A 57,671-nucleotide genomic window follows, 5' to 3' on the forward strand; every position below is an offset into this window, starting at 1 on the left:
TATTTTAAACCCATATATCCAAAACAAAAAAACCTTAAAACAAATAAAATCCGCAACTGGCTGAAAAACTGAACGATATTTTTTGGAAATAAAAGCAAAAGACCCTGCATACATGGAAAAATCTCTCTTCAAAAGTCCTTCAACAACTGTTCGCCAGTTATTCGAGATTGCTTCGATAGTCATAAGCCAACTCCGAACCTGCCCCGAGAGTTATCTACAACAACCCCACACCTCCCACTCTGTAACGCAGTCCTACCTCATGTGTATTGGTCGAAATACGTTGGTTTAACGTGTGGCTCCTGCCGGCAAACTGGTAGCTGTAGCCGATACCAAAGTTGCCAAAGTTAAGCTGCATCAGCGCCGACAGATCTCCCTGGTTCTGCACCCCCATGCCTAGCCCCAGTCTGCGTGCCATGAACAGCAGCACACTCACGTCGTAGCGCGGTGTCAGATCATCCATATGGCTCACCAATAGTGAGGGACGAAGATGAAATGCATCGTCCAGACCGATCAAAGCACCGGCAGTGATGTAGTACACGTTACGGAACTCGTAGTCAACGTTGTCCTGCCTACTCAGCGAAAACCTCGGCATCGATATGCCAAAGTAATAGCGGTCCGGACGGTAGTAACTCGTGCCGATACTCAAAAAACCACTTGTCTCCCGGACATCCTCCCGAAATGAGGGGTCGTTTTGATCGTCGATACCCATATAGTTGCCCTGGAAGTGGATCAATCCCCCACCCATCGACAGGCTTAGGTATTCCTCCTCGGTGATACGGACCGCCTTGGCCACATAACCCGAGAACTCTGTTTCTTTTGAAACCCCCATAGCCGCATGCTTCGCATCCAGACCCACCGTCAGCAAGGCATTACGGAACCCCACATTGCCACTGGCCCATACCGACTGGGGAGCACCCTCTACACCGATCCATTGGCTACGGCCCAAAACGGAAAAACTACCACCGAGATCCATCGTGCTCAGCGAACTGTTGAATGTGTTACGTAGCTGGCCGAATTGGTTGTAGCTCACGCCATGCTGGGCATTTACTGTGGTTGTTAGTATCAAAAAAACGATTGTCGATAGAAAGAAATGTATGATTATGTTTTTCATAGTTTGTTTTTTTATATAGAGACGCAATGCATTGCGTCTCTACATGGATATATTTTCAAATTCCGGCAATCTCGAATTAATTCACTGTCCGCTTCACCACGAAGAACCCTTTCTCCCGTTTCCATTGGCCACCGTCTTTCACGTCGAGATAATAATAATATGTGCCATCGCGGAGATATTGCCCGGTGAACACGCGATCACGGTTGTCATAACTTTCGATCTCGGCCAGTACCTTGCCGGACTTGTCGAAGATGGTGATCCTATTTTCGGGATAGTCCCTGATACCTTCGATCATCAGGTAGTCGTTGATGCCGTCGCCGTTGGGTGACACAGCCTTGTGCACACGGATCGGTAGGGCCGCACCGGCATCGTTCGCGATGCCCACCGTCACCGAAACAGGCTCCGCTGGCAGGTAGTTGTTGTTGCCCGCCTGACTGGCCGTGATGGTCACCGTACCCAGCCGCTCGACCTTCATCGTCAGGTCAGTGCTGTTTACCGTGGCGATCATCCCGTCGTCTATCGCAAGGTCCACAGGTAGTCCGCTGCTGGACGACACCTCCAGGGGTACCGTGCCCGCATCGCGGGAAAGCGTGCCCGGAGAAATGAACGTGATGACCTGAGGGGCACGGCTGATACTAGCCGCCGCACTGGCCGTCGTATTGAACGTGTAGTTTCCTGCATCCGTACCGCTGATGCTGATACCCGTCACGCTCACGGGCTTGTTGTTTCCTGCGTTCGCGTCGTTGAACGTCGCAGGGGCGTGCGTGATCGTCAGCTGGTCGCCAGATACACGGTTGTCGCCAAGCGTGACAGTGGCTGCTGTCGTGCCGTCGTACACCTTGTCGCTTGCCGTGGCCGTGACCGTAAGGGCCCTGGCCGTGATGTTGGCCGTGGCGGATGCCGTCGTATTGAACGTGTAGTTGCCCGCATCCGTGCCGCTGATGCCAATGCCCGTGACGCTAACCGGCTTGCCCGTACCAACGTTCTTGTCGTTGAACGTAGCCGCTGCGTGGGTGACGGTCAGTATATCGCCCGACACACGGTTGTCGCCAAGCGTGACAGTCGCAGCAGTGTTCCCGTCGTAGACCTTGTTGCCGGCAGTCGCCGTCACCGTAAGGGGCCGGGGCGTAATGTTCGCCGTGGCAGAAGCCGTGGCATTGAACGTATAGTTGCCCGCATCCGTGCCGCTGATGCCGATGCCCGTGACGCTTACGGGCTTGCCCGTCCCAACGTGCTTGTTGTTGAACGTCGCAGAGGCGTGCGCGATCGTCAGCTGGTCGCCCGAAACACGGTTATCGCCCAACGTGACAGTCACTGCTGTCGTACCGTCGTAGACCTTGTTCGAGGCGACAGCAGTGACTGTGAGCAACCTCGGGCTCACAACCAATTGACGTACCTGATTCAATGCCGGGGTATATGCGTCGTTGCCGGCCTGAGCAGCCGTAATATTCGCTGTACCTGCTCCTACTATATGGATATGACCGTCAATGATAGTGGCCACGGATGGGTTGTCCGAGCTATATGTGACATCCAGCCCTGAAGAAGCTGTCGCACCCGCACCAAAATCCGCATCCCCATATGTTTTTGTCGGTAGAGCCTCAAAGGTAATGGCCTGCGGTGCTTTTGGCGTAGCACTGACTTCAGAACTTATTTCACTTTCATTACCTACCAAGTCCACTGCCGTTATATGGTAATAGTAGGTGGTCCCATTGGTTAGACCTGTATGGGTATAGATAACTGCCGGGGCGGTTACTGTTGCCAGTACAGCGGTGGGGTTGGCACTTGTTCCGCCGTACACCCTATACGAAGCAAGGTCCGCATCGGTATTGGCCGTCCAGCTCAGTACATTCTGCATATTGCCAAAGTCGGCTACAAGACCGGTTGGTGTTTCCGGAGTTTTGGTATCTATCGCATAATTATTAGATTCCGTAGTGCCTGTTCCTGCATTGCCTGCCGCATCTGTTACGTCGGTCATGTCCAATGTAACCACATTGGCAGCTTCCTCGATATTCGCTGTTGGCGTAAAGGTTGCCGTCCAGGTTATGCCACCGTTTGATGAAGAAACGATACTTAACGTTCCGTTGGCTACATTTAAATCTGCATTGGTGAAATTTGTAACCAATTCGCTGAAAGTGATAGTTACCAATGAGGTTTCGCCAGCTGATAAGGCTGCGTCTGCTACTACAATGGTTGCAGTTGGGCGTTTGGTATCTATCGCATAATTATTAGATTCCGTAGTGCCTGTTCCTGCATTGCCTGCCAAATCGGCTACGCCGGTATTGTCAAGCGTAATTACATTAGTGGCATCCTCAATATTCGCTGTTGGCGTAAAAGTTGCCGTCCAGGTTATGCCGCCGTCTGATGAAGAAATGGCACTTAACGTTCCGTTGGCTATGGTTAAATCCGCATTGGTAAATCCGGTTACGGCTTCGCTAAAGGTAATGGTTACCAAGGAGGTTTCGCCGGCTGATAAGGCAGCGTCTGTTACAACAAGTGTTGCCGTTGGCCTTACACCATCTACCACAATGTCTTTGTTTGCCCCTAAAGAACCTGCTGCGCCCGGTGCAAACAGGGTTAATGTGGCATTGTTGCCCGCCAGGTCTTGTATGCTTCCGCTATTGAGGGCTAAAGCGGTGGTAGCTGCATAATCCAAATCGACACTTTCATCGCCTGCCTGTATGGTATAGGTAAAAGTAAGGGTTGATGTTCCCGTACCGGAAACATAATCAACCGTTCTGTCTGTTGTTCCGGTTTCTAAAGTGAGCCGGGGTGTGCCGCTTACATTTACCGTTTCGTCGAAATTTACCTGTACAGAGATAACGTCTCCTATCTTATAAGTTCCGTTAGCGGTAGATGACGTAACGCTGGTAATGGTTGGCGCGGTAATATCAGGGCTGTTTAACACAAAATCATTACCTGTTCCACCTGCATAACCCACTTTAAGATTTTCACCATTAAACACATAATTCGCCCCTTCTGCATGCCCGTAGAAAAAGTAAGAGAAAGCATCTGTACCATCATTATCAATAAAAATAAAAGAGTCGCCTTCCTGTGGGATGTAGGTGCCGGACAGAGACAAAACACCTCTTAAAGTCCCTTCTCCGTTTAATTTTAACTGGCTATAATCTGTGCCTGCTGTTATACCATTTACCATAACTTCAAAAGCACTTTCAATATCCAGGGTTAGATTACCATTAATGGTCAATTGCCCCACACCATTAACGCCTGGAGCTAAAGTTGCCCCTGAGCTGGTATATACATCCCCTGTTATAACACCTGTACCTGTAAGTTTAGCATTGTTATTTGCTCCGCCCAAAATACTGCCGGTAATATTTAATGTCCCCGCAGAAATATACGTCCGGCCGGCATAAGTATTAGTGCCTGAAAGGGTTAGCTCCCCTGTACCCTCTTTATATAAATCTCCTGTACCTCCAATGGCCCCGCTTAAAGTAACATTCGCACTGTTACTAATAGCGGCGGCATCGTCTGTCAAAATGATAGCATTATCGACAGTTGTAGCCCCGGTAATAGCCAATGTTGCCCCTGAACCCATCGACAAAGTCCCTGAACCCAGATTATTATCCCCGGAAACGGAAAGTGTCCCTTCCGAAACCGTGGTAGCGCCTGTATAGGTATTAACTCCTGATAAAGTAAAAGTTCCTGTACCTGTTTTTGCTATGCTTCCGGATCCTGATATTACGCCGCTAAGGGTTACATTTTCGCTATTTACAAAAGCGGCTGTACCGCTAATAGTGATTCCATTATCGATATTGGTATTGCCTGTAACCTCTAACGTACCCGTATCAATAATTAGCCCACCCGATGTTAAATTAGCATCGGAGGTAACAGCCAGAGCGCTGCTTTGCCAAATCCTTGTTGTTCCGGTAGCGCTGTTTGTACCCGACAGGGTTACTTTGCCCCCTCCGAAAACTACTAAATCTCCGACACCCTTAAAGTTATTCGCGATAGAAATATTGCCCGAATTATTAAAATCAAGTTTAACTCCGCTGCCTAATGTAATATCTGCACCGGTAATAGCGATGATGGCATTATCGTTTACAATGGCAAGGCTTTCGCTAATGCTTAGCGCACCTGCCAGCGTAATGGTTGCATTATTAAGGGCGCTGGATAAAATCAATCGTTGTGTGCCTGTGCCATCGGCGGCAGCTATGGCCACGGCCTCGCTAAAGCTTACACCGTCGCTTACGTTAATGGTTGGCGTATCGGTAATATTGGTGATATAAATATCGTCTGAGGTTACGGTTACATTGGCAACAGCGCTAGCCGAACCATCGCTAAAAGTAAAGCGTATAGTAGCATCGCCTGCCGGGGTATCGTTACGGTAAGTAACGCGTTGCAACACATTGTTGACCAATGCTCTGGTAGCTGTGGTGCCGCTGCCGGTAAAGTTTATGGTGAGTACACCGCCTGTATGGGTAAAAGTGGCAAAAGTGAGCCCTCCGCTTTGCAGGTTGCCGCCGCTAACGGTGAACAACGCACCTCCATCATTAAAGTCAAAAACATCTGACGGAACTGTGCCCGGGCGTTGTACCGTTAAAGAAGCCCCCGCGTAATTGCCGTTTCCGCCATTAAGGGCGTCCATTTCGGCATCGCTTACTGTGGCATTTCCACCAATATCCAAAACAACCGTATTGCCCACACCTGACCAGGGCATGGAATCTCCGTTGAGGTTGGCTACCGTAGGGGCGGTGTTTGCCGGAGCAGAACCCGGCCCAATTTCAACTTCAAAAATGAGGTCTTTATCAATATGAGCCGTACTGCCAACATACATACTACCGCCTGCGTAAATGCTCTGAAATATAACATCAGGAGTCACAGCAATCCTCCTACCAAAATACAATTGAGCCTGATTATTTACTCCCTCGAAACTAAACGTATAAGACTGGCCACTGGTAACATATATATTCAAGTCTGAAACATCTGCAATGGTAAAATCTGTTGCGTGTGTAGCTACCACCATAGAACTTTTAGGTACGGTAACTGTGCCTAATATATTGCCAGACAAACCACTTCCCTGCCGGATAATTAATGTTAAATCCTGAGGGTAGTCGTTTCCTAAAGCTCCATTTAAAAACTTTATTTTGGATAGTTTACCATCCTGACAAGCTGTAAAACTTTGGCCAAAATGAACATAATCCTGTGCGCTTTGATCACCCATATCCACATCTGCCATTATTGCAGAAACTGTGCAATCATCGCTTGTCACGACAATACTCACCGTCTTGGTTGCCGGGGCACTGTCATCTGTGCCATCGCTTACCACAAAAGAAATGGTGCGATCAGCCGTATTAGGGTTATCTGAGCTATTGTTGTAGGTTATAGACCTTAGCGCTGCCTGATAGTTTGCGAGCGAAGCTGTACCCGTTAATGAAAGCACACCTGTCGAATGATTATAATTTCCTGTTATCCCATTTTGATTTGTAAATGCCAACATGTCCTGCCCGCTTTGGAAATTGCCGCTAATGCTTACCGCTGCCGAGGTCAGGGTGGCATTATCGCTATCGGTTACGGTAAGGGAATTGTCTATAGCTACCGGAGCGCCTTCTGTAAAAGCGGTGGTGCCAGCACTCGTTGTAATGGTTGGAGGAGTATTGGTGACCACTGTTCCTACATCTACGCTCCCCGGTCCTATTATTTCAAAAGTAATCGCACCTGTTGCGCCGGGACTATAACTTGTCATTACAATGGTATAGGTTACTCCGGCATTTAAGGCTATACTATTTATTTTTGATTTATAATCACTGGCTGAAATATCATCATTAGCTATGATAAGTCCGTCTAAAGGTGAAGATGGGTCAAATGATGAATATAAAAACACAAAAGTGTCTTCACCACTCGACGAGAGACTCGCTGTTTTTACACCAATGGAATAATTCCCCGTGCCGGATGGGGTGATTGTCCTTATGAAATAATTATAATTGGTTGCAGAAACTCCAGAAAAATCCGTTGGAAGCAACTGTTTTGTCCAATCATAATCTATTTCCTCTCCGGGACGCCATGGTCTTTTAAATGTATTGACCTCTTCCAAGTCTCCAGAGAAAGTAGTTGTCATGATAATCGGACCGCTCCTTGCACTTTCTACTGCTGTACCGAAATCTGTACCGTCTCTTGGCGTGACTTCAAAGCTGATATACCTACCGGCATCGTCTGCTGTTAATGTATAAGTAGTGGAAGTCGCAGATGCGATTGCTACCTTGCCCGCTCCTGCCGCATCATCGTAACGGTACCATTTAAAAGTACTGCCACTTTGCGGATTACCCTCGGCATCCGCATAGACGTAGCTTCCGATAAGGGTTTGCCCTACTGTCAAAGTACCTGTTACAGATACAGATGAGGCAGTTGGGGGGGTATTAGCCGAAGCCCCGCCCGAAAACAAACGAAAATTGTCTATGGCAAATTCTTGAGTCTGATAGGCATCAGCACTTGCCCGAAAACGTAGTTCCATTGTAGTACCTGTACCAGTTATGTTCCAGCCAAATTCCTGAAATGTTCTGGATAACAACGCACCATCTCCGAACAAATCACCATCGGTATCAACCCTTAGGCGTCCACTTATTCCACCAGCACCCGATTTGTCCGGATAGATTCCGCCTGCCTTCATCCACGATCCGGCATCTATTTTATACTCCACTTCCATGAAATCATAGACATCACCAAAATCTTTATTTTGCCATTCATGTCCATTATTAGCAGCAAACAATCCCTTGAACGACAGGTCTGACTTGCCGCTTATATCTATACCACTCCAGGTGATGGTTTGTATTTTGTCGTCTGCATCGTTTGTTCCGGTTCTAACCCTGTCAGTATCCTCGCCTGCCCAAAACTTATTGCCCTGTACATTCTGGTACGATGTCGCCGTTTCTGGCGAAATAGGGGCTTGCAAATTGATATTGCTTCCATCTGTCCTTAAAAAATAGGTCACATATGGAGTAGAAGTATTGGGAGTGGTATTCCCGCCTCCCCACCCGCCCTCCAAAGACGGAGTACGTGTTCCCGAGCTGGGCGCACCTGTATCTTCAAAGGTATCTGACCAAAACTGTGTTTGTGCTATCCCGCTTTTCAGACTCATGAGCAAAAAAAGCATCAACCAGAGTGGTCCCTGTTTTGAAAACAGAGTTGTCCATACATTCCTATATTTTTTCTTCATATTGGTAAGGTTTTTCATCATCAGGACTGATTTGGAATCCAAAAACAGACCCAACAGTTTTTCATATTTTATATACAGGTAGAATTCGAGGAACGAAAGTAAAAGTTTCCTTGTAGAAGTGAAACAGCTTCCTTAGATTTATTGACATATGTCAATAAGTTTTATTACTTTATGGGGGTATGCAGGGACTTGGTTCGAATGCGGCACAGGGTTTCCAACTTCATGCCTAAATAGGATGCGATGTATTTCATGGGAATACGACCGATCAATTCGGGTCGTGTCAAGACCAATCGTCTGTACCTCTTCTCTGCCGAAGGCAGGCGCGATAAAAAGGCTCGTTCTTCCGCATCCCGATAATAGCGTTCCAATATTTTTCGTCCAATGATGTTGGCTTCGTGGAAACGTTCGTATATTTCGTCGATCGACCGCCTTGTGATCTCTATCAGTATACTGTCCTCTATGACCTGCAGATATTCCTCGGCTTCCTTATCCAGTCCCAGATTGCGTATGCTACCCACAATATTGTTTTCGCCATTGATCCAGGTCGTGATCTCTCTCCCCTCGTCTTTGATAAAACACCGCACGCATCCCTTCACGATAAAATAGAGTTTTTCTTCCTTATCCAAGGCACTCCGGATAAACCTTCCTTTTTTGACCGTGAGATAGGTTGATTTTTGACGTATAAAGGCGGCGGCCTCAGCAGACACGGGATGGATAGCATGAAAACAAGCGATAAGCTCGAACCCAGTAATCCCCTGTAATTGATTCGGTAGATATTCCATAGGTACTGTTCGGTGCCCTAAAGATAATTGTTTTTTTTATCCCATGCCAAATTTATGTAAACTTGTCTAAATAACCGTTGACGATGAATATAATATACTACAGCGACTTGTTGGGCACCATGGTATTTGCCATTTCAGGTGCCATGGCCGCAAACAGAAGGGGGATAGATATCTTTGGCGCGACTTTTATGGGTTTTGTCACGGCTATCGGCGGCGGATCACTACGGGATACTTTTCTCAATATCCGGCCTGTATGGGTTGAAGACGGGAATTATCTGATTGCGATCTTTGTTGGCGTACTTATATCCATTGTAGGCAATCGCCAGCTTTATAACTGGGCCAAGACACTGACTTTATTTGATGCTATCGGCATAGGTTTTTTTACTGTGGTAGGCACACAGAAATCGCTAGACTATGGCAGCAGCAGTATCGCGGCTATCATGCTGGGTATGTTTTCTGCGGCTATGGGTGGAGTTATACGGGATACCCTAATGAATGAAACACCCCTAATCCTGAGAAAAGAAATATATGCCTCGGCCTGTCTATCGGGTGCTCTGCTCTTCGTGGTCCTTTATCACCTAGAAGCCCCTAACGGAATAAGTGCTTTTTGTTCGGCATTGCTGGTGTTCCTAATTCGAATTATATCCGTCAAATACCGATTATCATTGCCCTCTGTACCTCCCGTGAACCGGGATTAAAGAGTAGTCAGCAGTTTTTCAAAAGCCATTCCCCGTGATGCTTTGAGCAGAACAAAACTATCTGAAATAGATGCAACAGCTTCTCTTGCCGATTCGGTACTCTCATAGAATTCAGCATGTTCATCCTTATGCTTATAAAATTCCTCACCCACAAAAATCAACCGATCCAAGGCTAAACTTTTGGCCTTCAAGACAACCTTGCAGTGTTCTTCGTAAGATTCATCTCCCAACTCAAACATATCTCCAAGAATAACTACTTTATGTGGAACGCTCAGCGCACTCATATTGTCCAAAGCAGCCGACATACTACTCGCATTGGCGTTATAAAAATCAGCAATAACAGTATTTCGTTTGGTTTTGGTAATCTGAGAACGATTGTTTTTGGGCACATAGCTCTCTATGCCTTGTTTTATCTCTATAGGATCAATCCCAAAATGCAATCCGACCGTTATAGCCGCCAAAAAATTTTCTAAATTGTAAGAGCCTGTCAAATTAGTCCGTGCCTCAAAGCCCCTCTGATCATCTTGTGTTTGCCAAGCAATGGAAAGATAAGGATCTGCATCGATCAATCGCCCAAAGACATCATTCGATTCGCTCAATCCATACGTTATGGTCTGTTCGATTTTTCTTGCATCGGCCATTTCCGACAGATGCTGATTGTTTCTTTGCAAAAATAAAATGCCCTTATGACTTTGCAGATAATCGTAAAGTTCGCCTTTGGCTTTCTTCACCCCTTCAAAGGAACCAAAGCCTTCCAGATGTGCTTTTCCTACATTCGTAATCAGACCATGTGTCGGCTGTGCGATACCACAGAGGAAAGCGATCTCGCCAATATGATTTGCGCCCATTTCTACAATAGCCATTTCATAACTGTCGTCTATCGCCAGTAAGGTCAAAGGGACGCCGATATGATTGTTCAGATTGCCTTGGGTCGCGTATGTCTTATATTTTTGAGACAAGACAGCATAAAGCAGTTCTTTTGTCGTAGTCTTGCCATTTGTACCTGTCACCCCTATAAAAGGGATATGTAGCTGTAGGCGATGAAACTTGGCCAACTCTTGCAAAGTAGTCAACACATCGTCAACAAGGATATAGTTTTCGCCTTTTTTGTATGCCGGTTCATCGATAATCACATACTTGGCTCCAACCGCTATTGCTTGATCAGCAAAGGCATTACCATTAAAATTTACCCCCTTTAGCGCAAAAAAAATGCTGTCTTGTCCAATCTGTCTCGTATCCGTCGAAACGTGAGGAAAAGTCCGATATATACGGTATAATTCTTCGATCTGCATACTTTGTCCAACTTTAGGCCAAATGTACTAATCCTACCTCATACAGCTCAATATCTATAGAAAAAAATGGACAATAAAATTTAAATGTAGAGACGTAATGCATTGTGTCTCTATTGCAATGTATAAGCGATCACACTATTGTTATTGAACGTTGGGATATAGATCACCTTATTGTCTGCATCATACCCTAAGTCGGCCGTATTCATCTTGCCCTGTACATCTTGAAGCTTTTCTATCTGCCCATCTGCTTTGACATAATATATAATGCCTGCCCAACAGGTCACGAGAAAATCTCCATTGCCCACAGGTTCCAATCCATCCCCATTCTGTTCAAAACCTTTTGCCAGGACAGTTATCTTTTTCTGTGCATCAATTTTCCACAGCTCTTTCCCAGCCAATGCATACAAATCGGAACCTATGCTCTTCAAGCCATTGACACTTTCGACATTTTCCAAAAAAAGAGATACTTTTCCATCCCTTAGACAATAGATTTTGTTTTCCCGGGTATCCGAAACGTACACTGCCCCCTGTTGATCAACCGTGACATCGTTGAGAAAGACAGCCCTTGGCACTTCAATCTCATCGATTATATTGCCCGTGACCACATCAATCAGCACGATGGCCGTAATATCGGCCACATAGAGAATATCTTTGTATAATGCCATTCCTTTGGGTGCATTAAGGCCGGTAATCCAACTCACATTTTTGAGGCTCCCATCTTTGTTCAATTGGGCAATACCTCCCTTACCGTCTTTCGCATTGCCTGCCCCGTCAATAAGGGATACAAACAAAACCTGTCTATATGCATCATACAGTACGGACTCCGGAACCGGCAATTGTTCCTTAGCTTCCCACATCTTTTTGAGTTTGACTGTCTGCGCTGAAAGCAGACTACAGCAACTCAACATCATGAAACTGAGAAATAGTTTTTGCATAGCTCGATAAATTTAGATATATAAAGATAAATAATCTGTTGGGAATGACAAGCATTTTGTACATTGTTCGCCAGACAAGGATACATTAAGATTTTCTGTTTTTTCAGTCCAATGGCAACTCAGCATATCGATTTTACTGTTTATTTTCTCGTTCATTTCAAGAATCATCGTTAGCAAAAAAAATAAAAAGTACCTATCTTCGTTATGATTATGAACAAGCAGGATCATTTGATGTATAACTTTCGTGCGGGAAGCCAGATTGCTTTTCGGCACTTTATGAAGCAACATCTCCATGCACTGACTTTTCATGCTTATCGGCTCTGCCGCAACAAAGAAGTGTCAGAGGAAATCGTGGCCGATACATTTTCAAAGCTGTGGCAACGCAAAGATAATTTCGACAATGAAACCAGCATTAAATCATTTCTATACATCACCACCCGCAATGCTTGTCTGGATTATATCCGATCGGCCCAGCAGCGTACAAGCAGCCAATCGGTGGAACTGGAAGAAGACCTGATCTTGCAGGACATAGATCCACTTACCCACCTGATCCATGCCGAACTCATCCAATCTCTGGTCAATGAAATCAATCGATTACCTCAGCGACAAGGAGATGTTTTTCGTATGACCTACTTAGATGGATTCACTACCGATGAAATCTGTACCCGTTTGGGTATCACACCAAATGCCGTCTTCGTGGCAAAGAAAAAAGCCACGGCCAAACTCCGAAAAGTTTTTTCCGAACGAGAATTGTTTACCTGCTTGATTATCATACAACTACTCTACAATGAGCGCGTTCTTCATTGATTTTTTTATTTTTTTCTGCTTTTCGAGGACAGATTCAAAACCGCGATTCCGTTTATATTAAAAAACGGAACACGTGCATCATCCAGAAAACATAGTAGATCTCCTCAGGAAGTACCTAAACGGGACATTGAGTAATCAGGAAACCATAACGTTGCAGGAATGGGCAAAGGCTAAACCTGAAAATCAACGTTTGATGGATTACATTGTCCAGGACAACTTCTTGATCTCGGACCTCCAGCTGTATTGGGAGTTGTGGAATGAAACTGAAGCAGCAGACCGTAAACAACGTATCCTGGACAGCGTACATCAAAAAACAGCAATACCACGACAGACTAGATTCCCGAGGTTACGCCAATGGTTGCCTTATGCCGCGGTGTTGCTATTGGCATTTGTTGCCGGTTTCTTCATCATCCGTCAATCCAAACAGATCGCCGAACCTGTGATCACGGCCAAAGACATTATGCCAGGTGGTAATCGGGCGACCCTAACACTCGCCGATGGCCATACCATCAATCTGAACACTGATCAGTCGGGCATTATCGTCGGAAACGATATCACCTATATGGATGGATCGACAATCGCAAATGGCACCTCATCCGAGGCTCATCAAACGACCGCTTCCCAGACCTTAATCCTAAAAACACCCATTGGCGGAAACTACCGGATCGTTCTGCCTGATGGTACTCAAGTCTGGCTGAACGCCAACAGTACATTGACTTATCCCTCTCAATTTGCAGCCGAAGAACGTATAGTCCAATTGGAAGGTGAGGCTTATTTTCACGTGGAGCCACAGCGTACCCGTGGAAAAAACATACCTTTCAAAGTCATCAGCAACGGACAAACCATAAACGTATTGGGTACGGAGTTCAATATTTCGGCTTATGCCGGAGACCCACAGACCAAAACAACATTGGTCAACGGTGCGATTGAAGTCATCAATCTGGCTTCCAATAGCGCAAACAAAATAGTACCTGGTCAGCAGGCAGTCCTACAGGGCACAAAGATAAAGGTTGACGAAGTGGACGTGTCCAAAGCCATTGCATGGAAAAACGGACGTTTTTCATTTGATGGAAAATCATTCGAACAGATCATGCGGGAGATGGCACGTTGGTATAATCTTACGGTCGAATATGAAGGAGGTATTCCTACAGATCAATTTATAGGAGATGCCTATAAAACAGACAAACTCGCCACCGTTTTACGTTTTTTGGAAAGCAGTGACATCCAATATCGTGTAAAACCGGGAAACAATGGCACATATAGACTTATCATCCATAATAAGGGCAGAAAGGAGGTTACTACTAACTAAATGTATGATAGACGGGAGCTTACGTCTTAAAAAAAAGGGAAGTGCGACCAACACCTCCCTCAAATAGCCTGGATTGCAAGCATTTATTATCTACTATCCAAACCTTAAACAAATTTAATGAAAAAGCATTTCTTATTTAAAGTATTGAGACTAGTTATTATTTTTCTACTGGCAGGGCTCATGCACGTCAGCGCCATGAGCCATTCGCAGACCATAACGCTGCACGCCAAGCATTTGTCTCTGGCAAGTGTGTTGGAGACTATTCGCCAACAGACAGGCTATGCCGTCTATGCCAATATTGTCCATCTAAAAGATACAAAGCCTGTTTCGATCACGGCCAACAATATGCCTCTCCAGACTTTTTTGGATAAAATTTTTGCGGATCAGCCCCTCAAGGCGTCTGTGGAGGACAAAACCATCGTATTGTCCCGGAAACGTGTGACACAGGCTGGCACAAGCCAGGCAAAGGTACCCGCCATACAGGTCCATGCGAATAACCTGGATGTACAACAGGCACAGATTACCGGAAAAGTGGTATCTGCCGAAACCGGTGAACCTATATCCTACGCGAATGTAGTTGTAAAAGGAACGACAAAAGGTATTTCGACAGATGCCCAGGGAAATTATAGACTAGATGGTGTAGCGGCAGATGCCGTATTGATCATTTCATCGGTAGGCTATCAAAGTCTGGAGATCGCCGTCAACGGCCGTAAGCAAATCGATGCGAAACTTGCCTTGCAATCCGAAACGATGGACGAAGTCATGGTTGTTGCGTACGGTACGGCAAAGAAAAGTACCTATACCGGGTCGGCAGCTGTCATCGGTGAAGAAACATTCAAAAATAGGCCCCTCACCGAAGTCACGCAAGCCCTGACGGGTACCACCCCGGGTGTACAAGTCGGGACATCCAATGGACAACCCGGTTCTGCTCCTACTTTGCGTATTCGGGGTATCGGCTCTTTCAATGCCAGCAATGATCCGCTGATTATTTTGGACGGCATGCCTTATGACAATGCGATCACCAGTATAAACCTTACCGACATCGAGAGCATCACCGTATTAAAAGACGCTTCTTCAGCGGCGCTTTACGGTGCACGTGCTGCAAATGGGGTATTGATGATTAATACCAAGCGTGGACGAACAGGGAAGCCGACCGTAGTTGCCAAATACAACTTTGGTTTGACCTCTAGGCAAAGCTCAGATTACGAACGCCTCAGTGACAAAGACTATATGGAGCTCTATTGGGAGGCCTACCGCAACTCCACAGTGCTCAACGGAGGTACCCTGGCAGATGCCAATAGAGATGCAGGTGCCGCCTTGCTCGCCGGTATCGGCTACAATCCCTATCTGATGGATGCTGCCGAGCTATTTGACCTCAACGGCAAACTCAACCCGAATGCCATCAACCATTGGGCGGATGATACGGACTGGTATGGAGGCATCACGCAGACAGGCAAAAGACATGATACCAACGTCTCCATCAGTGGAGGTACCGAAAAAACAGATTATTATACCTCTTTGGGCTACATGAACGAAGAAGGTTTTATCATCGGTTCAAAATTCAACCGGATATCTGCCAAGGCAAATGCCAACTCACAAATTACCAAATGGCTGAAAATGGGTACCAACCTCAATACAGCACAGTCGAAGTCAGATGGTCAGCAGGCTGAAACGAGCGGAGCCATATCCAATCCATTCCGTGCTACCCGCTTCTTGGGCAACATCTACCCGATACATTTGCACAATCCGGCTACAGGAGAGTATATTCTGGACGAAAACGGCAACAAGATACCTGACTTCGGCAGTGGCTGGACCTCCGAAGATGGCACCATTGTCATTTCCGGCCGGGACAACTTTGCCGGTAGCAACCATCCCTTTGAGGTACACGATACGTATAACGGTTACCTACGCCAAACGATCAACCTAAAAGGATATGCGGATGTATCCTTGCTGGAGGGCCTGAAATTGACCATAAACGGAGGGGTAGGCACTAATATGTACCGGAGTTGGAATGGTGGTATGATCTACGAACAGAAAGGAAATGCAGGTTCATCGGCTCAGAACAGCTCAAATACAAACACGTGGACTTTCCAGCAACTCTTGAATTATGGCAAAGACTGGGGAAGGCATCACATGGATGTCCTTGCGGGCCACGAAAGCTACCAATACCAATACTGGTACTTGAGTACTTCGATGAAGACCCAAACCATTCCCGGTACAAATTTCGAATATGCAAACTTTACAGAAATCAACGCCTTACCCAATTCCTATACGCACAATTATCGCGTAGAAGGCTATTTATCACGGGTAAACTATGATTTTGACGAGAAGTATTTCGCTTCTGCTTCATATAGAAGGGATGCTTCTTCGCGTTGGCACAAGGATTCACGCTGGGGAAACTTCTGGTCAGTAGGTGCCGGTTGGTCTCTTGATAAGGAAAACTTCATGAAAGACGTCCGTTTTGTCAACCGACTCAAATTGCGCACAGCATACGGTACCGTGGGCAACGATGACCTACCGGGCTACTACCCCTGGAGAGCAGTATACGCCCCCAACGACAATGGCGAAGCTGGATTTGTACAGTCTAGCCTGGGGAATAAAGAGCTGACTTGGGAAGTATCGAAAAACTTTGATGCTGCTGCAGAATTTGTCTTGTTCGACAATCGCCTGGATGGATCGGTCGAATACTTCAACCGTGTATCGAGCAATATGCTTTTTAGCGTGCCTCAACCTATATCATCGGGCATAGAAACTATCGATGTCAATGCGGGCTCCATGTACAATAAGGGTGTTGAAGTCGTTCTGAACGGAAATATACTCAAAACAAACGATTGGAGCATCGGTCTCAATCTCAACACGACCTTCCTTGAAAACAAACTCACTTCGCTGCCTTTGGATCCCTATATTTCCTCTATTTACAAGATCGAAGCAGGACATTCGCGTTACGACTTTTATCTGCGCGAATGGTACGGCGTGAATCCGGACAACGGTTTTAACCTGTTCCGTGCAGACCTTGAGCAATTTGAGTTTACCCCGGATGAACTGAAAGAGATCAACGGGGTCATGTACACCGAAAATATCGAAAAAAGTCTCTATGTCTATTCGGGCACTTCATTGCCCAAGGCTACAGGTGGATTTGGAGCCGATATCGGATGGAAAAACTTCAATCTGAAATTCAGCTTTTACTACCAACTGGGTGGACAATTCTATGATGGGGGCTACAAGTCATTCATGAACACCTCCCTTGTGTACAATAGCCGACACAAAGATCTGCTGAAAAGATGGCGTCAACCGGGCGATATTACCGATGTGGCCATCTTCACGAACGGTACAAATTCGGTCAATATCGATGCGGCCAGTTCAACACGCTGGTTGGTCACTTCGAACATGCTCGAATTGACCAATGTGAATCTATCGTACCGCCTGCCTAAGGCATTTTTGCAAAGCAAAAACATTTCTGATGCCGTGGTTTATTTTTCAGCGGACAATGCGTGGCTACTCGCCCACCGAAAAGGGCTCTATCCCAGGAGGAATTTCAATGCCGGATACATCTCCAATGATGATGTGTACGCACCTTCTACCATTGCGTCATTTGGTTTGTCCTTAACTTTTTAATCTAAACAAGCATGAAGAAGATTTTTTTAATGATATTGGGAGTTATTGCAATGGCAGTAATGTCTTGTAGTAAAGATTTCTTGGAGACAGAATCTACAAGTGCAGTCGATCAGTCCATCATATTCAAGGATACCAAAGCAGCCTTGATGGCGATCAACGGTATCCACCGGGTAATGTACGAAAAGGGTAACTATGCGCCCAAAATGGGCTACCAATACTATATGCTGTATATGGATTTTCTGGGCGAGGATTTGATATACACCAAGTCCAATGCGCAGTTTCGTACAGAGGCGGACTGGACACGACACCGACAGACGACCAATCAGTATCCCCGCCACATCTATGAATACATCTACAAGATCATCGCAAACGCCAATATGGTGATCGAAAACATCGACAATGCTGAGGGTCCACAGGAAGAAAGGGATTATGTCAAAGGGCAAGCCATTTTTTACCGGGCATTCTCGCATTTCTGTGCCGTACAGCTATATGGCAAGCGATACGACCGAGCAGGCAACAATACCCAAATGGGCATTGTACTGCGCATGGAATCGTCGACCGATCCAAAGGAGCGATCTTCTGTCGAAGATTGCTATGTGGCGATCAACGAGGATCTGGATGAAGCTATCCGCCTGCTGTCCAATGTTTCTTTCGAGCGTTCGACCAAGATGCACATCAATGTGCACGTCGCCAGAGCCATCAAAGCCCGCGTGCTACTCACGCAAGGCAAATGGCTGGATGCAGCGGAGATGGCTAAGATGGTCGTAGATCATTCGGGCGCGCAAATGGACAATAGCTGCTACGATTATAAACAAGGCCGCTGCTCGGATGCGACAAACAAAGAATGGATATGGGCAAAAATAGCCCAACCCGAATTGGAAACGGCAACGCTATTTAATTTCTATAGCTATATTTCGAACACAAATATTTCTTACAACAAGAATACGCCCCGGGCGATCAACAATCTGCTGTACGAAAAAATATCGGCGACCGACGTCCGTAAGCCCCTATGGGTGGAAGATGTGACCAACCATCCGGGTCTGGTATATCCTCCGGGGGGAAACAGGTACAAGTGGATGAGCCAGAAGTTTATCGTAGACCACCCAGACAATTCGTCCTCTTCCTATAGCGGTGCCATTATTACAGCAGATTTGGCCTTTATCCGCTTACCGGAAATGTATCTCATCATGGCTGAAGGCTATGCCAGAGGTGACGAAGAAGGCAAAGCTCGTGATGCGCTGTATGTCGTCGCTCATGATCGTGATCCTATGTATAGCCTCAGCAGCAATACCGGTGATGACCTGACGGAGGAAATCATGACACAAAGACGTGTCGAGCTCTGGGGCGAAGGCTTCCGGTTCCTGGATCTCAAACGTCTCGATATGCCGCTGGACCGTGGTCCCAAACCTAGGTCGGGATACAATCAGGGCGGAGCAGTCAATGGCTGGAAAAACAATTTCAATCCGACCAATCTGGATCCTTTGGCTTCCAACTTTAACATGTACGAAGAACAGGCTGTGGGCGAAGCGAGCAGGTACGTAGCAGCGGGAGCAAAGGAATGGCAATGGGTCATCCCGGAGCTGGAGATTCAATACAACCCGCTATGTAAGCAGAATCCATTATAATTTAGTTTTAACCCCTTTAAAGAGATCGTTGTTAATATTTTCTGACAACGGTCTCTTTTGTTATACTCTTCCTTAGGAATAACTTCCGAAGTCCAATCTTACCGGCCCACTCCTCAATCGTTTGCGTTAAAAATTGTTTTAAAGCCTCTTTTTTTTGATTAAACTTGTATGATTGATATAGGCCATAAAAATTTTGTGACCACTTCGCAACAGGAAGTTAGCGTACCCAAAAGCACCCTTTAAGATAAAAAAAATGAAAAAATTCTTAGACGACAATTTTTTATTGACCAATAAGATTGCAGAAGAGTTGTATCACGACTATGCAAAAAGCCAGCCCATCCTAGACTATCATAACCATTTGATACCGGAGCAGGTGACCGGCGATATAAATTTTGAGAACATCACCCAGGCCTGGCTGTATGGAGACCATTATAAATGGCGAGCCATGCGGGCAAATGGTGTTGATGAACGTTATATCACCGGGAACGCAACAGATGCGGAGAAATTCCAAAAATGGGCTGAAACTGTGCCCTACACCCTTCGCAATCCGCTATACCATTGGACACACTTGGAGCTACAGCGTTACTTCGGTATTACAGAGCTATTGAGCGGAGACACGGCTTCGTCCATCTATGAAAGCACCTCGCAAAAACTGAATACTGCCGATTATTCCGTTCGAGGTCTACTGCAAAAGATGCACGTGGAAATCATCTGTACGACCGATGATCCCTTGGACGACCTGGCATTTCACCAACAGTACGCACAGGGACCGTCATCTTTCCGGATGCTACCGGCCTTCCGTCCCGACAAAGCTATGGATTCGGACAATGTAACCAATCTCAATACGTATATCAATCGGTTGGAGGAAGTTGCCAACCGTTCCGTGAGCACTTTTGATGATTATTTGGAGGCGCTAAAGGGCCGACATGACTATTTTGCCCAAAATGGCTGTTGCATTTCCGACCACGGCTTAGAACAATTGTCTGCCGAGGACTATACACATGCGGAGATCAGTGCAATCTTTGCCAAAATACGTAGTGGTCAAGATCTTTCTCCTTTGGAAAGCTCCAAATTTAAGTCTGCGATGTTGGTACACTTTGCACAGTGGGATCACGAAAAAGGCTGGGTGCAGCAATATCACCTGGGTGCTATACGCAACAACAACACCCGGCTGTTGACATCCCTTGGTCCGGATACAGGTTTTGACTCGATAGGCGATTTCAGCCAAGCTAGGACGTTGTCCAAATTCTTGAATAAACTGGATGCCGAAAACAAGCTCGCCAAAACCATCCTCTACAACCTCAACCCTGCATACAATGAAGTCTTTGCGGCGATGGCCGGCAATTTCAACGACGGCACAGTAGCCGGAAAGATACAATTTGGATCGGCATGGTGGTTTTTGGATCAAAAGGACGGTATGGAGCATCAGCTCAACGCACTTTCCAATATGGGTCTCCTCAGTCGCTTTGTCGGTATGCTGACCGATTCACGGAGTTTTCTGTCTTTCCCTCGACACGAATACTTCAGAAGGATTCTTTGTAATTTATTTGCCGAAGATGTGGTCAACGGACAATTACCAAATGATATCCCATGGATAGGAAAAATCATCGAGGATATCTGCTACCGCAATGCCAAAGAATATTTTGGGTTTTAGGGATAAAAGACTTCCGAAGTTCTGAGAACTTCGGAAGTCTTTTATTTTACATAGCCCTATCCTTCTCCTCGATTTTATCCTCTTTCCTATGGAACGATTGTTTCAGGTTTCCAAATTTAAACGCGTAGGTAAGCCTCACCGTTTGAGAATCCCTATATTGCTTGATGAGGGCATTGTACTCTTCAAAATCGGTGGAGACATTGTTGCGGTTACTTCTGAACACATCGGTCACGGCCAATTTTAGAGAGCTCCGTTGATCCTTAAAATTGTATGTAGCGCCTATATCTGTATTGAAACGGCTGTGGATACGATAGACATTGTAGAGGAAGGGGGAGTTGTAGTTCATCGTCAATTCTGCGGACATGGATTTCTTCAGTTTAAAGCTATTCATCGAACTTCCTTGAAAAAACAGGGATCCCAGACTAACGTAATGCCCGGCAATCGGTCCTTCAAAATACATGTGTATTCCGGTCAGGTTGTTGTACATTGACCACCATTGTCCTATACGAAACGGTATACTGGCATTCAGATAGCTCGTGTTGGTACGCCCCAAGTTCTCTCTGATGACCCAAGTTGTTTTCAACTCCGTATCCTGACCAAGACTTTCGACCATGGCATTGCGTGTCAGATCATGCCCCAATGTCAGGTTGAATAACTGAAACAGTGTGTAATTCAATGTAAAACCATGTGTGTACTGAGGTTTGAGGTCGGGGTTCCCTTTCATATAAGAGCGTTTGTCAATATAATATTCAAACGGATTCAAATATTTGTAATTTGGTCTCGACACCTTACGGGAATAATTCAAGGACAAAGAATGATTCTTCGACACTGCATACCCCAAGGAAGCGGAAGGAAAGAAATCCAAATAATCTTGTTGTATAGACTTGCTTGCCGTGACCGAACGTCCATCCGAAACGGTATATTCGCTTCGTAGCCCTGCCTTGACATCCCATTTGCCCAATGCAATAGCGTAATCAATATATCCAGCCGAAATCTGTTCCCGATACAGGAACGTGTTTGATCGATTGGTATAGTTCATCCAACTATCTTGGTCGCCATCGAGGTACTCAAACAAAATATCGTTGTCCGAGCTTACGTTACTGTATTTCAAACCTGCTTCCAAAACACCTTTGCCCAATGGATGGGTATAATCCAATTTAGCCGACAATATATCAATATCCGTATACGAGTTGCTCCGTTCGTACTCAGGGTCATATTTGGACGTGACGAAATCTGCCAAAAAAGTAAAATAACTATAGTCCGTGTGATTTTTGGTTCTGAATAGACTGTAATCCATACCCATCGTCAATTTTTTCCCTGCCGTATCTATTCGAAACTCGTTGTTGATATTCCATGAATATCGGTTGAACTTCTCGTTTGTTCCTGTCATTGAAGATAAGATGGAGTCTATAGCCACAGCATCACGCCCCATATTCGTGGTACTATGGTTGTCATTTTTGTCAGTATTATTGTTACCTGTAAACTGTGCCAAAAAGGTATTTCTTGCCGAGGTTTTCAACTCTACTCCGGCTTTGTACTGATGTGTCCTATCCTCCATGTCCAAAACCGAGGATTGATCAAAAAATGTGCTTTCCGTTTCATCGGCTATCGTGCGTGCTATCCCCAAATCATGAAGGCTATGATCATTGGTGTAGGCATAGCTACCAAAAAAGGTTGTTTTTTCCTTTTGGTAATTCAAATTGAGGGAGGTATTTCCTCTCCACTTTTCACCTCTAGCTCCACTGGCCACAAAAGACCCGTTGAAGCCTTCCAACCTGTTCTTTTTCATCGTAATATTGATCGTGCCAACACCACCTTCAGCATCATCTTTTGCCGTACGTATCGTACTCACTTCTACGCTTTTGATCTGACTGCCATCCGTATTCTTTAACAAAGTAGCCAGTTGTTCACCCGTCATATAGGTCTGCCTACCGTCTATCGTGACATTGATCCCCGCTTGGCCCATCAAGGTCAGGTTGTCATCCTTGTCTACGCCTACCCCAGGTGCTTTTTTGACGACTTCAAGGGCATTGTTGCCTGCGGCTAATGCCGTATTTTCCACGTGAAGAACCAATTTGCCGTGTACATTACGAACAAGCGGAAGTTCTCTATTGACATCCACAACCTCTATGTTCTTCTGTTGTGGAACCAGCACAATAAGTGGAATATCCATAGGATTACCCTTTGCTTCAAATTCTTCCGAAAATGTTTTTGCATAACCTATGGCCGAGACCTCTAGCAGAAACTTTCCATCAGGAACATTGTGCATTTGATATTCTCCCTTGTCGTCGGTAACTGCAGTTTTCAGCACAGCTTTTGCCTTAGGGGTCAACAAATACACCGAAGCTCCTTGTATGGGTATGTTCGCTGTGTCCAATACCTTACCGCTGATATCGGCATATTGTTGGGCAAATGCAGCAGTTTGAAAAAAAGCGGACAAGCAAAATACAAATAGGATTTTTTTCATCTGTATATAATCTGTTTTTAAAGGTGATGAAACTTGCATGAATTATTTTTCACTTCTTGTTTGTTTTCAGTAGCGTTCAAGAGCTCGCTACGCTCGGTTCATATCCTTATGCGAATGGCAATTCATGCAGGTTTCATGTTGTTATTGTTCATTGGATGTAGCACATATTAAACCTGATTTCTGCATGACCCATACTGTTTTACTGGCTTTTCTTTCGCCATCCGCTTCTTGGAGACACGACCGGTACGATATTCCACGCAGCTTAGCACGTAAGGGTTCTCCGATCTCGACGACAGTACCCAAGGGAAGAAAGACAACAGCTGCGACCTCTTGACCACGATATGGATCAGAAGCCTCTAGTTTAAAATGGCTGTCGAAGATCATCTTGTCTTTCTCTTCCGACATTTCGTAATCTATCTTTGCCGCCCTTTCGGCCGCTTGTTGGTATGTTTTGCCCCGAGCTGTATAATGGTACTGGACGAATGGTTTTTGCAACGAATCCAACGGCTCGAAACGAACACTAATATCGTTTCGGATAGCACGACTGAAATTCTCCATATTTCCACGTAGACGGTATTCCTTTTGTCCATTTTCGAGGGTGGCTGCGTCTATGATACGCAAATCTTTCTCCGTAAAATAATAGGTCGATTTGAGCGGCATGGGCTTTTCTACTTTAATGGTACTTGTCTCCTTAAAATTTTGATTGCCGATAATGATGTAGACGATGAGCACAATGACCGAAACCACCCATATCGCCCATAGGCTCAACGAAAGATACGTATTCATAGGTCTGGTCTTGAAAAGAATACGGACAAACAAATGGAAAAGAGCCATGAAAGGTATCATGACACCTAATATTCCAGCCAGTAAGGCTATTAAGGCCTGGTCTTTGCTCAAGGCTTCTAGAGGAGGAAATATAATCTCATTCTGATAACCCAGCACACCCAACGAAAAGGCTACCAGCATGAAGATCAGCCCCATGATCGTAAGACCGCTAATGATAAGCATAAACAGTGCAAAGAGCTTACCGATGAACCGAAAGACAGCTGATATAACATCACCTATGACTCGAGAATTGCGGGAAACAAATCCTTTGGCTTGGGTAAAACCTTGACCATAATTTTCGAGGTCGTCTTCAAAGCTCTTCTTGAAGTTCTGTAAGGTTGGCTCTTCTCCTCGCATCGCCATCTTGTCTGCACGGCTCGATGCTACTGGCATGAGTGCCCACAAAACGACATACAGCAAAATACCTGATCCGCCAAACAAAAAGAAAAGAACGAAGAGAATGCGTACCCATTTTACATCCATGCCCAGATAATACCCCAAACCACTACAGACCCCGCCGATGATCGTATCATCAGGATCACGCATTATCTTTTTATGTCCATAGGGCGCATGCTTTTCTTCCTTCGACCGCGCCTGATGGTCATCGTAGGTCTCATCGGACAGTTCGTCCACATCTTCAAAATCGCTTACCCTACCCATTTGTGCGATGACTTCTTCTACATCTATCATAGAGATAACCTCTTTCTTGCCCAACTCTATGCGTTCGGCAAACATTTCGGCAATCCGGTTTTCGATATCCTGCAAGATCTCGCCACTGTCGGGCGTACGGCCAAAATGCTTCTTGATCTCGATCATATAACTACGCAATACTTCATAAGCGTCTTCTTCTATATGAAATACAATACTGTTTATGTTGATGATGATAGTCTTGTTCATGGTGTCGATGTTTTTAGATTAACTATTGCTCCTCCCCGCCAAGGAGACCTCCACGGCATATACCAACTCTTTCCAGGTAATGTCCAGTTTTTTCAATACCTGTTCGCCTTCGGCCGTAATTTGATAATACTTACGAGGGGGACCTGAAGTCGATTCTTTCCAGCTATAACTCAAAAGGCCATTGTTTTTCAACCTTGTCAACAAAGGATAAAGCGTTCCCTCCACTACCAAAAGCTCTGCCTTTTTCAACTCTGTTATGATATCCGAAGCATATATCTCCCCTTTCGAAATAATCGATAGGATACAATATTCGAGTATCCCCTTGCGCATCTGGGTCTGTGTATTGTCTGCTATCATGATAGGACAAAGGTATGTATTAGTATAGTACTATGCAATACATAGTACCATATGAATACATAATATCTTGACTTTAAAGAGATTATATTTTAAAAACGGTCTTAAATAACTCCGTCATGGTGAGCGAAACGAAGTAAAGTCGAATCCATCTCATAGACAAAATCTATGTTTTATAGATCTTTCGACTCCGTTTCACTTCGCTCAAGATGACGAACAGAGAATTAGGATAATCACACTATTTATACGAACTTCGCACCATGAGATATTTAAGGCAGTATGGATGGTCCGTACTATGGGGACTATTGATGTTTGGACTAATGGTAGTTCCTTCCAACAATCTGGAGGGAGCCCCCTCCTTTCCGGGCTTTGACAAATTGGCCCATTGTGGAACTTTCTTTGTACTGACTACCTTATTGTATCGGGAAAATCTCTCGAAACATCAGCAACATATCCATCCATTGAACACTGTATGGAAAATAGTGGCCAGCACACTTATATTTGCAGGAATTACGGAGCTCGCCCAGATGTATTTGTCGCCATCTAGAACAGCAGACGTATGGGATTTTTTTGCGGATGCTGTCGGAATAGGTATGGGGTCTTTTGCTTTTTTACTTTTGTATAGAAAATAACGTCTTTATGAAACCAAGGTTATTTATTTGGATATGTGTCTGCGCTTTAGCGATGTCAAGCTTACAGTCTTGCGGTGTGTTTAAGAAAGACTGCGGGTGTCCATCTGTTTCTTCGGGAAAGAGGAGGTGAGGGTTACCTTGGCTAGCTTTGGCTGGCGCAAGCGTCTCGTTTGTGACCAAAAAACAGTCACAAGGATCGCTTCGCTTAACCTTGCGCCAGTTAATTATCACGCCCTAGCGATTGTCGCTACACTTACTGCGGCTCCGGCCTGTACCAGCTGGTTACCAGCCACACATATTGTCGCACCTGTGGTCAACACATCATCCACAAGCAAAATATGCTTCCCTTTGACCAGTGAAGGTCTTCTCAACGCAAATACCCCTTCGACATTATCATAACGCTCGATTCTGTTTTTTTGTGTTTGGCTCTCCGTGACTTTCGTACGGATTAGGATATCCTCATTCAACGGCACTCCACTCACTTTGGATAGCCCCCTCGCAAATTGGCCCGCTTGATTATACCCCCGTTTTCGAAGTTTACTCTTATGAATAGGCACTGGGACGATCATATCCAATTGCTCAAAAATACCTGTTGGCTGTAAAATTTTAGTATAATACTGCCCCAAAAATACGCCTATATCCGGTTCATTGCCGTATTTGAGCTTATGCACAAGCTTGGCAACACGGGATGACTTGGCAAGATAAAGCATAGATACAGCCTGCTTGAAGTCTAGCTTGCCCCATAGCTGCTGCGCAGTTTCATTCTGTTCGTCCAGATGAAAATCGGTCATGGGCAGATGGTATATACATTCCGTACACAGCACCTCCTCATGAGATAAAAGGGATACATCGCACGATACGCATACTTTAGGGAGGAAAACATGCACAAAGTCCTTCAAGAAAGATGAGATCTTCACAACTTTATCAACGTATAGGTTTATACGCTAAAGATAAGAAAATTAATTCGTTTTCTCTTTAATGGCTAATTGGCCACAGGCCGCATCGATATCCTTGCCCCGACTGCGGCGTACATTGGTCACAATGCCTTGCTCACGTAGATATGCTGCAAACGCCTCGATCTTATCGGCTTCTGCATTCACAAAATCAGCCAGCTCTATGGGATTGTATTCAATAATATTGACTTTACAGGGGACGTGTTTACAAAACATTGCCAACTCTTTGGCATCCTCTAACCCATCGTTGAAATGATGGAAGACGATGTATTCGTAGGTAATCGGACTCTTGGTCTTGGCGTAGAAATAACGAAGAGCTTCAGCCAATGCTTTCAACGAATTTTGCTCGTTGATCGGCATTATCTCATTACGCTTTTCATCATTTGCCGCATGTAGAGACAGCGCCAGATTAAAGCGTACACCATCATCACCTAGTTTTTTGATCATCTTCGCAATACCTGCCGTAGAGACCGTGATTCGCTTGGCCGCCATATTCAGGCCGTCCGGAGCCGTGATACGTTCGATGGACTTCAAGGTGTTGGCATAATTCAACAAAGGCTCTCCCATACCCATATATACAATATTGGTGAGTGGAATACCATAATGCTGTTCGGCCTGCTTACTTAGCAATACGACCTGATCATAAATCTCATCCGCATTTAGGTTACGTTTACGATCCATATAGCCCGTCGCACAAAATTTGCAGGTCAGGCTACACCCCACCTGCGAACTGACACAAGCAGTCATACGATCCGGTGTAGGTATCAGCACGCCTTCAATGACATTCCCATCGTGCAATGTAAAACTATTTTTGATCGTCTTGTCCGAGCTAACCTGAGACTGTCGAATCGTCGCACAGTTTATGGAAAAATGTTCTTTCAGCTTCTCCCTCAAGGACTTGCTCAGATTGCTCATCTGGTCAAAATCCGTCACAGATTTTTGCCATAGCCACTCGTAAATCTGTTTGGCACGAAAGCCTTGCTCCCCCATCTGGACAAGATATTCTTTAAGCTGATCGAGCGTAAGGCTACGTATATCTATCTGTTTCGCTGTCGTTAACACCCTGCAAAGATACGGGATTTTTTTGGATCCCTAAATTCCTGTAGAGACGCGATAAATCGCGTCTCTACAGGAATTTTTTATAGATCGCATACAATATCTTCAGATCTTCCTCCGAAAGGGCGGCTATATTCACATCCTTTTGGATATAGTGGTGTTTGAAACCTTTGATAGCTGCATCGGGGTTTTTGGTGTCATATCCGATGATTCGTAAGGCGACTATAGGATCAAAACCTTCGGGTGGATTTTCCAGATTATCGGCATACCAATATCCAAAACCTGCTTCGGCAAGCTTTTTCCACGGGAAACGGGAAGGGTCATTTTTGCGTGCAGGGGCATAGTCCATGTGTCCAATGAAATTGGCCTGCGGGATCTTGTACGCTTCCTTTAGATAGGTCAATAATTGGATCAGAGCATCGATCTGTACATCGGGCCAGGGATCCGTGGTACCGTTATTGTCCAGCTCAATTCCGATAGAAGAGGAGTTGAGATCTGTATCGTTGCCCCATTTTCCCGCTCCGGCATGATGGGCCCGATAATAATCATTGACCATTTGAATAACTTTGCCATCCCTCCCGATAACGTAGTGGGAGCTGACATCCACTCGCTCGTTATGAAAGGTCCTGACGGTATGCTCGGTTGAGTTTTGAGCCGTATGGTGTATCATGACGTAATTGGGTCTACGCATACCAAAATTAGTGGAAGCAATCCACTCCTTGTCCACTGAAGCTATTTTTCCGAGTTGGTTCTCTACTGGAGCTACGCGGTAAACTTTGGCAAAAGCTTTCGCCTTTTTTGCATATATTTTTTCTGTGGCAGCGTATTTGCCGGTACTGCATGACATGACCACACTACACAGGGCGATCCACACGAACAAGATAGACTTTGTTTTCATATTTCAAACTTAGATAATATGCTTTGCATTCACGAACCAATCTCGATATTCGCATTGGCACCAAGTTAAGAAAGTAATCGTTATTTTTTGTCATGCTGAGCTTGTCGAAGCATCTGTTAACTGTAGAGTTTTTAGATCTTCCTATTCCCGAAAGCATTCGGGACAGGCCGTCAGGATGACAAAAAACGCTAAACTTGGCCTGCAAGCAGCTCGTCGGGATAGCTCATGCATCCCCTGAAAAACAAATATACCTGCATAATGTCCATTTGTCAAATCTTCGCTATAATTCCAACGCAAAATTTACCTTTTTACAAAAATCCGTATTTTGCATACCGATATACTATACATTTGCAGAGAAATCAGAACGGTACATGAAAGCGACTTACATCGAATACAGCGACACGAACAGTTTTTCCTCCACCCTATTGGCTTATCTAGCCGGAAACGAGGATCTAAAACCATTCTATGGACGTCTTCCGACCTTTGAGGGATTTGAAAAACAGGTCTTAGCAAAGTCTTCTTTCCAACATCGGGATACCTTGGTTTCTGTCCTGAAAGAACAATACGGGGACTTGTTGTCTTCCTCTCCCCAGACTGCACAGCATGTCACGTTACTGGCACAAAGCACCACATATACCGTTACGACAGGCCATCAGCTGAACATCTTTACGGGTCCTCTATACTTCATCTTCAAGATTGTGACTGCTATCCGTTTGGCAAAGGACCTCAAAGCAAAGTTTCCCGATAAAGATTTCGTTCCGGTCTATTGGATGGCCACTGAAGACCACGATTTTGAAGAAATCAACCATACACGAGTCTACGGAAAGAAAATCATGTGGGATGTACCCAGAATCTCTGGTACAGGACGTATGGCTACCGACAGCATGGAGCAGGTTGTACGTCAATATTGCGGCATGCTTGGATTGTCAGAAAATTCGTCAAGGCTAACCAAAATGGTCGAGAATGCTTACATGCATGGGAGAAATCTCGCCGATGCCACGCGGCAGTTGGTACACAGTCTCTTTAGCGAATATGGCTTGGTCATCATTGATGCAGACCATCCCGAATTAAAAAAACTGTTTGCCCCTATCATAGAAGAAGACATCCTGCACGAAAAAAGCTTTCATACCATCAATAGCACTTCGGCAACCCTGGAAGAGAAAGGCTTTTCGACGCAAGTACATGCACGTGAATGTAATTTTTTCTACCTGACGGACGAGTTTCGCGAACGGATCGTGAAGAACGAAGAAGGTCATTATGAAGTGTTGCACAAAGACATCACGTTTTCGGAACAGGAACTGATCGCTGAGATTAGACAATACCCCGAACGTTTTAGTCCCAATGTAGTCATGCGGCCACTGTATCAAGAGGTTATCCTACCCAATCTCGCCTATATCGGCGGTGGAGCTGAAATCGTCTATTGGCTACAGCTCAAAGCAAATTTTGATCAATATAGTATCCCCTTTCCTATATTGATACCTCGCAATTCGGCGATGATTACAGACGATAACGTGGCCAGCAAAATCTATCGGTTGGATCTGACTTTCAAAAGTATATTCAAGCCAACGACTGTGCTTCAAAACGATTATGTAAAAAGGCACACCAAACATCGGCTGAATCTACGGGATGAATGGATGGAACTAAATGCTATCTTCGGCAAGATCAAACTCCGCGCACATAAAATCGATGCTAGCCTAGGTCCTAGTACCGATGCAGTAAAAGCAAGGCTAAAGAAAGCTATCAACAATCTGGAGAAAAAGCTATTGAAAGCCGACAAACATAACCACGAGGAAGCCCTTATCCAAATCGAACGGCTAAAGGAAAAGCTCTTTCCGGGCGGTGGACTACAGGAGAGAACAGAAAATTTTGCCACGCTATATGTGAGATACGGTGATGACTTTATCAAGGAACTCATCAAACACTTTGAGCCTTTGTCCTTTAAATTCACAATCTTGTATTAACCCTGCGGTTTAAAGCGCATGGTTAATACAAAAGTACTTAATCTAAAGAAGCTGTAATTAATCGCAAAAATTCAGAGCGGGTCACATCATTCTGAAAAGCTCCTGTGAAAGCCGAGGTTGTCGTAACCGAATTTTGCTTCTGCACACCCCGCATGGCCATACACATGTGCTTGCATTCGATGACTACAGCTACACCGGCAGGTTTCAGGGTATCTTGAATACAGTCCCTAATCTCATTGGTCAACCGTTCCTGAACTTGTAGCCGACGGGCAAAAGCATCCACTACACGGGGGATTTTGCTCAAACCGACAATGTGTCCGTTCGGGATATAAGCAATATGCGCTTTACCAAAGAACGGTAACATATGATGCTCACACATCGAATACACCTCGATATCTTTCACAACTACCATCTGACTGTACTCTTCCTCGAACATCGCACTGCGCAATACTTCCGCACCATCAATATCGTAGCCATGTGTCAGGTACTGTAATGCCTTGGCAACCCGTTCTGGCGTCTTTATGAGCCCTTCACGTTTGGGATCTTCACCCAATGCTTCCAAGATATCGACGTAATGGTCGGCGATTCGCTCGACATGCACTTTGTTGTATTGATCTATTTTTACGTAGCCGTCAAGCTCCTCGTTGAGATCTATATTATTATTGTTCATTTCTTTATTCTTCATACTGCTGCACTAATCTCCAAAATACTCTACCGAATTGTTTTCCGTTTCGACCAGTCGAATGCTGTGCAGAAGAACATTCTCCTTTTCGAACAAAGGTTTCAATACCTTAAAGATCTCTGTAGCAATAACTTCCGTAGAAGCCATCTTTCCCTGCATGAAATCCACATCCAGATTGAAATTCTTGTGATCTACTTTGAGCACGACATTCTCTTGAACAATAGATTTCATTTTTTTCAAGTCGATCAAAAAGCCTGTTTCGGGGTTTATCTCGCCTTTTACCGTGATAAACAACTCATAATTGTGCCCATGCCAATTTGGGTTGGCACAATAGCCGAATACCGCCTCGTTTTGTTCGGGCGTCCAATCTTCACGGTGCAATTTATGCGCCGCACAGAATCTTTCCCGTCGTGTTATATATATCATGATATACAAAGATAACCCTAAAAATCTATATTTCAGAACCGGTTTAAAAATCATTTATCTGCATGGTCACTACTTGTGCTGATGCAACATTGGATCTTTTAACTGTATATAGTTTTTAGATTCTTCCTTCGTCAGAATGACAAAAAACGCTTAACTTGCGACAGGTAGGATCCGTAGATTTATCTTCGATGAGCTCGTTTCACTCGGTTCTCTCCGTCCCTCATCAAAATGACGGTACAGTTTGTTAACTTTATCCCCATGCAAGAACTCCATACAAAACCCTTAGTCGTGGCCGCCACCCGTGCAGAAATCGCCCTCAGCATCCCTCTACTGGACGCACAGCAGATTCCCTACGTGATTACGGGAGTAGGTATGGTAGCGACTGCATATGCGCTGACAAAGGCCTTGCACCGATGCACCCCGCCCTACATCCTCAACCTGGGCATTGCCGGCAGTTTGTCCGATGAGCTGCCGATAGGATCCGTTGTCGAGATTGTACAAGATACTTTCTTTGAGCTTGGAGCAGAGCATGAAGATGACTTTATCCCTCTCGAACAATTGGGATTCGGGGCTTCGTCGTGGGCAAACCTCTCTTCGGGACATATACACACGGCACTGGATAAGGTGGAAGGTATTACGGTCAACAAAGTACATGGTCATAAACGGGCGATCCAACAGGTGCAACAGCGCCTACCCTATGCCCGTACGGAAAGTATGGAAGGAGCCGCCGTTTTCTATGTGAGCAACGAAGAAAACATTCCCTGTATACAAGTCCGGTCTATCTCCAATTTTGTCGGACCTAGGGATAAATCTACATGGAACATACCCTTGGCCATTCAAAATCTACATGAATGGTTGAGCGATTTCCTAAAATTGCGTGATGGACAACAGTCCTAAGACCCGTAAAAATTCTGGTTGGGGCTCTGCAACGATATGCAGTGTTTGATGTGTGTGCGGATGGACAAAGGATAGTGACCTCGCGTGGAGCATCATGGTATCCATATCAAAATGTTCTTTCCACAATTTGTTTTGCTTGTTGCAACCATGCGGTCTATCTCCGAGAATCGGGTGAAAAACATGGGCAAAGTGTTTACGGATCTGGTGCATACGCCCTGTTTCGGGGGTAGCTTCGATCAGTGAATAACGGGATGTAGAAAATTTTCCCGAAGCAACACCTATTTCGGATTGTGACAAGGTTTTATAATGTGTGACAGCTTCCTGCAAAGTGCCATTTTCCTTTTTCAGCGGGTAATCGATCGTACCCTTCTCTCCCGTATGTCCCCGTACGATGGCCAGGTATTTTTTTGTGACCTTCTTGTCGTAAAACAGCTGCTGGGACAGCCTGTCGGTTTCTTTATCCAAGGCAAACAACAGCACACCCGAAGTTTTTCGATCCAGCCTATGCGAAGGGTATACCGAACGGCAGATCTGATTACGGAGCAACTGCAAGGCAAATGTCGTTGTATCAGCAGCTATACCCGAACGATGAACCAACAAACCATGCGGTTTATTGATAGCAACCAGGTACTCATCTTGGTAGAGGATGTCCAACATCACAGATCCTTCAACGTGCCGATAATCTCATCTGCTTTCTCGTCAATTTTGGAAGTAAGCCATACTTGCCTGAAAGCACCTCCACCGATAGGTGTGGTTTCGCCCTGCCACTTGATTTTGACCAAGGAAAACAGGTAGTAATTCTCGATCACGACATTATTGCTCACAAAATCCTTGACCAATCTGTCCCCGAAAAGTGTCATGCCCAATTGTATCGCATCCTGATGCTGGTAATCGAGTTGCTTACGAAGGATTTGTTCGGCCTTGGACGAGATTGCCGTCTCGAACTTTCCTTTAGAAGGATTCGTCAGGATAGCAGCCAATATGATGGCTATGACGAGCAAGGCAAAGATTCTTGTTTTTGACATGCACAAAAATAGGATTTATTTTCAGTAGAGACACAAGATCTTGTGTCTCTACCCTATTAGTTCAATTTGTAGTTAGCCATGAGATTGAACCGGGGTATCTCCACTTCAAACAGAGCTCGGTCCATTTCTCGCTCCATAGTATAATACCCTTCCATATACCCCATATCGCTTTTGAGATTGCAACCAGAGGTATACTGGTGGGACTCTCCCGGTGCGAGTACGGGTTGCTCACCGACCACTCCTTCTCCATCGACCTGCTTATGATCACCGATAGAATCGAATATTTCCCAATGCCTGCGGACAAGCCTGGCGGTATAGTCACTGTTGTTTTCGATGGTAATACGATAGGCAAACATATAATGCATATTGTCCGGATTAGAATATTCTTGTTGATAGTAACATTCTACCGAAATCAATATGCCATGCGTGGACTGCGTAATCATATTCTCAAAAATAGGAATCCTAGTTTATATTTCATAATTAATTGTTTATCGTTTTTTACAATTAAGATGTTATTTTTGTTACTAAACAACAATGGTAAGATATGAAATATACAATGACATTTTTAGGGTCGCTACTGTCGGCAGGTTTGCTATTTTCCTGTGGGAATAGTCCTAAAGAGGAAAAAAGTGAAGAAAAAGGGGCTTTGGAAAAAATCTCGGAGTCAGTAGGTGCGGTAAAGAACCTGAACAAGATGGCCGATTATGCAAAGGATCTGGAGTCACGCATAGAAGAGCTGAAAGCACTTTCTCCTGTATCCAACGATGTATTGAAAGCTGTTCTGCCAGAGACGTTGCAGGGCCTGAAGAGAACCTCCCTGAATGTTGGTGATATGAGTGCACTAAATATGGCTTCCGCAAAAGGGCAATACAAGACTGAAGATAGCACAAAATCCGTGGATATAGATATCATGGACGGTGCGGGCGAAGGTGCCGGAGGGATAGTTTCTCTGGTCTTTTTAGGACTGAGTGCCGATCGTGAAAATATTACAGAAGAAGGTTACGAGAAGACGACTAAAATAGATGGTCAACGCGCTTTAGTAAAAGAACATACCTATGGCGAGACGAAAGAATCGGAAATCCAGACGGTCCATGACGAACGTTTTGTGGTCACCCTAAAGGGTAATGGTTACAGTCTGGAAGAGTTGATGGATGTGTTCAAAAATCTTGATCTTTCACAATTGGAATAGTCAGGCATATTAAGACAAGCGAAAAGGAAAAGATAGAGACGTTGGGTCCAACGTCTCTATCTTGTTTTTGCCACTAATTGCTTAGGTTTGTAATATGGCAAAAGGCAAACTCTATCTGATACCCGTACCGTTGGCGGAAGGTGCTGAAAAGGCTTCGTACACATTCATGCACACTTCCATTATCAACAATATCCATGAATACATCGTGGAAAACAGCAAAACAGCCCGAAAATTCTTGAAAGCTGCAGGCTTAAGTATTCCTCAAAGTGACCTTATCCTGCACGACTATGGCAAACATGTACGTGAACAGATCGATTTCGGTACTGTTTTTGCATCTATTTTTCAAGGAAAGGATGTCGGTCTGATGTCAGAAGCCGGATGTCCGGGTGTAGCTGATCCGGGAGCCGAGGTCGTTATGGAAGCACATCGCCGCAATATCTGCGTCGTACCGCTGGTAGGACCTAGTTCGATTTTGTTGGCCCTGATGGCTTCAGGTTTCAACGGGCAGAAATTTACCTTTCACGGTTATCTACCGATAGACAAGAAGGAACGGGCAAAAAAAATCAAGGACTTAGAGATACAAAGCGAAAGGGAACATATCACGCAGATCTTTATCGAAACACCTTTCCGCAACAATCAGCTGTTGGCAGAGGTACTTCGTGTGGCCAAACCGAGCAGTATGTTGTGCATTGCGGCCAATCTCACGGCAGAGGATGAAATTGTCAAAACCAGGACTATAGCTGAATGGAAACGACAAAACATTGATCTGCATAAGATTCCGGCTATATTTTTATTATTTTCGTAAGTTTTTGTCATACGCAGGATACGAATATGTATTTGGACAGGAATACGCTTTGTCGTGACATTTTATTAAAATCAAAATAATGGGAGATATGAACGAGCTTCTACAAGGAATGAGCCGCGAATACATAATATTGGTCATAGCTATAGGCATACTGTTTCAGACCCTCTCCTTAATATTGGCGTATAGCATTCGACAGACTGTTCTGTTGATTAGAAAGGATAACAGATGCCTCTTACCTGGACAGGCTTGGATCGTCGCTATACCCCTTTTGAATATTTTTTACAACTTTATCATCATCAGAAGACTCAGTGACTCGCTTAACAATGAGTTTTTTGACCGTCAAGTCGCCATCGATGAAAATCCTACACTCAAGCAGGGGTATTTTATGGCATATTCATATCTAGCCACAAATTTTCCTTTACCTTTATTTATCGGTTATCTGGCCATTATCGCTTGTTTGGTCTGTTATCTTAACTATTGGATCAAGGTCAATGAATACAGGAGGTTGCTGAGGTCTAGCAATCCAACACCCAGGGAAAATTCTTAGGGGGTGAATATCTTTTGCCTACACTTTAGAGTTGTCTAAAAAGGCTTGGTATAATGTCTTTTTGTCATTCCGACGATAGGAGGAATCTAAAATATGCTATTAATCAAGTGTTTAGATTCTTCGGCAAGCCTCAGAATGACAAATTTTACGGTTCTGCTTTACTTTTTAGCCCCCCTCTTACATTGTCTAACAAAATCTTCCTTATCTTTAAAGACAAATTTATGCTAATGAAAGTCAAAGATCTTACCCAATATCTGGAAACTATCGCCCCACTATCCTATCAAGAACCTTACGACAACTCGGGCTTGATCGTGGGAAATGCAAATGACGAAATTTCCAAAGCCCTGATTGTCTTAGACTGTACTGAGGAAGTCGTACAAGAAGCGATCGATAAAGGCTGTGATATCATCATAGCCCACCACCCTATCATCTTCAAAGGGCTAAAAAAGCTGAACGGCAACAACTACGTCGAGCGTACTGTCATCAAGGCCATCCAACACAACATTGTCCTATATGCCATCCACACCAATCTAGACAACGTACTGGGGGGTGTCAGCTCCAAGATAGCCGATCGTTTGGAATTGGAAAACCAAGCTATACTAAGCCCCAAATCCGGCTTACTCAAAAAACTGTCGGTGTTCGTACCCCGTACACATGTGGATGCCGTACGCCAATCGTTGTTTGATGCCGGTGCCGGTCATATCGGAGATTATGATCAGTGCAGCTACAATTCGGCGGGTTACGGGACTTTTCGACCTCTGGAGGGCGCAGATCCGGCCATCGGAGAAATCGGCGAGCAGGAGCGGATAGAGGAAACCAAAGTAGAAGTGATCTATCCGGCTTATCTTGAACGGCAGATCATGGTAGCTATGTTGGCGGCACATCCCTACGAAGAAGTAGCACATGATATCTACGCGTTGGACAATAGATTACACACCGTAGGCTCCGGTGTCATCGGCAACCTGACAGAGACTCAGGATGGACGATCTTTTCTAGCCTACCTCAAGCAAAAACTAAACTTACATGTCATACGGCATACGGCCTTGCTGGATAAACCTGTACAGCGTGTAGCGGTCTGTGGCGGTGCCGGAGGTTTTTTGCTGCAGGATGCCATCCGTTCGGGAGCAGATGTTTTCGTGACAGCGGATTACAAATATCATGAGTTTTTTGATGCCGAAGGACAAATCGTCATCGCCGACATAGGGCATTACGAAAGTGAACAATTCACGCAAGAATTATTGTTGGAGATTATTCAGAAAAAATTTGCTAACTTTGCTGTCTTATTAACGGAAACAGAGACAAATCCAATAAAATACTTTTGTTAATGGAACAAACGGTAGAACAAAAATTAGAATCATTGTGGACATTACAGTCGATCCACACTCAAATAGATAAGATCCGCCAGGTACGTGGCGAACTTCCTATCGAGGTTGCTGACTTAGAAGATGAGATTGCAGGACTAGAGACTCGTTTGGAAAAAATAAGAGTCGAGTTGGATGACTTGGAAGATTCCATCGTCACACGTAGAAATATGATCAAGGATTCACAAGCCGCAATCAAGAAATACGAAACCCAGCTGAACGAGGTAAAGAACAACCGGGAGTACGATGCGATCACAAAAGAAATCGAAATCCAGGGCTTAGAAATCCAGGTTTGTGAAAAGCGTATCAAAGAGGCTGAATTCGAGATCAGCAACAAGACTGAAGCATACGAAAAAACACAAAGCAACCTCGAATTCAACAAAGCGGAGTTAGAGATCAAAAAACAGGAGCTAGACACCATTACAGCAGAAACACAAGTCGAAGAAGACTCTTTATTAGCCAAAGCAGAAGAAGCTTCCGCTAAGATAGAAGACCGTCTACAGCTAGTGTACAACAAGCTTCGTAGATCTTTCCGCAACGGACTAGCCGTTGTATCCATCGAAAGGGATAGCTGTTCGGGATGCCACAACAAGATCCCACCTCAATTGCAATCTGAAATCCGCCAACGCAAGAAAATTATCATCTGTGAACACTGCGGACGTATACTGGTCGATGAGATGATCGCTTCAGTAGAAGCGTAAAAGATCATCCGTAAAATATAAATGGTATAATAAAAAGTCCGGGCAATTTGTCCGGACTTTTTGTTTATAATCATTTTTAAGGTACAAAAACCATCTCTACATTTTCGACAGCATAACCAAACCGATCAGAGGCTTTGATTCGGATCCGATGGCTACCAGATGAAAGCGGTGGGATGATAGCCTCCCAAATATGAGGTGAAGATCTTTTGCGCAGAGGATTGATCTTCTTTCCAGATGCAGGAAAATGCTTTTGCCTGTTGTTTTCAATTAGACGAAGAACCGATTCAGCAGGTCGTTTTGTATGCCCCATTGTTATCCATTCGCCCTCGTCTATTTGAAGGAATACCGCTGTGCTGTCAGAAGCTCCATAGAGGTTGGCAATCAAGGTATCTCCCCGCAGTGTCATATCCATCTGTTGGCCTTTGTCCAAACCGATACCTTTGTAGTGTAGGGTGTAACATTTCTTGTCAAAATCAATCGTAAAGTAATTTCGGGGACTACCACATTGCATGAGTGCTTCCGGGATTCCCTGCGTATTGGTCTCGCCGGTCCACCAATTGCCTGAGGGCGCGCCGGTCACCAATTCCTGCACACGTCCTTGATTATAGAAATGACGACCTACCTGATGGGTGTGACCGGAAAGAATCAATACATTTTCAAATTTTTCCAATAACGTGAGTACCTCCGTACGATTGCGGGTATAACGCATGGGAATATGTTGACAGATCACGACCGGTGTATGCAAAGGTATAGTTTTCAGATCGTTGGCCAGAAACTCGAGCTGATCATCTGTAAGACGCCCTTCGTAAGACCGCTTGCCCGTGGAAAAAACATTGTTGAATACGATGAAATGTACACCACCGTAATGAAAAGCATAGGTAGAAGCTCCAAATTCACGGTTAAAATGATCGTCCATATGCTCGGCATTTTCCGTATTGCGGTCATGATTCCCAACGAGGGTCCAAGACGGGGACGGAAGGGCATTGAGCATATCCTTGAAAGGAGACAATAAGCTCATTTGGTCATTGACCAGATCGCCTAGGATCAAATGAAAAGTGATATCCCGCCTACCGGCTAATTCCTGGAAAATCGTCTTCCCGGCATAATTCATTTCATCGGTGTCGCCTACCTGAATATCCCCAATGGCTCCTATCCGGAAGGTTGTGGATTGGTTCTCGGCTATCAGGCCGAAGTTGTGCCGTTGGGACGAGCCAGCTGTGGCCTCCTTCCCTAAGTATAGAAAAAGGGAGTTGTTGACTTGTTCTGTACTCTTCTTTGCAAGTGCATATCCATTGGGAACAATCGGAAACACGGATTGGCCAATCGTAACCGGGATTCGGAAATAACCTTTGTTGTCCGTATATACGATATCCTTTCCATTGGATACCGCTACTTTTTTTAACCCCCATTCTCCACGGTCAACGACTTGATTTTGGTTTTTATCGTGAAATACTTTTCCCTCGACCCATACTATGGTCTGTGCAGAGAGCCATACAGGTAAAAAGAGCAGAAGAAGGAGAGGTAAAGGAAATTTTAGCATGGAAGGAGAATAAGAAGCAATGTGAAAAGTAAACTACATCGTCATTTCGACAAAGAATGAGGAGAAATCTATAATTTATCCATAGATTTCTCCCGTTGGTCGAAATGACGATATAGTGTTTTGTTAGAACTGTTTAGAAAGTCTCCCTAACAACATCGTCCGGTTAGTTAGGGGTGTCGTACTTGTACACGACAATATTATTTGCTCCATTGAGGTATGACGCGTAACCGGTACCATCTGACGCGAAGTCTAAAGAAATGAAAGCTCCAGCGCTAACTGCACTCTCCAATACTACTGGCTCTTTCCAATCTTGTGTTTCAGAGTCAAAGGTTTGTACTGTTGGAAACCCTTGTTCGTCACGATAAAAAATATGGACTGCTCCGTTAGGAGCTACAGCGACATTGTAATATCGACTATTTACCAAAGACTGATCAACTTGGATAATACTGCCTACTTGGCTCCAAGTTTGAGTCTCAGCATTATATTTTTTTACCCTTGGCTTATAAGAACCACTCGCATTATCCCCCGCAGCGATATATATATTTCCGTCTTGATCAACATCCATATCGAAATCTCTCACATATATACCAGTTGCACCTTCTTCTATAGTTTGATCAACAATCGTGGTCCAAAGGCCGCTCTGGAACTTATAGACGGAGTAGTTCGAAGGGTTTGTGGCATTGTATATAGCGAGGTATGTTGCATCTCCAACAGTTTTAGCTTTCATAATTCCTCCAATTAATCCATCTTCTCGTCCGGTTATCCTATTGTCTATATTCCAAGTACTACCATTGAAATGAGAGTATACTGTTGCTCTCCGTGGGACGGTATAATTTCTGTCATTAATTTGATTGAAGAGAATAGGATAATTATTTGTAGGATTTATTGCCATTGCTGTGTAACTCACAGCAGCAGAGAAAACGGAACCTCCACCCACTACAGACCATGAATTACCGTCGTAACTCTGTACGATAGGTGCTTGTGATGGTGAAGTGGCGTAATCCGGGAAACTTACAAATAGCTTTCCTTCATCGTTAAATACCATCGCTAATTCCGTAGCGACACGGCCACTTGATAAAGCTCCGCCCAAAGCGGTCCAAGAACTGTTTTCATACTTTATTACGTGTGCTTTTCGTAGATCGGTGTCTGAGTTACTCAGGCTGTATAAGAAATAAGGCACATGAGATGTAGGGTGTATTGCCATTTTAAAGTCGAGTACTGCGTGCTCTGTATAAGCTCCCACCCTTGTCCACACATAATCTGCGGCATTGACGACGGTCACAGTATAGCGGGCATTGGTTTTTCCTTCCGTGGTAATATAATCTACAGGTGTACTAAAGTCATTTTTGGTCACACCGGATTGCTGTGGAATACCGGATACAGTGACAGTGGTATTGTCTGTCGTTGTAAAACGAGCGACCAAATTAGTTCTGTCCACTTCCTTAGGCAATTCGATCTGTATAGCATTGCCGCTCACACTACTGACGATATAATCCCGAAACAGATTGTCCTCATTGTCCTCGGCATAAAAGCCGAAAGAAAGCATTTTCGGATCGGCCTTATCCGGAATATCATCTCCTTTTTTGCTACAGCTACCTATGGCAATTGCAGCAACTGCTATCATAAGATAGTACGCTAGTTTGTTCAATTGTTTCATGTTCATCTTCATTTATGTTATTTTTTAGTGTTAATTCCTGTTTTATCAGACTCGGATTGATCCTTTGCGGCCGGATACAATACGGCTGTTATGGGAGGAACCTGACCTATTTGCTGTCGAATGAATCCAGCCAATACAGCTGCAGTCGTTGTATTTAGTTTTTTTTCATATTCCTCCAAAAAATGAAAGGAATCGTCTCCATTGAAGAGCGAATTGCGTATATAGCCGCTCCAGAAAGAATCTTTTTGCCGGTTCAGTTCCATTTCCTTACGAAGATTGCTTTTGACGTCTTCCAATGTGGCTGCAAAACTTACCGGATTTTCTGCCATGTGTTTCAAACGGTTCTGTATCGTTTGGATCAACAATTTGGCATCTTCGGGCTTACAGCTGAACCGGATACTGGTTCGTGCCAATGGGTCGGGGTGCTGTGTTGCACTGCCCGATACGCCGATGCTATAGATCATACCCATTTCTTCACGCAGTTCTTTCAACAGTTGCGTACGGATGACAGCTGTAGCCATATCGGTCTGCAACGATTGCTCGTGGTACCCTAACGGCACATCTTCAGTTTGGTAAGTCAGCCACACAGTTGCTTTTGGTGTATCCCCTTGATATCTTTCGAATCTTTCTCCTTGAACCAACGGAGGACGCCTGTACCGATAAGCTGTGTCTACCACACCTGCCGGAAGCCCACCGAGGTACGTCAATACGAGTTCACGCAATTGTTCGTCTTTGGGATCTGCAATAACGATAAACGTAAACCCCGAAGCTGCACCAAACGCCCGCTCGAAAATGGGAAGGATCCGGTCTTGTTTCAGCCCGTTGGCAATGACCGTATCGGTCACTTCCTGCGTCGTATAATCTTTTCCATTCAGCAGGTATCCCAAATCCCTTCCAAAGATGGAAGACGGCGTTTGGTTGGTATGCCGATAATTGTCCATGGCCTTTTCTTTAACCTGTGCAAAAATGCTGCTGTCTGCTCTCGGTGCCGTCCATTTGAGGTAAATAAGCTGGAATAAGGTTTCCATATCTCTTTGTTCTGCACTGCCCGCAATGCCCGTGCGGGTTTTGTCTATCAGAAACCTAACCGATGCCGAATTCCCCGTAAGGTAATGGTTCAAGGATTCCCGGTTGAGATTTCCGGCTCCACTCAATGCCGTGATCTGTCCTGCGTACAGACCACTGATATAGTCTATCGAATCCAACGTGTAGAGCCCCCCTTTTCGAAATCCGGTGACTGTGATACGATCCCTTTCGGCAACAGGTTTGCGAAAAATGACCTGCACACCATTGGAAAGCAAGATCTGTTCGGCATCAATGGCAACTTTTCGCTCGCTATGCTGTACCACAGCCGGCGCGGGCGTATTCTCCATTAAAGCGTTCACTACGTCCAAAGGTTTGTGATAACGGGGCTGTGCCATACGGTGTGCCTCTTTAAACCAGTTCAATATATCCGCTTCGGTAGGAAGCTGTGAATCGATCTGTGTGTATCCGGTCAATAAGTAATAAGCCTTGTCCGGATCGTATCCTTGTCTCAATTGGTGCAACAAGGATATAGAGTCAACGCGGCCAATACCCTTTTGATACCAATCATACTCTTGTCGAGCCGGGATAACAGGTTGTCCTTTATAGAAATCATCGTAAAGTTCTTCCATCAAAACTGCGGACGGTATGGGCTTTGCATTGTCTGCCTTTCGCCTTAGCTGTGCCTCATAACTTTTCTTGACCAGGGCGATTTCGTTGTTATCAAAACCATACTGTACCAACTGTGCGAGCTGAGAAGCAAACTCCATGATCGAAGAATCGGGTTTGTCGGGATTGATCTCTACATTGGCAATGAGCAGGCGTTTGGTATTTAAGAAATTAGAATATTGTAAGCCTCCTTTGACATAAGTCGGTTTTTTGAAAGACAGGTCATTAAACCTTCGGCGCAACAATAACCGTAACAAGTCTGCCTGCAAGTAATTATTATACTCTTTTTGATGACGAACCGGTTTCGGCAGGTCCAATAAGCGGATGATGTTGAGCTCGACCTTACGCTCCCCGTCATTGATCACCTTTTTAAACGTATTTTTTGTATAACCGGGAATAGGCCAATTCTGAGGCTTTTTCTTTCTGGCAGGCAATGTAGCAAACTTCTCTTTGATACGTCGCACCACCCAGTCTGCGTCCACGTCACCCACCACGGCTACAGCCATAAGGGATGGTGTGTACCAGTCCCGATAATAGGCTCGGATCTGCTCGGCAGGTGCATGCAGGATAACCGCTGTATCACCGATGACCTTGCGCTCGGTAAAGCGGGAACCATTGAACAAAGCCTCCAAAAAAGCTTCTTGTGTGGCTTCACCACCCGTTTTGCGGGAGAGCCATTCCGAAAAAATAACCTGCCGTTCTTTTTCCACCGCCGAGCTATCCAGCTCCAGTCCTCCTGCCCAATCCGCAAGGATCGTCAAGGTCTGATCGACCAAAGCCGTGTCTTTGGACGGCAACTGCAATTTATACACGGTCTCATTGTAGGAGGTATGGGCATTGAGATCTTTGCCAAATCTGGCACCCTGTTGTTCCAGAAAACGTACCAACGAATCCCCTGGAAAATGCAGGCTACCGTTGAAGGCCATGTGCTCCAGAAAATGCGCCAGCCCACGTTGTGCTTCCTGTTCGGCTAGCGATCCCGTTTTCAGGAACAACCGATACACAGTCTCACCTACCGGATACGGATTCGCCCGGACATAGTACGTGAGCCCATTGTCCAATCTCCCTTTGACCAAAGGAGATGCAACAGATTGTGCATTAACTTTGGGTAACAGCAGAAAACTGAAACAACACCATATCCATATATACCAAATGTTGTGCATATGCTTTTATCTTACTTTTGTGATGACAAATTTTTTCTGGAGCTGATCGGGTCCCGGTAGTCCAAGGGTAATCCCTTGACTGTTACTCACCAGTTCAATAGTCAGTGTATTATCGTTATTGGGATCCAATGCCGGGCTTGCCATCCATCGTACCCGTATGGGCATATCGTAGATTCCGGGCAGAAAAACCAACGTGTTACCCGGCGTAACCATTTCGTAGTCTACACCCTCTTTAAGACCATTGCCGGGTGTGACCTGAAAAGTCACTTCTAGGTTTTCAGTCAAGGGTTTTGAACTTAAATAAACGTTATATGTCCGGACAGAATTGGCCATATAGTTTACCGTCTCGGAAGAGGTATTGTTGTTCATGATATGCAGAAACGGATGGTCAAAAGGTTGCTGTTCTTCCTTTCCGCAAGCTGTAAGAAGTAGCATAATCCATGCCGTACTGTATAATATTGTTCTTTTCATTATTGTCTTGTTAATTGTTCACGGTCGGATTGGGTTTCATATTCGGGTTAGCGTCCAGCTCCCGTTGTGGAATAGGCAGTATAAAATAATCACTTGGATAAGTGAGTTTTTGAACAGTAGATGTTGTCGTCATATCCCGTACAAGGTCTTGCTTCCGCCGTGCGATATCGAATAGCCGGTGTCCCTCCAATGCTAATTCACGTACACGTTCCTGATAAACGATTTCCGTCATGGCATCCAGATCTGATTCGGGTAAAGTGATGTTGGAGGAGGCTGTTTCGATGGCACGTGCCTGAATAGTTTTGATGTCGACAGCCGCTTGTGCAGGTTGCTTTTTCCCTATGTAAGCTTCCGCCCGGTTGAGGTACATTTCCGAAGCGCGTAAGGTCAACGGATTGACATGTTGCTTGTCAGTCGACATTTGTACGGCATCAAACTTGCGCGTCACAAAGTAGAAACCCGACCCTACGTCTATCTTCAAGATAAGATTAGCCTTACGTATATCATCATCGTCCTCATAGCTATCCAAAAGCTTGTTTGCCGGTGTACCTGAGGGGTAGCCCAACGTTGCTTCAGAAACACGAAAATTGTAGAAACTGAAAATACCAGACCCCTTGTCCTCTCCGTTGAGCCGGAAGATCGTTTCGGTTTCCGATCCAGCCAGGTTAAAGAACATGTCGGTATAGGCATCACTTTGTGCCAAAGGCAACTTTTTGATAACCTCTCCGGCATAATAAATAACCTGATCCCAATCTTCCATATAAAGGTAGACCCTGGACAGTAGCGCCTGTACAGCGTCTTTCGAGACGAAATAAGGCCGTTGCTTGGCAGTACGCCATGCAGGAGTGCTGTTATAGATCCGTTCGGCTTCCTTGAGGTCGTTGAGAATAAATTCATACACTTTCCCCACGGACTGCCGTGAAACGTTATCATCGGGACTAGGTGTCTGCGATAAAATGGGGACACCTAAATGTGTAGCTCCTGCTGTATATGTATACGGTTGCGCATAAGCTCTGCAAAGATCAAAATGCCCCAGTGCCCTCAGAAATAATAATTCGGCTTTGTAGATATCCAATTCGTTTCTGTTTGCTGGAAACTTCTCTTTCAACGAAGGAATATAAAATAGAGCGTTGTTCACATTGGCAAGCGCAGCCAATATATCCGACCATATTTTTGCCGATGGTGCAGCTTCTTGGTCCGGAATGGAGGCGAAGTTATAGATATTAATCTGTCCTTCATTGATCAATGACAGATCCGGGTTCAACAGGTCCCCGGCCAATTCGGGATAGATATAAAAGTGATTGGAATAATAATCGTATGTTTTGGCATATGCCCCGGGGATAGCCGCCCGAATACCATCCATATCAGAGAAAAGGACAGGAATAGTCGTTTGTCCCACAGGCATGACAGTCAAAAATTTCTTACAACTACTCATGCTGAGGAACAGCAGAGCAAAAAGGCTACAGTATTTTATCTTTTGTGTGTTCATGTTGTCGCTTGCTTAGAGTTTTACATTTAGTCCTACCGAAACGGTCGTCTCCATCGGATATCCCGACATGGTCTGCTTGTAGGAGTTTCTACCTGCTTTATCATAAGGTGTCCACACTCCTATGTTGTCGGCCAAAAGCGAAACACTTGCCCCTTTCAATCTTATCCTTTGTGTCCATGCCTCGGAAAGGTCGTAAGTCAGGTAGATATTCTTCAATCGAAGGAAAGTGGCATTCTGTAAGTATCGGGTCGAGTTCATCGTTGAACTTGCATTCGCAACCTGCCACAGCGGTTTTGGTGATAATGCCAGATCGCCCGGCTGCTGCCATCTATCCAATTGATTCACAGACTGATTGCTTTCCATTAGGTGCAATCCATCGGAGGAAGCGTCCCTTCCAAAAGATGTAAATCTATATCCACCGGCAGAGTAGACCGCTAAAAAGCTTAAAGTCCAATCTTTATATTGGAATGTGTTGGTGATCCCGCCATAAAACCAAGGAGTCGAATTTTTGTACGGTACACGATTCGCATTACTATAAGTACGTGTCACATTTCCATTACTATCATACCAAAGTGGCGCTCCATCACGTGGATCTACCCCTGCCCATCGTACGAGGAAATAGGTGTTCAGATCATAACCTTCCATCCAAATCGTCCTGTCTCTGGTCTGCGGAATACCTTGATAGAGTTCAAGCAGTTTATTTTCATTGCGCGAGATATTTGCTATGGTACGCCAGCTGAAATCACGGCGTTGGATATTGATTGTCTCGATATTCATTTCAATCCCCCGATTTTGTGTAGATCCTATATTTCGGCTCACTCTAGTGTCACCTGTTGTCCGGGACACATCCTGTTCTTGCATGAGGTCGATTGTCTTTTTGTAATAGACTTCTACGTCCACATCCACCCGGTTCCCAAAATTGGCACGCAGACCGATATTGGCCATCTGCGACTGTTCCCAGCTCAAATTACGATTCCAAACACTGATCATTGTAGATCCACTTACACCGGCGTAGTTGCTCGAAGTGCCATAGGTATATAGGCCCTGTGCACGTAGATTGCCCAATCGAGAGTTACCCAACGTGCCATAAGAGGCTTTGAGTTTCAATACTTTCAGCAGGTCACTTTGGAAAAAATCTTCATTTTGTATGTTCCAGGACGAACCTACGGACCAGAAATGCCCCCATTGTGAATCTTCTCCGAAATCCGAGTTGCCATCCGAGCGCCAGTTCAGGTTAAGATAATATTTGCTATCGTAATTGTATCCTCCTTGACCAAAGAAGGAAGAACGCCTTACCCTGTTGGATGAACTGCCGGCATTTTCCCGTGTCGCCGCATAGGAGATTTCTTTGATATGGTCATTTGCAAAGCCGTTTCCATAAGCTGATATACTTTTATTGTCTTGGGAACTGGCTTCAAATCCCAATAAGCCGGTTACATTATGCTTTCCAAATTGCCGGTTGTAATTCAGCCTTTCAATAACGGACCAAACCAAGAAATTGGCATGGGCACGGGTGGCATAGCCTCGGGGTTCACCTTGTAAGCTTATGCCGGACCAGTTGCTCCTTGCCGCATAGATTTCTTCATGGCTACTTTGGATATTGGCCCCTAACTGACTGGTGAATTTTAGACCGGAGGCAATCTGATAATCCAAAAGGAGGTTGTTGACGGAATAAAAGCCGCGTTGCATATAGTCGTTTTCCTCACGTTCGGCCACACTATTGAAAAATTTACGGGAGTCGACACTAGGCACAAAATCGCCCGTTGCAGCATCCTGTAGAGGAAGTATCCGTTCATACCACAGCCGCATTGATCCATCCTCGTTGTAAGGAGATAGAATAGGTAATGTGGCATAAAAATCGGTGCTCGGGTTGAAAATGTCATTTATATTATACGAGCCCGACATTTGCAGGCCCAGGTTTAACCGGTCCGTAATCTTGAAATCGATGTTGCTGCGTAACGAAAAACGGTCTTGCTTGTTTCCTTTGATGGTGGACTTGTTGGAAAAATATTCGCCCGAAACAAAGTAGTCCACGGTCTCCGATCCGCCACGTATATTGATGTTGTTTTGAGAATAAGTACCGGTACCGTAATACACATCATACCAGTCTGTGTTGGTGGCACTGTAGGCATTGTTCGGCAGATCCTGATAGGGAAAATAAGTTATGTCATTACTAGGAACATTCAGATAGGCCTCACGGGCGAGCTCCATGTATTGCTTGGCATCTAATACCTTAAAGCGGGTAGAATTGTTGATCTGAGCCAGACCATACCGCGAGGTAACACTCAATGAAGGGGCACTTTTGACACCTTTCTTTGTCGTGATGAGTATGACCCCGTTGGCGCCGTCTGCACCATAAATGGATGCCATTGTCGCATCTTTAAGGACTGTGATGCTCTCGATATCATCCGGGTTGAGGTAGGAGAGTGGACTTACTGAAGTATTCATTCCCGGAATCATATTCGTGCGATCACCGGTAAATACACGTATGCCGTCTACGATCCACAGCGGTTCATTAGAAGCGGACAATGACGCTTGGCCACGTACACGAAGATTCATACGAGGGCGGGTACTGCTCGCCTGGTCGGTATTGAAGTCTATCTGTAATCCTGGAACCAGCCCCTCCAGCATATTATCTACCCGTTGTGCAGGCAAATTTTTGATCTGCTCACTGGTGACTTGAAAGGCACTCCCGACCATATCCAATCGTTTTTGGGCAACACCGTAGCCGCCGACGATAACCGTTTCCTCCAAAACGTTGACCGTTGCCGTCAACCGTACGTCCATAGCATTCTGTGTACCGGCCGCGATTTCCTTCGCCTCCATACCTACATAGGTAAAAACCAGCACTGGGCTGGTCACGGTCGATGGGATATTCAATTCATAACGTCCTTGTTCGTCTGTTTGGGCAACCCTTCCCGGGGCATTTTTGATATAGATGGTCACTCCCCCCAGCGGTTCTCCGGATTCATTGCTGACCTTCCCCCTTATGATACGTTCCTGCTGTACAGCAGAAAGCGCAGGATTTCTATGGGGCTTTACGGAAACCTTACGTACGATGATGACCTTGTCATCAATTTCGTATGTGAGGCCATTAAGTCTGAACAGCTCGTTTAAAACGACGTCCAACCTCTGGTCCTTTATGTCCAACTTTCCAGAGCGTAGATTTTGTATGTCTTCCTTTTTATACAGAAAAGTATATCCGCTCTGCCGTTCCAATTGTACAAACACACTTTCCAATGGCAGATTGGTTACCGAAAGATTGATTTTTACACTTGCTTTCCCTTGCGCGTGTGCCTGCAAGGGCTGCTCGGCCAAAAAGAGCAGGACAGCTAGAAGGCAAGTTGTTTTCCATATTCGAGCTAAAAACGGATTGTTCATGAGGTAAGGTTATTGTTTTTTAATAGTGTTCATATGTTTTGCCACAATACGGTTTCCCGACATTTCAAAGTGGATATCATCTAGTTTTTCAAACTTCCGCAATACGTTGTTGACATCCGGATAGAGCAGAATCTTTCCACTGGCCGAAACCTTGTGCAAGGATGGATCCGCCAAAGCAACTTCCAGATTGTACCAACGGCCAATCTGACGCAAGATTTCATCCATCGGCATATTGTCAAAGGCCAGCCAACCGTCTTTCCAATTGGCGGCTATCACAGGATCTGCAGATACGACTACAGCCCGTCTGCCTTCCAGGTTGTATTGCACCTGTTTTCCAGGTGTAAGCACCAGCTCTTCTTGTGTCCCTTGACTTCGCAATGCTATACGTCCCTCCATAAGCGTGGTATAATGGACAGGCTCGTTTGCATAAGCCTTCACATTGAATACCGTGCCGAGAACCCGTATCTGTTGCTGTGCCGTCTCCACGACAAACTGCTTCTCTTTACTATGTGCAATCTCGAAAAAAGCCTCTCCTTCTAATTTTACACGCCGCTCATGGCCCGGAAAAGAGGACGGAAACGTAAGGGTAGAACCCGCATTAAGGAATACTTTCGATCCATCGGGAAGAACGATCTGATATTTTTGCTTGTAGGGAACGATAATTTTATGCATCTCTGGCGAAGGGGTGGTCTCAAGCGTACGGACGATCAACATACCATCCTCTTCGGTAAAATCAACTTCATTGGCACGTAAAAAAGAAAGAGTATCTGTCTCGATACGTTCTCCCGAGGCCAACATCAATTGTACACCTGCCACGCTATCCTGCCGTGTGAGGATCACCTCGGGGTCTGCCTGTGAGGATGATAGAAAACGCAACAATAAGCCAAAAGCGATCATCACGGCAACACTGGCTGCAACAAGTACATAATGCCTGCGTGATAACCGTTTTGTGGGATACACGGTATCCAATGCCTGTGAGTAAGCCGCTTTGGTATCAAACATCGCTAGCCGGGCCAATCCCCGTTGCACAAGCTCCGGACTATCCAGCTCATCGACAAGGGATTTCAGTGCCGGATCATCGGCGATCTGCCGTTCCAACTTCTCCCGCTCCGTTTGATCCAACTCTCCGGTACGATACAAAAATATTTTTTCCGCTAGTTCAAACGGGTTTCTTTCTGCCATTTTTAAGGGTTTATGGAAGTATTACAAACAACTCTTGGAAAAGGATTAGTCTGATATGAAATATTTTAGTTTTTTCTGCTTCTTCATCAAATAGATCGCTGATGGACGAGTAGGTTTCTATTGATCTACTATAGACTCATATACCATAGATATTAATTAATAGTAAAGAAGTGTCTAAGTAGTGTCTATATAGAGGTTTACCTCTATGAACCCTCTACTAACCCTCTACTAACCCTCTATTTACCCTCTATTAATACCTTAGTATTTATAGTGCATTAGTATCTTAATAGTTAAATATTAACGAAGTCTATGTAGCATATTTGAAGAGAACACATACTTCGGTTTTTTTAAGAAATGCTATCGGGAAAAGACACTGTATTCTTACTGAAATGTTTTCCAAAGGATAAGGGCTACTAAGGGGTATAGATCTTTCAATATGCGTTGCAATGCTTTTTTCGCATTATTTTTGTGTACTTTGACCGTATTGATGCTTATGTCCAATATCTCCGCTATTTCGGGGTTCGTCTTTTGTTCAAAGAATGCCAATTTGAAGACTTCCGATGTTTTGTCCGGCAATTGTGACGCAGCATCCAGAATATGTTTATAGAGTTCTGCTCTGATGATGGTATGAAAGTGATCATCCTGCTTATAGAGTTCCGGATTGCGGTCACCCAGTCCTTTCAATATACGAGAATGTGTAGATTCGGCGTTCAACTCGTTGACAGAAGCATTTCTTACACTTTTGTACAGGTAGTTGTGCATGTGCTGCATGTCTTCAAACCGGATCTGCTCCTGCCATAGCTTCACGAGTACAGCCTGTACCACGTCCTCTGCTTTTTGCTGATCATTGAGGATAGAATAAGAGAAAAAGCATAGTGGCTGATAAAAGCGTTCATAAATAAGCTCCCATCTTTTTCTCTCTTCTTGCAAGTTGTGAACATCGACCGGCATAGTTTCTCAAGCAGTAAGGCTAAATACGTAGATATTACCCGAGACCAAAGATAGCGCTTTTCGTTCAAATGTATTGTTGTTTAAAACATTCTAGGAAGTCAAAAAAATATTCTTCTCGGTCTTGGGAACCAGCCCTAAGAACTTTGCCTCATCAAACATCGTCTGTATAGCCCGACGTCCGACCTCTCCCAGATCCGACGAATACTGATTGACATACAATTCGATATGCTTGTACATCACGCTTTCTTCCATCTCCTGCGCATGGGAACGGATATAATCCAGTGCGGATTTCGGATGGGCAAAAGCGTATTCGACGCTCTGATGAATCAATTCGTTCACCAAAAGCCTAGTCTCCACAGGCAAACTTCTTTTGATCACAATACCGCCCAATGGAATAGGATTCTGTGTGGTCTTTTCCCAATAATCACCCAGGTCGATGACCTTGTGCAGACCTTTGTCCTGATAGGTGAATCTATTTTCGTGAATAATAAGGCCGAGGTCAATTCTTCCGTCCAACAAAGCTTGCTCTATATCCGAAAAAATCAGTTCTTGCTTGTTTTGTAATAACGGATAGGCCAGACCTAATAAAAAATTGGCTGTGGTGTACTTCCCGGGGATACCGATTTTTAACTTTTGAAGCTCTTGCGGCAGGAAAGAGCCGGCATATTGTGTCAACTGCTCTGCCAGAGCTTCGTCTTTCGCAATCAACAGAGGTCCCACACCAAATCCCAGGGCACTGCCCGCATCCAACAGCTCATAGTCTTCCACCGCATACGCGAAGGCATGGTAGCTGAGCTTGGTAATGTCCAGCTCCTGCCGGAAAGCCTTCTGGTTCAAGGTCTCCACGTCATGGTATCCGACGGCAAAATCCAAGCCTTGCGTATCGATCTTGTGATGGATCAATGCGTCAAATATAAACGTATCATTTGGGCAGGGCGAAAAGCCGAGAGTGAGTTCCATACTCCAATAGTTTTGATAGAGCAAAGGTAGGATTTATGTTATTAAAAATGCTATATCCCCTCAATTTGGACACTTACCCCCCTTTAAAAATCATGGAATTTGCGGATTTTTGTTAGAGTTCACTTATAAACCATAACTTGCCACACTTATGCAAATGACGATGTATAGAAAATTTATTCTAATAGTTTACGCCGTTTTTATGTGGTTGGGCTTTTCCCTGGTAATAAAAGCCCAACCGCAAGATGACGATATTACCCAGGCTTTTGTACAGATATCCACAAAAATACGGGATAGCCATCCTCGGGTTTTTATAAATGAGGATATGCTGGGAGACATACAGGCAAAATCTGTGGACAGAAACCGTGAACATTTTGATGCTATGAAGGACCGTATCGACAAAACCATAGATAAGGACATCGTATTCAAAGATATAAGCATTACGGACGGTACACGAAGCACGGATCATGAATATGGGCTCATAGCCGCTGACGCTGCTCTGACCTATTTAGTTACCGGAGAGCCGGAATACTTGTATTACACCAAAAAAGTATTAAAAAAGCTCAATCAGTACTATGCTGCACGAAACGAACAGAATCTCAACATCCACTGGTATGCCTATTCAAGGATTTCAGCTTTAGCTGCCTTTGACTGGATATACAATGACCTGACAGAACGCGAACGCAGCGAGATAGGTGAACCGCTCCTAAGCACAATAAATACCATGGTCTTTCTCGATGGGCGTAAACCTGCTCCGCGAGAAAACCGAGGAGACTACCAAACCGGATATTATGGCAATCCTGTGCTGGCCTGGTATGCCGGTCTGGTCTTTTACAAGACAGGCATCAATGATCAGATGGCCGAGAAACTACTCAAACAAGGCTTTGAGGAACATTGGAAACTTCTTAGTTACCGAAAGCAGGTCGCCGGCGATGATGGCGGATCTGCTACAGCAGTAATGGAATACAATATTCAAGCCTATCCTTGGGCAGAGTTTAATTTTTTCCATAGTGTAAAGTCGGCTACAGGTATTGATGTTTCTCAGCAATGGACTTCCCCTCTGGATCTAATGTATTATACCGTCTGGAACTGGTTACCGGGTAACCGCCACGTTGGATATGGGGATGTAGACCATATTGCTAATCAATTGCCTTTACGTCACATGTATTCCCATCTGACACAAATCAGGCATTTCTACGCCCAAAGCCATCCCAATATCATGCCTTTACTAAATTGGATATCCGGAAAAGTAAAGCAGTATCCTTCGGATGCTATCCCTTTCGCCAGGTATCTCGTGGACTACCAAATCAACGGAAAAAATACTGTAGGGAAAGCGACAGAAGAACTTACGGATTTGCCTTCTGCCATGCACTTCGAAAACATGGGACAGATATTCATGCGGTCCGGTTCCGGCCCCAATGATACGTATGCCTCATTCTCGGCAGGAGGCATTCTTACCCAGCACCGCCATTACGACAACAACAACTTTGTGATCTATCGCAATGGTTTTAGGGCTCTTGATTCGGGCACACGTCCCGAACCCGGGCAGCACCTCACACATTACTATTGCCGCACGGTTGCACACAACTGTGTCACGATCCGAATGCCCGGCGAAAAGTTTCCCGCGTATTGGGGTGGTCCAGCTTCTACCGAAACACCTTTATCAATACCCAATGACGGAGGTCAACGAGAGCTCTTAGGGTCTACCATAGTAGGGTATAGCCAAAACAAACAATATGTCTATATTGCGTCGGATGCTACAAAGACTTATCACGAGGACAAAGCACAAACTGTTCTCCGACAGTTTGTATTTATACAGCCTGATGTATTTGTGGTTTTTGACAAAGTCGTCTCCAAGTCGGCTGATTATCCCAAAACCTGGTTATTGCACACTGCTTCGGAACCGATTTTTGTAAAAGACAACGAATTCTATGAGACATCGCAGGGCGGTACCTTATTTTGCCGTACAATATTCCCTAGGGAGACAAAAGCAACAAAAATTGGTGGTCCTGACAAGCAGTTTTGGTCGGACGGTCAAAATTGGCCTTTACCAGCCTTGACACCCAAGGACTGGAACTATCGCCCAGACAACCCCAACAGATATGAAAAACTTGCTATTATGCCCCTATTGGGGCAATGGAGGATAGAGATTGCTCCTCAGGCACCTAAATTGAAAGACAGCTTTCTGCATCTGATACACGTAGGTGACAAGAACTTAAAGAAGATGATTGCCTCCAAAGCTATAGATCAGGAAAATAAAAAAGGGGTAGAATTTGATTATGAGGGAAAGACCTATGAAATTTTATTTTCTAATGATGACACAGTCGGTGGCAGCATTCGTATCACCAAAAATGGAGCCACTATAGTAGACGAGACGTTCACGTCCAGGGTAGAACACCAGGAAAGTATATTCAAAACAAAGTAAAACAAATTTCACGGAAACATAAAAAAGCAAAGCATGAAACAATTCAATCCATCCGTCACAAAAACAAAAAACTATCTCTGTTTAATAAGCTTAATGGGTTTACTTTTCTTATCCTGTAGTTCACCCAAGCCCAAAGATACAGTCTCTACCGGCACCTACTATTTCCCCGAAGGCTATCTGGACGAAGTCGAACAGGTTCCGGCTTTTTGGGTGGCTTCGATAGAAGAGATCGATACTTATCTAAAGACCAAGGTAAAGAAAGGCAAAGTAGAAACCGTGGGTACATCGGCAGGAGGGCGGCCTATCTTCTCGGTCTCTTACGGCAGCAAGAGAACAGGATCGGGAACAACTACTTTCTCCGGTTCATTAGGCGTTTACGACATTGCTCCCTACAGGGGAGAGGATAGCGACAAGCTGGTCTACATGGGTCTAGGCGGTGTACATGGATTTGAGCTGGAAGGCATTATGGGTATTATCAATATGATCGAGGTCTTTGAAACCGGAAAAGACCTTAACGGGAAGAAACGGCCCGAACTGGCTTCCATGCTCGATTCAGTAGATAGGATCGTATTGATACCGTTGGTGAGTCCTGACGGCAGAGCACGCATTCCGATACGCATGGAAACAGATAAAGGAGTCGATTCTCCACAATCCTTTACGGTACATGAGTATCTGAACACCGGAGGTAAAAAAGACGGAAGTATCATTGGCTGGCCGGATGTAAAGGAGCATATTCCCATGGATTTTGCGGATTTTGGTTTTCCGGGAGGATATCCAAACGACAATGGGGTCAACATTATGCACGACGATTTCTTTGGTTCACCCCAGCCCGAAACCAGGATGCTATTCGATATAGCAGCAAACGAGAAACCGGACATCATCATCAATATGCATACAGGAGTACCCAAGAACAATTATTTTATGCAGATCCATCGTCCATTTGCAGAGCCCGAATTGCAACCTATATTTGAGGGACTTTACAGACAGATCAAAACCAGCCTGACAGAGCATGGGCTACAAGGATCAAATGATGCCACTGTCGAGTCTATTCCACCCCAAGAGTACAGTCGCTATAATCTGAGTACCGCACTCAATCTGCACTGTGGAGCACTGAGTGTAGTCATCGAATCGCCCAGTCATGGGTTTCAAGGCACTAATCTCGCCGGAGTACCTACCGCCCATACGCCTGAAGACCTGCTGGACGCACAGATCATCGCTCATCTGGAATCTATGAAATTTTTAGTCCAAACAGGTGGCCGCAGCAAATGGCAAAAAGATTTTTTTAAATAGGGAATAAACGTACTGAAAGTTCCACAATGTCAATAAAAAAAACAGGTATACCGAGGATATTTCGGTATACCTGTCCTGTTATAAAAACAACCGCTTATTCCTATTTAACCACAAACTCAAACCCTGCTACCCTAAAATCGCCGGATTCACTCGTATTAAAAAAGGATAGAAACTCGGCATGGTTCTCCCCACCCTTCAGTACAATGCCCAAATCAGAAACATTGACAAACTGTCGGCTGTGATTGGCCGTGATCTTCACCTCTTCTATTCTTTTCTTATCATTGCCTTTGAATACGAGCATTTTTCCGGGAACCTGACGGTTTACGATGGTACAGGATTCCGAATCTCCTAAGTAGGTAAAAGCAATTTTGGTGAGTTCTATCGTAACAGAAGGTGCGATATCGCTCAGGTCAAGACTCAAAAAATAACCCTCATTCTTATTTATTCCGGGACTCTCACCTCCCTTTACACCCAATTGTCCATGGCCGGACCTGTCTATTCCCGCGTTGACAATACCCGATGGATCTATACGTTTAGCGTCTATTCTGAACTTGAATGCTTTTCCAAACAAGTTCTTGTTGGTTACTTCTCCGTAAGGAACCCAATCCGGGGTATCAAGGGGATACAAGGCTCCGGAAGGGTCTATTCCGATGGGAGAAATATCGTGAAAAAGTTTGAATCCATGAGAGGCTGTATTAGGATTGGGGGCATCAAGGACGAATGTATTATTTTTTAAAACCAGATCTGACTTCCCCTCTTGAAAAGTTACAGTAAATTGGCCGGCTTTGTTTGCGGGAATCT

The 57,671-nt window shown here is 44.9% G+C and carries 43 protein-coding genes (1 of these 43 running past the window's edge); 16 read left to right on the forward strand and 27 right to left on the reverse strand.

Annotated elements, in window-relative coordinates; all coding sequences use genetic code 11:
• From G5B00_RS18035 to G5B00_RS13555, 4 genes are all read right to left on the reverse strand, one after another.
• Positions 1-183, reverse strand: a 183-nt coding sequence (locus G5B00_RS18035; protein WP_205966424.1) for a hypothetical protein, incomplete at its 3' end; no start/stop codon positions are given.
• Positions 184-214: 31 nt separating this feature from the next.
• Positions 215-1,111, reverse strand: a complete 897-nt coding sequence (locus G5B00_RS13545; RefSeq protein WP_163876352.1) for a PorP/SprF family type IX secretion system membrane protein — start codon at positions 1,109-1,111, stop codon at positions 215-217.
• A 76-nt stretch (positions 1,112-1,187) separates the two neighbouring features.
• Positions 1,188-8,279: an Ig-like domain-containing protein gene (locus tag G5B00_RS13550; protein ID WP_163876355.1), complete on the reverse strand. Its 7,092-nt coding sequence runs from the start codon at positions 8,277-8,279 to the stop codon at positions 1,188-1,190.
• 164 nt (positions 8,280-8,443) lie between these two features.
• Entirely contained in the window at positions 8,444-9,061 is a 618-nt protein-coding gene (locus tag G5B00_RS13555) for a Crp/Fnr family transcriptional regulator (protein ID WP_163876358.1), read from the reverse strand.
• 83 nt (positions 9,062-9,144) lie between these two features.
• On the opposite strand from G5B00_RS13555, the gene G5B00_RS13560 reads away from it, so the two are divergent.
• The gene (locus G5B00_RS13560; protein ID WP_163876361.1) at positions 9,145-9,759 is read left to right on the forward strand and encodes a trimeric intracellular cation channel family protein; all 615 of its coding nucleotides are present in this window, start codon (positions 9,145-9,147) and stop codon (positions 9,757-9,759) included.
• Here G5B00_RS13560 and G5B00_RS13565 read toward each other — a convergent pair.
• A complete protein-coding gene (locus tag G5B00_RS13565; protein WP_163876364.1) occupies positions 9,756-11,051 on the reverse strand; it encodes a UDP-N-acetylmuramoyl-tripeptide--D-alanyl-D-alanine ligase in 1,296 nt (431 codons plus the stop codon). The two genes, G5B00_RS13560 and G5B00_RS13565, sit on opposite strands and share 4 nt — an antisense overlap.
• A 110-nt stretch (positions 11,052-11,161) precedes the next feature.
• Positions 11,162-11,986: an SMP-30/gluconolactonase/LRE family protein gene (locus G5B00_RS13570; RefSeq protein ID WP_163876368.1), complete on the reverse strand. Its 825-nt coding sequence runs from the start codon at positions 11,984-11,986 to the stop codon at positions 11,162-11,164.
• Between the two features lie 210 nt (positions 11,987-12,196).
• Between G5B00_RS13570 and G5B00_RS13575 the strand changes: the two genes are divergently transcribed.
• The 5 genes from G5B00_RS13575 to uxaC all read left to right on the forward strand — a co-directional run bounded on the left by G5B00_RS13575 (position 12,197) and on the right by uxaC (position 20,996).
• Complete coding sequence (locus G5B00_RS13575; protein ID WP_163876371.1) at positions 12,197-12,793, forward strand: RNA polymerase sigma factor; 597 nt, start codon at positions 12,197-12,199, stop codon at positions 12,791-12,793.
• 73 nt (positions 12,794-12,866) lie between these two features.
• A complete protein-coding gene (locus tag G5B00_RS18360) occupies positions 12,867-14,102 on the forward strand; it encodes a FecR family protein (protein WP_163876374.1) in 1,236 nt (411 codons plus the stop codon).
• 117 nt (positions 14,103-14,219) lie between these two features.
• Positions 14,220-17,717, forward strand: a complete 3,498-nt coding sequence (locus G5B00_RS13585) for a SusC/RagA family TonB-linked outer membrane protein (protein WP_163876377.1) — start codon at positions 14,220-14,222, stop codon at positions 17,715-17,717.
• Positions 17,718-17,728: 11 nt separating this feature from the next.
• Positions 17,729-19,342 carry a RagB/SusD family nutrient uptake outer membrane protein gene (locus G5B00_RS13590; RefSeq protein WP_163876380.1) on the forward strand — a complete coding sequence of 538 codons (1,614 nt, stop codon included), beginning with the start codon at positions 17,729-17,731 and terminating at the stop codon, positions 19,340-19,342.
• Between the two features lie 253 nt (positions 19,343-19,595).
• On the forward strand, positions 19,596-20,996 hold the full coding sequence (gene uxaC / locus G5B00_RS13595; protein ID WP_163876383.1) for a glucuronate isomerase: 1,401 nt from the start codon (positions 19,596-19,598) through the stop codon (positions 20,994-20,996).
• Between the two features lie 46 nt (positions 20,997-21,042).
• Here the strand turns inward: uxaC and G5B00_RS13600 are convergent, their stop codons facing one another.
• From G5B00_RS13600 to G5B00_RS13610, 3 genes are all read right to left on the reverse strand, one after another.
• Positions 21,043-23,463 (reverse strand): outer membrane beta-barrel family protein, encoded by a 2,421-nt coding sequence (locus G5B00_RS13600; protein WP_163876386.1) that lies wholly within the window; start codon positions 23,461-23,463, stop codon positions 21,043-21,045.
• Positions 23,464-23,604: 141 nt separating this feature from the next.
• Entirely contained in the window at positions 23,605-25,185 is a 1,581-nt protein-coding gene (locus tag G5B00_RS13605; RefSeq protein ID WP_163876388.1) for a PspC domain-containing protein, read from the reverse strand.
• 18 nt (positions 25,186-25,203) lie between these two features.
• Entirely contained in the window at positions 25,204-25,542 is a 339-nt protein-coding gene (locus G5B00_RS13610) for a PadR family transcriptional regulator (RefSeq protein WP_163876391.1), read from the reverse strand.
• Positions 25,543-25,799: 257 nt separating this feature from the next.
• Between G5B00_RS13610 and G5B00_RS13615 the strand changes: the two genes are divergently transcribed.
• Positions 25,800-26,171, forward strand: a complete 372-nt coding sequence (locus tag G5B00_RS13615; RefSeq protein ID WP_163876394.1) for a VanZ family protein — start codon at positions 25,800-25,802, stop codon at positions 26,169-26,171.
• Between the two features lie 227 nt (positions 26,172-26,398).
• Here the strand turns inward: G5B00_RS13615 and G5B00_RS13620 are convergent, their stop codons facing one another.
• The 3 genes from G5B00_RS13620 to G5B00_RS13630 all read right to left on the reverse strand — a co-directional run bounded on the left by G5B00_RS13620 (position 26,399) and on the right by G5B00_RS13630 (position 29,078).
• A complete protein-coding gene (locus G5B00_RS13620) occupies positions 26,399-26,962 on the reverse strand; it encodes a ComF family protein (protein ID WP_165031224.1) in 564 nt (187 codons plus the stop codon).
• Between the two features lie 168 nt (positions 26,963-27,130).
• On the reverse strand, positions 27,131-28,186 hold the full coding sequence (rlmN, locus tag G5B00_RS13625) for a 23S rRNA (adenine(2503)-C(2))-methyltransferase RlmN (RefSeq protein WP_163876401.1): 1,056 nt from the start codon (positions 28,184-28,186) through the stop codon (positions 27,131-27,133).
• Between the two features lie 64 nt (positions 28,187-28,250).
• Entirely contained in the window at positions 28,251-29,078 is an 828-nt protein-coding gene (locus G5B00_RS13630) for an N-acetylmuramoyl-L-alanine amidase (protein ID WP_163876404.1), read from the reverse strand.
• Between the two features lie 371 nt (positions 29,079-29,449).
• Here G5B00_RS13630 and bshC point away from each other — a divergent pair, with 371 nt between their 5' ends.
• Positions 29,450-31,039, forward strand: coding sequence for a bacillithiol biosynthesis cysteine-adding enzyme BshC (bshC, locus tag G5B00_RS13635; RefSeq protein ID WP_163876408.1), 1,590 nt, complete (start codon positions 29,450-29,452; stop codon positions 31,037-31,039).
• A gap of 37 nt (positions 31,040-31,076) precedes the next feature.
• On the opposite strand, the gene folE is transcribed toward bshC, so the two are convergent.
• The gene (gene folE / locus G5B00_RS13640; RefSeq protein ID WP_410510775.1) at positions 31,077-31,724 is read right to left on the reverse strand and encodes a GTP cyclohydrolase I FolE; all 648 of its coding nucleotides are present in this window, start codon (positions 31,722-31,724) and stop codon (positions 31,077-31,079) included.
• Positions 31,725-31,733: 9 nt separating this feature from the next.
• A complete protein-coding gene (locus G5B00_RS13645; RefSeq protein ID WP_163876411.1) occupies positions 31,734-32,147 on the reverse strand; it encodes a 6-pyruvoyl trahydropterin synthase family protein in 414 nt (137 codons plus the stop codon).
• 258 nt (positions 32,148-32,405) lie between these two features.
• Here G5B00_RS13645 and mqnB point away from each other — a divergent pair, with 258 nt between their 5' ends.
• Positions 32,406-33,044 (forward strand): futalosine hydrolase, encoded by a 639-nt coding sequence (mqnB, locus tag G5B00_RS13650; RefSeq protein WP_163876495.1) that lies wholly within the window; start codon positions 32,406-32,408, stop codon positions 33,042-33,044.
• Here the strand turns inward: mqnB and G5B00_RS13655 are convergent.
• The 3 genes from G5B00_RS13655 to apaG are packed head-to-tail and all read right to left on the reverse strand — an operon-like array spanning position 33,015 to position 34,512.
• Positions 33,015-33,701, reverse strand: coding sequence for a pseudouridine synthase (locus G5B00_RS13655; RefSeq protein ID WP_163876414.1), 687 nt, complete (start codon positions 33,699-33,701; stop codon positions 33,015-33,017). The two genes, mqnB and G5B00_RS13655, sit on opposite strands and share 30 nt — an antisense overlap.
• Positions 33,701-34,069, reverse strand: a complete 369-nt coding sequence (locus G5B00_RS13660; protein ID WP_163876417.1) for a DUF4359 domain-containing protein — start codon at positions 34,067-34,069, stop codon at positions 33,701-33,703. Before G5B00_RS13660 ends, G5B00_RS13655 begins: the two co-directional genes overlap by 1 nt.
• Before the next feature lie 56 nt (positions 34,070-34,125).
• On the reverse strand, positions 34,126-34,512 hold the full coding sequence (apaG, locus tag G5B00_RS13665; protein ID WP_163876419.1) for a Co2+/Mg2+ efflux protein ApaG: 387 nt from the start codon (positions 34,510-34,512) through the stop codon (positions 34,126-34,128).
• A 101-nt stretch (positions 34,513-34,613) separates the two neighbouring features.
• Here apaG and G5B00_RS13670 point away from each other — a divergent pair, with 101 nt between their 5' ends.
• The 5 genes from G5B00_RS13670 (at position 34,614) to G5B00_RS13690 (ending at position 38,672) form a co-directional block, all read left to right on the forward strand.
• The gene (locus G5B00_RS13670; protein ID WP_163876423.1) at positions 34,614-35,258 is read left to right on the forward strand and encodes a hypothetical protein; all 645 of its coding nucleotides are present in this window, start codon (positions 34,614-34,616) and stop codon (positions 35,256-35,258) included.
• A gap of 94 nt (positions 35,259-35,352) precedes the next feature.
• Complete coding sequence (locus G5B00_RS13675; RefSeq protein WP_163876426.1) at positions 35,353-36,063, forward strand: SAM-dependent methyltransferase; 711 nt, start codon at positions 35,353-35,355, stop codon at positions 36,061-36,063.
• A gap of 88 nt (positions 36,064-36,151) precedes the next feature.
• Positions 36,152-36,610 (forward strand): hypothetical protein, encoded by a 459-nt coding sequence (locus G5B00_RS13680; protein ID WP_163876429.1) that lies wholly within the window; start codon positions 36,152-36,154, stop codon positions 36,608-36,610.
• A gap of 227 nt (positions 36,611-36,837) precedes the next feature.
• A complete protein-coding gene (locus G5B00_RS13685) occupies positions 36,838-37,935 on the forward strand; it encodes a Nif3-like dinuclear metal center hexameric protein (protein WP_163876432.1) in 1,098 nt (365 codons plus the stop codon).
• Positions 37,935-38,672: a zinc ribbon domain-containing protein gene (locus G5B00_RS13690; RefSeq protein ID WP_163876435.1), complete on the forward strand. Its 738-nt coding sequence runs from the start codon at positions 37,935-37,937 to the stop codon at positions 38,670-38,672. The genes G5B00_RS13685 and G5B00_RS13690 overlap by 1 nt, the downstream gene beginning before the upstream one ends.
• Before the next feature lie 76 nt (positions 38,673-38,748).
• Here G5B00_RS13690 and G5B00_RS13695 read toward each other — a convergent pair whose 3' ends face one another.
• The 9 genes from G5B00_RS13695 to G5B00_RS13735 form a co-directional block, all read right to left on the reverse strand.
• The gene (locus tag G5B00_RS13695) at positions 38,749-40,212 is read right to left on the reverse strand and encodes a calcineurin-like phosphoesterase C-terminal domain-containing protein (RefSeq protein ID WP_163876437.1); all 1,464 of its coding nucleotides are present in this window, start codon (positions 40,210-40,212) and stop codon (positions 38,749-38,751) included.
• Between the two features lie 163 nt (positions 40,213-40,375).
• Complete coding sequence (locus G5B00_RS13700; RefSeq protein ID WP_205966425.1) at positions 40,376-41,881, reverse strand: hypothetical protein; 1,506 nt, start codon at positions 41,879-41,881, stop codon at positions 40,376-40,378.
• A 5-nt stretch (positions 41,882-41,886) separates the two neighbouring features.
• Positions 41,887-44,724, reverse strand: coding sequence for a M16 family metallopeptidase (locus G5B00_RS13705; RefSeq protein ID WP_163876442.1), 2,838 nt, complete (start codon positions 44,722-44,724; stop codon positions 41,887-41,889).
• Between the two features lie 6 nt (positions 44,725-44,730).
• Entirely contained in the window at positions 44,731-45,195 is a 465-nt protein-coding gene (locus G5B00_RS13710; RefSeq protein ID WP_163876445.1) for a hypothetical protein, read from the reverse strand.
• A gap of 10 nt (positions 45,196-45,205) precedes the next feature.
• Positions 45,206-46,684 (reverse strand): RagB/SusD family nutrient uptake outer membrane protein, encoded by a 1,479-nt coding sequence (locus G5B00_RS13715; RefSeq protein ID WP_163876448.1) that lies wholly within the window; start codon positions 46,682-46,684, stop codon positions 45,206-45,208.
• 12 nt (positions 46,685-46,696) lie between these two features.
• The gene (locus G5B00_RS13720; protein ID WP_163876451.1) at positions 46,697-50,065 is read right to left on the reverse strand and encodes a SusC/RagA family TonB-linked outer membrane protein; all 3,369 of its coding nucleotides are present in this window, start codon (positions 50,063-50,065) and stop codon (positions 46,697-46,699) included.
• Positions 50,066-50,074: 9 nt separating this feature from the next.
• Positions 50,075-51,247, reverse strand: coding sequence for a FecR family protein (locus G5B00_RS13725; RefSeq protein WP_163876453.1), 1,173 nt, complete (start codon positions 51,245-51,247; stop codon positions 50,075-50,077).
• Between the two features lie 381 nt (positions 51,248-51,628).
• A complete protein-coding gene (locus G5B00_RS13730) occupies positions 51,629-52,198 on the reverse strand; it encodes an RNA polymerase sigma factor (protein ID WP_163876456.1) in 570 nt (189 codons plus the stop codon).
• Between the two features lie 90 nt (positions 52,199-52,288).
• Positions 52,289-53,158, reverse strand: a complete 870-nt coding sequence (locus G5B00_RS13735; RefSeq protein WP_163876459.1) for a menaquinone biosynthesis family protein — start codon at positions 53,156-53,158, stop codon at positions 52,289-52,291.
• A 199-nt stretch (positions 53,159-53,357) separates the two neighbouring features.
• Between G5B00_RS13735 and G5B00_RS13740 the strand changes: the two genes are divergently transcribed.
• Both G5B00_RS13740 and G5B00_RS13745 read left to right on the forward strand, forming a co-directional pair.
• A complete protein-coding gene (locus G5B00_RS13740; RefSeq protein WP_163876463.1) occupies positions 53,358-55,580 on the forward strand; it encodes a heparinase II/III family protein in 2,223 nt (740 codons plus the stop codon).
• Between the two features lie 33 nt (positions 55,581-55,613).
• Complete coding sequence (locus G5B00_RS13745; protein ID WP_163876466.1) at positions 55,614-56,870, forward strand: M14 family zinc carboxypeptidase; 1,257 nt, start codon at positions 55,614-55,616, stop codon at positions 56,868-56,870.
• A gap of 100 nt (positions 56,871-56,970) precedes the next feature.
• Here the strand turns inward: G5B00_RS13745 and G5B00_RS13750 are convergent, their stop codons facing one another.
• Positions 56,971-57,671, reverse strand: partial view of a heparinase II/III family protein gene (locus G5B00_RS13750; protein WP_205966426.1) — the final stretch only. It continues 1,828 nt past the right edge of the window; 701 of the gene's 2,529 nt are visible here — the last part of the coding sequence; the start codon falls outside the window, past its right edge; it ends in the stop codon at positions 56,971-56,973.

It is taken from the genome of Parapedobacter sp. SGR-10, assembly GCF_011030405.1.
GTDB lineage: Bacteria > Bacteroidota > Bacteroidia > Sphingobacteriales > Sphingobacteriaceae > Sphingobacterium.

Excerpts from the sequence above, each read along its gene's own strand:
- G5B00_RS13545 (WP_163876352.1), bottom strand. The coding sequence starts at position 1,111 with ATGAAAAACATAATCATACATTTCTTTCTATCGACAATCGTTTTTTTG.
- G5B00_RS13550 (WP_163876355.1), bottom strand. The coding sequence starts at position 8,279 with ATGAAGAAAAAATATAGGAATGTATGGACAACTCTGTTTTCAAAACAG.
- G5B00_RS13555 (WP_163876358.1), bottom strand. The coding sequence starts at position 9,061 with ATGGAATATCTACCGAATCAATTACAGGGGATTACTGGGTTCGAGCTT.
- G5B00_RS13560 (WP_163876361.1), top strand. The coding sequence starts at position 9,145 with ATGAATATAATATACTACAGCGACTTGTTGGGCACCATGGTATTTGCC.
- G5B00_RS13565 (WP_163876364.1), bottom strand. The coding sequence starts at position 11,051 with ATGCAGATCGAAGAATTATACCGTATATATCGGACTTTTCCTCACGTT.
- G5B00_RS13570 (WP_163876368.1), bottom strand. The coding sequence starts at position 11,986 with ATGCAAAAACTATTTCTCAGTTTCATGATGTTGAGTTGCTGTAGTCTG.
- G5B00_RS13575 (WP_163876371.1), top strand. The coding sequence starts at position 12,197 with ATGAACAAGCAGGATCATTTGATGTATAACTTTCGTGCGGGAAGCCAG.
- G5B00_RS13585 (WP_163876377.1), top strand. The coding sequence starts at position 14,220 with ATGAAAAAGCATTTCTTATTTAAAGTATTGAGACTAGTTATTATTTTT.
- G5B00_RS13590 (WP_163876380.1), top strand. The coding sequence starts at position 17,729 with ATGAAGAAGATTTTTTTAATGATATTGGGAGTTATTGCAATGGCAGTA.
- uxaC (WP_163876383.1), top strand. The coding sequence starts at position 19,596 with ATGAAAAAATTCTTAGACGACAATTTTTTATTGACCAATAAGATTGCA.
- G5B00_RS13600 (WP_163876386.1), bottom strand. The coding sequence starts at position 23,463 with ATGAAAAAAATCCTATTTGTATTTTGCTTGTCCGCTTTTTTTCAAACT.
- G5B00_RS13605 (WP_163876388.1), bottom strand. The coding sequence starts at position 25,185 with ATGAACAAGACTATCATCATCAACATAAACAGTATTGTATTTCATATA.
- G5B00_RS13610 (WP_163876391.1), bottom strand. The coding sequence starts at position 25,542 with ATGATAGCAGACAATACACAGACCCAGATGCGCAAGGGGATACTCGAA.
- G5B00_RS13615 (WP_163876394.1), top strand. The coding sequence starts at position 25,800 with ATGAGATATTTAAGGCAGTATGGATGGTCCGTACTATGGGGACTATTG.
- G5B00_RS13620 (WP_165031224.1), bottom strand. The coding sequence starts at position 26,962 with ATGACCGATTTTCATCTGGACGAACAGAATGAAACTGCGCAGCAGCTA.
- G5B00_RS13630 (WP_163876404.1), bottom strand. The coding sequence starts at position 29,078 with ATGAAAACAAAGTCTATCTTGTTCGTGTGGATCGCCCTGTGTAGTGTG.
- bshC (WP_163876408.1), top strand. The coding sequence starts at position 29,450 with ATGAAAGCGACTTACATCGAATACAGCGACACGAACAGTTTTTCCTCC.
- folE (WP_410510775.1), bottom strand. The coding sequence starts at position 31,724 with ATGAAGAATAAAGAAATGAACAATAATAATATAGATCTCAACGAGGAG.
- G5B00_RS13645 (WP_163876411.1), bottom strand. The coding sequence starts at position 32,147 with ATGATATATATAACACGACGGGAAAGATTCTGTGCGGCGCATAAATTG.
- mqnB (WP_163876495.1), top strand. The coding sequence starts at position 32,406 with ATGCAAGAACTCCATACAAAACCCTTAGTCGTGGCCGCCACCCGTGCA.
- G5B00_RS13655 (WP_163876414.1), bottom strand. The coding sequence starts at position 33,701 with ATGTTGGACATCCTCTACCAAGATGAGTACCTGGTTGCTATCAATAAA.
- G5B00_RS13660 (WP_163876417.1), bottom strand. The coding sequence starts at position 34,069 with ATGTCAAAAACAAGAATCTTTGCCTTGCTCGTCATAGCCATCATATTG.
- apaG (WP_163876419.1), bottom strand. The coding sequence starts at position 34,512 with ATGATTACGCAGTCCACGCATGGCATATTGATTTCGGTAGAATGTTAC.
- G5B00_RS13670 (WP_163876423.1), top strand. The coding sequence starts at position 34,614 with ATGAAATATACAATGACATTTTTAGGGTCGCTACTGTCGGCAGGTTTG.
- G5B00_RS13675 (WP_163876426.1), top strand. The coding sequence starts at position 35,353 with ATGGCAAAAGGCAAACTCTATCTGATACCCGTACCGTTGGCGGAAGGT.
- G5B00_RS13680 (WP_163876429.1), top strand. The coding sequence starts at position 36,152 with ATGAACGAGCTTCTACAAGGAATGAGCCGCGAATACATAATATTGGTC.
- G5B00_RS13685 (WP_163876432.1), top strand. The coding sequence starts at position 36,838 with ATGAAAGTCAAAGATCTTACCCAATATCTGGAAACTATCGCCCCACTA.
- G5B00_RS13690 (WP_163876435.1), top strand. The coding sequence starts at position 37,935 with ATGGAACAAACGGTAGAACAAAAATTAGAATCATTGTGGACATTACAG.
- G5B00_RS13695 (WP_163876437.1), bottom strand. The coding sequence starts at position 40,212 with ATGCTAAAATTTCCTTTACCTCTCCTTCTTCTGCTCTTTTTACCTGTA.
- G5B00_RS13700 (WP_205966425.1), bottom strand. The coding sequence starts at position 41,881 with ATGAAGATGAACATGAAACAATTGAACAAACTAGCGTACTATCTTATG.
- G5B00_RS13705 (WP_163876442.1), bottom strand. The coding sequence starts at position 44,724 with ATGCACAACATTTGGTATATATGGATATGGTGTTGTTTCAGTTTTCTG.
- G5B00_RS13710 (WP_163876445.1), bottom strand. The coding sequence starts at position 45,195 with ATGAAAAGAACAATATTATACAGTACGGCATGGATTATGCTACTTCTT.
- G5B00_RS13715 (WP_163876448.1), bottom strand. The coding sequence starts at position 46,684 with ATGAACACACAAAAGATAAAATACTGTAGCCTTTTTGCTCTGCTGTTC.
- G5B00_RS13720 (WP_163876451.1), bottom strand. The coding sequence starts at position 50,065 with ATGAACAATCCGTTTTTAGCTCGAATATGGAAAACAACTTGCCTTCTA.
- G5B00_RS13725 (WP_163876453.1), bottom strand. The coding sequence starts at position 51,247 with ATGGCAGAAAGAAACCCGTTTGAACTAGCGGAAAAAATATTTTTGTAT.
- G5B00_RS13730 (WP_163876456.1), bottom strand. The coding sequence starts at position 52,198 with ATGCCGGTCGATGTTCACAACTTGCAAGAAGAGAGAAAAAGATGGGAG.
- G5B00_RS13735 (WP_163876459.1), bottom strand. The coding sequence starts at position 53,158 with ATGGAACTCACTCTCGGCTTTTCGCCCTGCCCAAATGATACGTTTATA.
- G5B00_RS13740 (WP_163876463.1), top strand. The coding sequence starts at position 53,358 with ATGTGGTTGGGCTTTTCCCTGGTAATAAAAGCCCAACCGCAAGATGAC.
- G5B00_RS13745 (WP_163876466.1), top strand. The coding sequence starts at position 55,614 with ATGAAACAATTCAATCCATCCGTCACAAAAACAAAAAACTATCTCTGT.